This window comes from Acinetobacter sp. TG2027, assembly GCF_000302435.1.
Lineage (GTDB): Bacteria > Pseudomonadota > Gammaproteobacteria > Pseudomonadales > Moraxellaceae > Acinetobacter > Acinetobacter pittii.
Map to the genome: position 1 here is coordinate 1 of NZ_AMJN01000001.1, position 57,671 is coordinate 57,671.

The 57,671-nt window shown below is 37.5% G+C and carries 56 protein-coding genes (1 of these 56 running past the window's edge); 29 read left to right on the forward strand and 27 right to left on the reverse strand.

Annotated elements, in window-relative coordinates:
* Positions 1-110 precede the first annotated feature (110 nt).
* The gene (locus B806_RS0100005) at positions 111-461 is read left to right on the forward strand and encodes an ankyrin repeat domain-containing protein (protein WP_050676235.1); all 351 of its coding nucleotides are present in this window, start codon (positions 111-113) and stop codon (positions 459-461) included.
* A gap of 43 nt (positions 462-504) precedes the next feature.
* Here B806_RS0100005 and B806_RS0100010 read toward each other — a convergent pair whose 3' ends face one another.
* The 5 genes from B806_RS0100010 to ribF all read right to left on the reverse strand — a co-directional run bounded on the left by B806_RS0100010 (position 505) and on the right by ribF (position 6,092).
* Entirely contained in the window at positions 505-1,047 is a 543-nt protein-coding gene (locus B806_RS0100010; protein WP_017387471.1) for an NAD(P)H-dependent oxidoreductase, read from the reverse strand.
* Between the two features lie 137 nt (positions 1,048-1,184).
* On the reverse strand, positions 1,185-1,667 hold the full coding sequence (locus tag B806_RS0100015; RefSeq protein ID WP_014208021.1) for a peptidylprolyl isomerase: 483 nt from the start codon (positions 1,665-1,667) through the stop codon (positions 1,185-1,187).
* Between the two features lies 1 nt (position 1,668).
* The gene (gene lspA, locus B806_RS0100020) at positions 1,669-2,199 is read right to left on the reverse strand and encodes a signal peptidase II (protein WP_016802660.1); all 531 of its coding nucleotides are present in this window, start codon (positions 2,197-2,199) and stop codon (positions 1,669-1,671) included.
* On the reverse strand, positions 2,192-5,029 hold the full coding sequence (gene ileS / locus B806_RS0100025; protein WP_017387470.1) for an isoleucine--tRNA ligase: 2,838 nt from the start codon (positions 5,027-5,029) through the stop codon (positions 2,192-2,194). Before ileS ends, lspA begins: the two co-directional genes overlap by 8 nt.
* 61 nt (positions 5,030-5,090) lie before the next feature.
* Positions 5,091-6,092 (reverse strand): bifunctional riboflavin kinase/FAD synthetase, encoded by a 1,002-nt coding sequence (gene ribF, locus B806_RS0100030; protein ID WP_002120723.1) that lies wholly within the window; start codon positions 6,090-6,092, stop codon positions 5,091-5,093.
* A 207-nt stretch (positions 6,093-6,299) separates the two neighbouring features.
* Here ribF and B806_RS0100035 point away from each other — a divergent pair, with 207 nt between their 5' ends.
* A complete protein-coding gene (locus B806_RS0100035; protein WP_017387469.1) occupies positions 6,300-7,433 on the forward strand; it encodes a TDT family transporter in 1,134 nt (377 codons plus the stop codon).
* An 80-nt stretch (positions 7,434-7,513) separates the two neighbouring features.
* Positions 7,514-8,080, forward strand: coding sequence for a 5'-nucleosidase (locus tag B806_RS0100040; RefSeq protein ID WP_017387468.1), 567 nt, complete (start codon positions 7,514-7,516; stop codon positions 8,078-8,080).
* A gap of 35 nt (positions 8,081-8,115) precedes the next feature.
* Here the strand turns inward: B806_RS0100040 and B806_RS0100045 are convergent, their stop codons facing one another.
* The 12 genes from B806_RS0100045 to ubiG form a co-directional block, all read right to left on the reverse strand.
* Positions 8,116-8,736 carry a TetR/AcrR family transcriptional regulator gene (locus B806_RS0100045; RefSeq protein WP_017402472.1) on the reverse strand — a complete coding sequence of 207 codons (621 nt, stop codon included), beginning with the start codon at positions 8,734-8,736 and terminating at the stop codon, positions 8,116-8,118.
* A 259-nt stretch (positions 8,737-8,995) separates the two neighbouring features.
* Positions 8,996-9,796 carry an ATP-binding cassette domain-containing protein gene (locus B806_RS0100050; RefSeq protein ID WP_014208026.1) on the reverse strand — a complete coding sequence of 267 codons (801 nt, stop codon included), beginning with the start codon at positions 9,794-9,796 and terminating at the stop codon, positions 8,996-8,998.
* Between the two features lie 13 nt (positions 9,797-9,809).
* On the reverse strand, positions 9,810-10,607 hold the full coding sequence (gene ssuC, locus B806_RS0100055; RefSeq protein WP_002120785.1) for an aliphatic sulfonate ABC transporter permease SsuC: 798 nt from the start codon (positions 10,605-10,607) through the stop codon (positions 9,810-9,812).
* Entirely contained in the window at positions 10,604-11,779 is a 1,176-nt protein-coding gene (gene ssuD / locus B806_RS0100060) for an FMNH2-dependent alkanesulfonate monooxygenase (protein ID WP_017402473.1), read from the reverse strand. Before ssuD ends, ssuC begins: the two co-directional genes overlap by 4 nt.
* A 26-nt stretch (positions 11,780-11,805) precedes the next feature.
* Entirely contained in the window at positions 11,806-12,789 is a 984-nt protein-coding gene (locus B806_RS0100065) for a sulfonate ABC transporter substrate-binding protein (RefSeq protein WP_017402474.1), read from the reverse strand.
* Positions 12,790-12,861: 72 nt separating this feature from the next.
* The gene (locus tag B806_RS0100070; RefSeq protein ID WP_005804832.1) at positions 12,862-13,830 is read right to left on the reverse strand and encodes a sulfonate ABC transporter substrate-binding protein; all 969 of its coding nucleotides are present in this window, start codon (positions 13,828-13,830) and stop codon (positions 12,862-12,864) included.
* Positions 13,831-14,166: 336 nt separating this feature from the next.
* On the reverse strand, positions 14,167-15,522 hold the full coding sequence (gene argA, locus B806_RS0100075; RefSeq protein ID WP_005071790.1) for an amino-acid N-acetyltransferase: 1,356 nt from the start codon (positions 15,520-15,522) through the stop codon (positions 14,167-14,169).
* A gap of 120 nt (positions 15,523-15,642) precedes the next feature.
* Positions 15,643-15,972: an RcnB family protein gene (locus tag B806_RS0100080; protein ID WP_005804830.1), complete on the reverse strand. Its 330-nt coding sequence runs from the start codon at positions 15,970-15,972 to the stop codon at positions 15,643-15,645.
* Positions 15,973-16,184: 212 nt separating this feature from the next.
* Positions 16,185-16,598 (reverse strand): RcnB family protein, encoded by a 414-nt coding sequence (locus tag B806_RS0100085; RefSeq protein WP_005071792.1) that lies wholly within the window; start codon positions 16,596-16,598, stop codon positions 16,185-16,187.
* 216 nt (positions 16,599-16,814) lie between these two features.
* Positions 16,815-17,561: a YciK family oxidoreductase gene (locus B806_RS0100090; RefSeq protein ID WP_002120710.1), complete on the reverse strand. Its 747-nt coding sequence runs from the start codon at positions 17,559-17,561 to the stop codon at positions 16,815-16,817.
* A gap of 68 nt (positions 17,562-17,629) precedes the next feature.
* The gene (locus B806_RS0100095; RefSeq protein WP_079381046.1) at positions 17,630-18,331 is read right to left on the reverse strand and encodes an HAD-IA family hydrolase; all 702 of its coding nucleotides are present in this window, start codon (positions 18,329-18,331) and stop codon (positions 17,630-17,632) included.
* Positions 18,328-19,041, reverse strand: a complete 714-nt coding sequence (ubiG, locus tag B806_RS0100100) for a bifunctional 2-polyprenyl-6-hydroxyphenol methylase/3-demethylubiquinol 3-O-methyltransferase UbiG (RefSeq protein ID WP_005804826.1) — start codon at positions 19,039-19,041, stop codon at positions 18,328-18,330. The genes B806_RS0100095 and ubiG overlap by 4 nt, the downstream gene beginning before the upstream one ends.
* A 180-nt stretch (positions 19,042-19,221) precedes the next feature.
* Here ubiG and B806_RS0100105 point away from each other — a divergent pair, with 180 nt between their 5' ends.
* The gene (locus B806_RS0100105) at positions 19,222-19,839 is read left to right on the forward strand and encodes a thiol:disulfide interchange protein DsbA/DsbL (protein WP_005804825.1); all 618 of its coding nucleotides are present in this window, start codon (positions 19,222-19,224) and stop codon (positions 19,837-19,839) included.
* Positions 19,840-19,929: 90 nt separating this feature from the next.
* On the opposite strand, the gene B806_RS0100110 is transcribed toward B806_RS0100105, so the two are convergent.
* Entirely contained in the window at positions 19,930-20,577 is a 648-nt protein-coding gene (locus tag B806_RS0100110) for a TetR/AcrR family transcriptional regulator (protein ID WP_002120773.1), read from the reverse strand.
* Positions 20,578-20,715: 138 nt separating this feature from the next.
* Complete coding sequence (locus tag B806_RS0100115) at positions 20,716-21,354, reverse strand: TetR family transcriptional regulator (protein WP_000027531.1); 639 nt, start codon at positions 21,352-21,354, stop codon at positions 20,716-20,718.
* 173 nt (positions 21,355-21,527) lie between these two features.
* Between B806_RS0100115 and B806_RS0100120 the strand changes: the two genes are divergently transcribed.
* The 6 genes from B806_RS0100120 to B806_RS0100145 all read left to right on the forward strand — a co-directional run bounded on the left by B806_RS0100120 (position 21,528) and on the right by B806_RS0100145 (position 27,679).
* Entirely contained in the window at positions 21,528-22,553 is a 1,026-nt protein-coding gene (locus tag B806_RS0100120; RefSeq protein ID WP_017387463.1) for a ferredoxin reductase, read from the forward strand.
* A gap of 30 nt (positions 22,554-22,583) precedes the next feature.
* On the forward strand, positions 22,584-23,726 hold the full coding sequence (locus tag B806_RS0100125) for an acyl-CoA desaturase (protein ID WP_078221350.1): 1,143 nt from the start codon (positions 22,584-22,586) through the stop codon (positions 23,724-23,726).
* A 159-nt stretch (positions 23,727-23,885) separates the two neighbouring features.
* Positions 23,886-24,602, forward strand: a complete 717-nt coding sequence (gene rph / locus B806_RS0100130) for a ribonuclease PH (protein WP_002120794.1) — start codon at positions 23,886-23,888, stop codon at positions 24,600-24,602.
* Positions 24,603-24,735: 133 nt separating this feature from the next.
* Positions 24,736-24,870, forward strand: a complete 135-nt coding sequence (locus B806_RS20155; RefSeq protein WP_255787789.1) for a hypothetical protein — start codon at positions 24,736-24,738, stop codon at positions 24,868-24,870.
* 20 nt (positions 24,871-24,890) lie between these two features.
* A complete protein-coding gene (locus B806_RS0100140) occupies positions 24,891-27,059 on the forward strand; it encodes a phosphocholine-specific phospholipase C (protein WP_002120804.1) in 2,169 nt (722 codons plus the stop codon).
* Between the two features lie 452 nt (positions 27,060-27,511).
* Positions 27,512-27,679 carry a hypothetical protein gene (locus tag B806_RS0100145; protein WP_000938939.1) on the forward strand — a complete coding sequence of 56 codons (168 nt, stop codon included), beginning with the start codon at positions 27,512-27,514 and terminating at the stop codon, positions 27,677-27,679.
* Here B806_RS0100145 and nadC read toward each other — a convergent pair.
* Positions 27,676-28,521: a carboxylating nicotinate-nucleotide diphosphorylase gene (gene nadC, locus B806_RS0100150; protein WP_017400303.1), complete on the reverse strand. Its 846-nt coding sequence runs from the start codon at positions 28,519-28,521 to the stop codon at positions 27,676-27,678. The two genes, B806_RS0100145 and nadC, sit on opposite strands and share 4 nt — an antisense overlap.
* 171 nt (positions 28,522-28,692) lie before the next feature.
* On the opposite strand from nadC, the gene ampD reads away from it, so the two are divergent.
* Complete coding sequence (ampD, locus tag B806_RS0100155) at positions 28,693-29,262, forward strand: 1,6-anhydro-N-acetylmuramyl-L-alanine amidase AmpD (protein WP_014208037.1); 570 nt, start codon at positions 28,693-28,695, stop codon at positions 29,260-29,262.
* 72 nt (positions 29,263-29,334) lie between these two features.
* The gene (gene murJ, locus B806_RS0100160) at positions 29,335-30,885 is read left to right on the forward strand and encodes a murein biosynthesis integral membrane protein MurJ (protein WP_005804817.1); all 1,551 of its coding nucleotides are present in this window, start codon (positions 29,335-29,337) and stop codon (positions 30,883-30,885) included.
* Positions 30,886-30,934: 49 nt separating this feature from the next.
* Here murJ and B806_RS0100165 read toward each other — a convergent pair whose 3' ends face one another.
* The 5 genes from B806_RS0100165 to B806_RS0100185 form a co-directional block, all read right to left on the reverse strand.
* Positions 30,935-31,630 (reverse strand): FKBP-type peptidyl-prolyl cis-trans isomerase, encoded by a 696-nt coding sequence (locus B806_RS0100165; RefSeq protein ID WP_017387459.1) that lies wholly within the window; start codon positions 31,628-31,630, stop codon positions 30,935-30,937.
* 49 nt (positions 31,631-31,679) lie between these two features.
* The gene (locus tag B806_RS0100170; RefSeq protein WP_005804814.1) at positions 31,680-32,405 is read right to left on the reverse strand and encodes an FKBP-type peptidyl-prolyl cis-trans isomerase; all 726 of its coding nucleotides are present in this window, start codon (positions 32,403-32,405) and stop codon (positions 31,680-31,682) included.
* A gap of 190 nt (positions 32,406-32,595) precedes the next feature.
* Positions 32,596-34,779, reverse strand: a complete 2,184-nt coding sequence (locus B806_RS0100175) for a polysaccharide biosynthesis tyrosine autokinase (protein WP_017402475.1) — start codon at positions 34,777-34,779, stop codon at positions 32,596-32,598.
* Between the two features lie 18 nt (positions 34,780-34,797).
* On the reverse strand, positions 34,798-35,226 hold the full coding sequence (locus tag B806_RS0100180) for a low molecular weight protein-tyrosine-phosphatase (RefSeq protein ID WP_017387457.1): 429 nt from the start codon (positions 35,224-35,226) through the stop codon (positions 34,798-34,800).
* Between the two features lie 4 nt (positions 35,227-35,230).
* Positions 35,231-36,331, reverse strand: coding sequence for a polysaccharide biosynthesis/export family protein (locus B806_RS0100185; protein WP_017387456.1), 1,101 nt, complete (start codon positions 36,329-36,331; stop codon positions 35,231-35,233).
* 354 nt (positions 36,332-36,685) lie between these two features.
* Here B806_RS0100185 and tviB point away from each other — a divergent pair, with 354 nt between their 5' ends.
* The 8 genes from tviB to B806_RS0100225 are packed head-to-tail and all read left to right on the forward strand — an operon-like array spanning position 36,686 to position 45,062.
* Positions 36,686-37,960: a Vi polysaccharide biosynthesis UDP-N-acetylglucosamine C-6 dehydrogenase TviB gene (tviB, locus tag B806_RS0100190; RefSeq protein ID WP_017387455.1), complete on the forward strand. Its 1,275-nt coding sequence runs from the start codon at positions 36,686-36,688 to the stop codon at positions 37,958-37,960.
* A 1-nt stretch (position 37,961) separates the two neighbouring features.
* Complete coding sequence (locus B806_RS0100195) at positions 37,962-39,224, forward strand: oligosaccharide flippase family protein (protein WP_017387454.1); 1,263 nt, start codon at positions 37,962-37,964, stop codon at positions 39,222-39,224.
* A 1-nt stretch (position 39,225) separates the two neighbouring features.
* Positions 39,226-40,137: a glycosyltransferase family 2 protein gene (locus B806_RS0100200; protein ID WP_017387453.1), complete on the forward strand. Its 912-nt coding sequence runs from the start codon at positions 39,226-39,228 to the stop codon at positions 40,135-40,137.
* Entirely contained in the window at positions 40,134-41,243 is a 1,110-nt protein-coding gene (locus B806_RS0100205) for a glycosyltransferase (protein WP_017402476.1), read from the forward strand. The genes B806_RS0100200 and B806_RS0100205 overlap by 4 nt, the downstream gene beginning before the upstream one ends.
* Positions 41,240-42,331, forward strand: coding sequence for an EpsG family protein (locus tag B806_RS0100210; RefSeq protein ID WP_017387451.1), 1,092 nt, complete (start codon positions 41,240-41,242; stop codon positions 42,329-42,331). Before B806_RS0100205 ends, B806_RS0100210 begins: the two co-directional genes overlap by 4 nt.
* The gene (locus B806_RS0100215) at positions 42,328-43,101 is read left to right on the forward strand and encodes a glycosyltransferase family A protein (protein WP_017387450.1); all 774 of its coding nucleotides are present in this window, start codon (positions 42,328-42,330) and stop codon (positions 43,099-43,101) included. Before B806_RS0100210 ends, B806_RS0100215 begins: the two co-directional genes overlap by 4 nt.
* Positions 43,098-43,871 (forward strand): glycosyltransferase family 2 protein, encoded by a 774-nt coding sequence (locus B806_RS0100220; RefSeq protein ID WP_017387449.1) that lies wholly within the window; start codon positions 43,098-43,100, stop codon positions 43,869-43,871. The genes B806_RS0100215 and B806_RS0100220 overlap by 4 nt, the downstream gene beginning before the upstream one ends.
* A gap of 18 nt (positions 43,872-43,889) precedes the next feature.
* Positions 43,890-45,062: a nucleotide sugar dehydrogenase gene (locus B806_RS0100225; protein WP_017387448.1), complete on the forward strand. Its 1,173-nt coding sequence runs from the start codon at positions 43,890-43,892 to the stop codon at positions 45,060-45,062.
* Positions 45,063-45,089: 27 nt separating this feature from the next.
* Here the strand turns inward: B806_RS0100225 and B806_RS0100230 are convergent, their stop codons facing one another.
* Positions 45,090-45,620: a DapH/DapD/GlmU-related protein gene (locus tag B806_RS0100230; protein ID WP_017402477.1), complete on the reverse strand. Its 531-nt coding sequence runs from the start codon at positions 45,618-45,620 to the stop codon at positions 45,090-45,092.
* Positions 45,621-45,742: 122 nt separating this feature from the next.
* On the opposite strand from B806_RS0100230, the gene B806_RS0100235 reads away from it, so the two are divergent.
* The 6 genes from B806_RS0100235 to galE all read left to right on the forward strand — a co-directional run bounded on the left by B806_RS0100235 (position 45,743) and on the right by galE (position 52,508).
* A complete protein-coding gene (locus B806_RS0100235) occupies positions 45,743-46,606 on the forward strand; it encodes a hypothetical protein (protein WP_017387446.1) in 864 nt (287 codons plus the stop codon).
* 325 nt (positions 46,607-46,931) lie between these two features.
* On the forward strand, positions 46,932-47,552 hold the full coding sequence (locus tag B806_RS0100240; RefSeq protein ID WP_025466067.1) for a sugar transferase: 621 nt from the start codon (positions 46,932-46,934) through the stop codon (positions 47,550-47,552).
* Between the two features lie 24 nt (positions 47,553-47,576).
* Positions 47,577-48,452, forward strand: coding sequence for a UTP--glucose-1-phosphate uridylyltransferase GalU (gene galU / locus B806_RS0100245; RefSeq protein ID WP_016142570.1), 876 nt, complete (start codon positions 47,577-47,579; stop codon positions 48,450-48,452).
* Positions 48,453-48,569: 117 nt separating this feature from the next.
* A complete protein-coding gene (locus B806_RS0100250; protein WP_017387444.1) occupies positions 48,570-49,832 on the forward strand; it encodes a nucleotide sugar dehydrogenase in 1,263 nt (420 codons plus the stop codon).
* Positions 49,829-51,499, forward strand: coding sequence for a glucose-6-phosphate isomerase (pgi, locus tag B806_RS0100255; protein WP_017387443.1), 1,671 nt, complete (start codon positions 49,829-49,831; stop codon positions 51,497-51,499). Before B806_RS0100250 ends, pgi begins: the two co-directional genes overlap by 4 nt.
* The gene (gene galE / locus B806_RS0100260; protein WP_017387442.1) at positions 51,492-52,508 is read left to right on the forward strand and encodes a UDP-glucose 4-epimerase GalE; all 1,017 of its coding nucleotides are present in this window, start codon (positions 51,492-51,494) and stop codon (positions 52,506-52,508) included. The genes pgi and galE overlap by 8 nt, the downstream gene beginning before the upstream one ends.
* A gap of 45 nt (positions 52,509-52,553) precedes the next feature.
* Here the strand turns inward: galE and B806_RS0100265 are convergent, their stop codons facing one another.
* A complete protein-coding gene (locus B806_RS0100265) occupies positions 52,554-53,924 on the reverse strand; it encodes a phosphomannomutase/phosphoglucomutase (protein WP_017387441.1) in 1,371 nt (456 codons plus the stop codon).
* A gap of 374 nt (positions 53,925-54,298) precedes the next feature.
* Here B806_RS0100265 and lldP point away from each other — a divergent pair, with 374 nt between their 5' ends.
* The 3 genes in view from lldP to lldD are tightly spaced (at most 19 nt apart) and all read left to right on the forward strand, a layout consistent with a single transcriptional unit that may run on beyond the window.
* Complete coding sequence (lldP, locus tag B806_RS0100270) at positions 54,299-55,966, forward strand: L-lactate permease (protein WP_171057084.1); 1,668 nt, start codon at positions 54,299-54,301, stop codon at positions 55,964-55,966.
* Positions 55,967-55,985: 19 nt separating this feature from the next.
* Entirely contained in the window at positions 55,986-56,738 is a 753-nt protein-coding gene (gene lldR / locus B806_RS0100275; RefSeq protein ID WP_002120807.1) for a transcriptional regulator LldR, read from the forward strand.
* Positions 56,735-57,671: the 5' portion of an FMN-dependent L-lactate dehydrogenase LldD gene (lldD, locus tag B806_RS0100280; RefSeq protein WP_017402478.1), read on the forward strand. It continues 209 nt past the right edge of the window; the window shows 937 of its 1,146 coding nt (coding positions 1-937); its start codon is at positions 56,735-56,737; its stop codon lies beyond the right edge, outside the window. Before lldR ends, lldD begins: the two co-directional genes overlap by 4 nt.

A 57,671-nucleotide genomic window follows, 5' to 3' on the forward strand; every position in this document is an offset into this window, starting at 1 on the left:
ATCGCCAGCTCATTATTCTAAACACCCCCGTTCTAATGAATGGGGGTGTTTTTTTATGCGCGGAATTTAATTTTTAATAAAAGATAGGATTTGTATTCTTGCTGTATTCTATGAATATAATGATGAACTCTATTATTTTGGGTACGTTCATGAAAATCAATTCTTTCTCTCCAATACCTGAAGATGATGAAGAGCTATCTTTGCCTGCATTGATTTATTGGGCATCTCTAGGTGATATCGATCAAGTAAAAGAATTACTAATAGAGGGAGAAAATCCTAATCAGATAGATGATGAGGGATATAGTGCTCTACAAGCAGCTGCTGAAAATGATCATTTAGAGATAGTTCAACTCTTAATTGAAAAAGGTGCGCATGTCGCTTACAAAAGTGAATACACAGCATTAGAGCTTGCAGAAATGGCTGGTAATACTGATGTAGTGGAGTATTTAAAGAGTTTATAAAATTAAAGGCCTCTTTTGTTTAGAAAAGAGGCCTTTTGTGCAATTAAGACAAATGATATTTCTGTAGTTTCTCAACAATGGATTGAAGACCTTTTACTTCAAATTCATTAGCTTCGAATTTTTCATCTTTATTACGTTTAAATATATCTCTTATCTCTATTACAGCATTCGGGTCAATAATACTTAAACTTGAGGTGACTTGACGTATTTGGCTAATAGAACGAGAGCCATTTGTTGAACCATAGCCAATAAATGCAGCAGGTTTACTACCCCACTCCTTACCGACATAATCAAGTGCATTTTTTAAAGCTGGGCTGTAACCATGGTTGTATTCTGGGCTAATGAAGATAAATGCGTCTGCTTGAGCAATTTTGTCTGCCCATTCTTGTTGTTTAGGTTGATCATAAACCCCAGTAGCAGGTGGGTGAGAGCCTGAAAATAACGGTAAATTCCACTCTTTTAAATCAATTATTTCTGTCTGAAAATCTTCTAGATTAAATGATGGAATTGTGGATTCTAGCCAATTGGCAACTTTAATTGCTGTACGTCCTTCACGAACACTTCCTACGATAATATAGACCAGCATGTATTTTTCCTAAGAATTTTTATCTTTATAACTTAATTCATTCTATAGGTAGGAGAGAATATAGAATTTGTAAGGATTCTTATGTCACTAATAAAAACTGAATCATAAAAAAGCCCTCATTTAGAGGGCTTTTTTATTTACATTAGCTTAATGCCTTGTTGGCCTTCAGGAGTAACCTTAAATATTTCTACTTCAAAGGTAATATTTTTCCCAGCTAATGGGTGATTAAAATCAATTTCTGTAATGTCATCATTAACTGATTTTACTACACCGAATAAGGTGGTTTTTGCCTTATCTTCAAATTCGATCATGTGACCAGGAATAGGGCGTTGTTCAAACTTAACTGTATCGAAAGTTTGAACATTTTCTGGATTCCACGGACCAAAAGCCTCTTCTGGTGGAAGGTGTACTGTACGGCGGTCACCTGCACGTAAACCGAATAATGCTTTTTCGAAACCTGGTAAAAGGTTTCCGTCACCAATAGTCAGACTGACTGGCTCTTCACGGCTACGTGTATTGTCAATTTCTACACCATTTTCGATAGCTACAGAAAAGTGTAGGTCGACTTTAGAGCCTTCTTGGATACGAATTTCTTCGTTAGGTTGAATAATTTCGGTCATATTATGCATCCGAGTTTTGGTTACGTTGCTTCTCAAGGAAGAATGTATCAATGAGTAGCAAAATCGTACCTAGAGTGATGGCACTGTCCGCAATATTAAAAGCTGGAAAGTGATGATTTTGGTAATAAACATGAATGAAATCGACCACATAACCTAGGGTAACACGGTCAATTAAATTGCCTAAAGCTCCACCTAAAATTAAAGCGATGGCTACAGGTAGCACCACCATTTTTTTAGGCATACGCATTAACCAAAATACAAAAAGTACTGAAACTAAGCCCGCCAAAGATGTGAAGAAATAGCGCTGCCATCCTCCTGCATCAGATAAAAAGCTAAAAGCTGCACCATAGTTATGTAATAGTGTCCAGTTTAAAAATGGAAGTACAGGTACAGGATCTGCATAGTTTAGATGTGTACTCGCAATCCATTTTGTCCATTGATCCAATACAATGGCAAGGACAGAAAGTCCAAGCCAAATCAGATTATGTGGATAAAACTGGAATAAGCCTTTTTTAGCTTGTGAATTAGGCATATTTTCTCACTTCGCCACGACCAGTGACGTTCACAATACAACGACCACATAAACCAGGATGATCGGCATGTGTATTTACATCTGGAAGGACGTGCCAGCAACGTGCACATTTTTCACCTTCAGCTGCAGATATTTGTACACGTAAGCCTTCCATTTCAGTTGCTTCACCTTGCTCAGCAAATGGATGTACTACTACTTGCGAAGTAATAAGAACAAAACGGAGTTCATCAGCCAGTTGGTTTAAAACTGTTTGTAATGATTCACTTGCCCAAAGTTCAACTTTGGCTGAAAGATTACTGCCGACAAGTTTAGCGTTACGCGCTGCTTCAATCTGTTTATTTACTGCAGATTTTACGCTAATCAATGTTTGCCAATCTTCTTCAGAAAGCAAGTTTGCTTTTGATGAAACAGGTAAGTCATACCATTCTGAAGTAAATACATATTTTTCAGTTTGTTCTGGAATCAATGGCCAAGCTTCTTGAGCGGTAAAACTTAAGATTGGGCTCATCCAACGGATAAATGCTTGGACAATATGATAAAGCGCTGTTTGAGCAGAACGACGTGCCTGAGAATCCGCTTTAGTGGTGTATTGACGGTCTTTGATAATATCTAGGTAGAAACCACCTAAGTCATTAATACAGAAGCTTGTTAACGCACTACATACCACATGGAAGTTCATTTCTTCATAGGCAGTGATAATGATTTGTTGTACTTCATTCGCGCGTTGCAAGATGTATTGATCAAGAGCGATGAGGTCATTTACGCCCAGAGCATCAGTACTTGGTTTGAAACCATTTAGGTTCGCAAGCAAGAAGCGTAGGGTATTACGAATACGGCGATAGCTATCACTTACACGGCTAAAGATTTCTTTCGATGCTGCGATTTCATAACGGTAGTCGCTAGACGCTACATATAGTCGTAAACCATCTGCACCAAGCTGTTTGATGATTTCTTCAAGCGGGATATAGTTGCCTAAAGATTTCGACAATTTACGGCCATTTTCATCAACTGTAAAACCATGAGTTAACAAGGCTTTATATGGCGCACGATTGTGAATTGCCATAGATGTTAATAAAGAAGATTGGAACCAGCCACGGTGTTGGTCTGAACCCTCTAAATATAAGTCAGCAGGGCTTTCTAATTCATCACGTTGCTCAAGTACAGCGTAATGCGTTGTACCAGAGTCGAACCATACATCGAGTGTATCGCGAACAGCGTTATATTGTTCAGCATCTTCACCGATGAAGTCTTTTGCTTCACGTTTGAACCATGCTTCGATACCTTCTTCTTCGATCAGTTGAGCAACTTCTTCGATGAGTTCAGGTGTACGAGGGTGTAATTCGTTCGTATCTTTATGAACGAAGAATGGAATTGGAACACCCCAAGTACGTTGACGTGAAATACACCAGTCCGGACGACCTTCGATCATTGATTCAATACGGTTTTTACCCCAGTTCGGTACAAACTCGATATCATTTTCAATGGCATTAAGCGCACCTTCACGTAATCCTTTTTGATCCATGCTAATGAACCACTGTGGTGTAGCACGGAAAATAATTGGAGTCTTATGGCGCCAGCAGTGTGGGTAGCTATGTTTAATTGGCTGATGAGCCCATAAACGGCCTACAGCACCTAAAGCTTCAATAATCTTTGGATTAGCTTTATAGATGTGTTCACCAGCGTAGATTGGAGCAGTTGGTAAATAAACACCGTTACCACCTACTGGGTTATCTACTTTAAGGTTGTATTGAAGACCTACTTTATAGTCGTCTGCACCGTGGCCAGGCGCTGTATGTACGGCACCTGTACCGCTTGTTGCGATAACGTGTTCACCTAAAATAACCGGAACTTGACGATCAGTAAGTAAAGGGTGTTGTAGGGTAAGGTTTTCAAGAGCCGAACCAGTAAAATCAGCTAAAACAACTGGGTTTTCAAGCTTGTAACGCTCAATCGCTGAAGCAACTAAGTCTTTAGCAAGAATGAAGTTTTGCTTACCGCGCTCAGTTGTCACTTGCACCAATTGATATTCAATTTCGGCATGCAACGCAACGGCTTGGTTAGCTGGTAATGTCCATGGTGTAGTGGTCCAGATCACGATATCTGTCGGATCTTGAACTTCTACGTTTAAACGGACACTTAAATCTTTGAGATCGACAACGCCAAAACCAACGTCAATTGCGTCAGATTTTTTATCTTCGTATTCAACTTCTGCTTCAGCAAGAGCTGAACCACAGTCCATACACCAGTTCACTGGCTTTAAGCCTGGCTGGATATGGCCATTTTTCTGGATGAGACCTAGAGCACGAACAATATCGGCTTCTTGTTTGTAATTCATGGTGAGATAAGGATTATCCCAATCACCTAAAATACCAAGACGTTTAAAGTCAGTACGTTGTAAATCAATTTGTTTTAGCGCGTATTCACGGCAAAGTTTACGGAAAGTTGCTGCGTCAACTTTTTCGCCCACTTTACCTACTTTCTCTTCAACTTTTAGTTCGATTGGCAAGCCATGACAGTCCCAACCCGGAACATATGGTGCATCAAAACCTGAAAGCGTACGGCTTTTTACAATAACGTCTTTGAGTACTTTATTGACTGCGTGACCCAAGTGAATTGTACCGTTCGCATATGGAGGGCCATCATGCAAAATATATTTTTTCTTGCCAATACGCGATGCACGAATCTGCTGATAAATGTTGTCGGTATACCACTCTTCTAACCATTTCACTTCACGTACTGCCAAATTTGCTTTCATTGCAAATTGAGTATCCGGCAGGTTTAGCGTGGCTTTGTAGTCCACTGCATTCTCAGGAGTTTGCTTATCGCTCATGCAAGTTTTCTTCCAGTTTAATCAGCTTGGGAGCTGACATGTTTTACAATCAAAATTCGAATTAAAAAGGAAATTGTGTCGTGTCGTTACGATATTGTCGTAACTGTTGCACGTCATTATCAATTCCAGCCTTAAGTGCTTCAAGCGAAGGGTAGTTCAATTCACCATGAAGATAGTGAAGAAAAGTCACCCGCATAAATAAGCCATACAGATTAGCAGAAACATCAGGGAAATGTACTTCTAATCTCCATTCTGGATGTTCTTGCTGAATGGCGGGACGTGTACCGACATGACCTGCGCCATAGAGGCTATTTTCATGATATCCGGCAATTCCCGGTTTTTCAGGTGTTTCTTGGCGCACTTTTTCAGTGAGAGAAGTCGTTTCGCAAATGACTTCAACGCCATAAATACCGTTTAAACAAGGTTTGTGGCGATTGAGACGAACATTAATGGTTGGAAAATCAAGAGTTCGTCCAATTTGGTCGCCATATTGGACACGTCCAGTAATACTGTATGGACGGCCTAATAATTTAGCTGCTAAAGCAAGATTACCCACTTGAAGTACTTGGCGAATACGGGTTGAACTGACGCGTTCACCTTCAAGTTCAATGGTATGTAAATTTGTTACTTGGAAGCCATAATCTTTTAAAAATTCACTGTTACCTTGGCGGTCTTTACCGAAATGAAAGTCATCCCCCAAAACTAATGACTGGGCATTTAATTTGTTTTTTAATAAATCTGCGAAGGCAGATGCGCTCATGCTACGGAAATGTTCATCAAATTTAGCAACCGCAATATAGTCAACGCCAAGCTCAGCTAGGTATTCAACTTTTTCCCGTAATGAATTAATACGAGGAGGTGCATCGTAACCTTTAAAGAACTCAAGAGGTTGTGGCTCAAAAATCATGACCAGTGTTTTTAAGCCTTGTGCTGCAGCAATGTTTTTGAGTTGAGCAATCATCGCTTGGTGGCCTAAATGGACACCATCAAAATTACCAATAGTTACCGCTGTTTGAGGTAACTGAAAATTGGGCGATAACGCATTGAGACGAAGCAGTTTCATGAACTTAAAATATGGCTATTTTTGCAAGGGCTATATATTGCCATAATCTCACAGATTCGTCTTGTTGTTGTGTTTTTACTCAGTTATTTTTCAATATGAATATTTGTATATTTAAAACATTGATGAATTAAATAAAAATAAATCAATTTTTCTTATTAATGGTTTGCTCTACTATATCTTTATCCACTCTTTGATTAGAGAACTAAGATGAAAAAACCCTTTTACCAATTAAATCAAAGCAAAGATGTTATACGACATTTTACCCCAAATTGGTTTACAGCGACTATGGGTACTGGCGTGGTGAGTATGATTTTAATCCAGCTGCCCTTTGCTCAATCATTTTTATTCAAGCTAGCTACTTTGTTATGGCAATTTAATATTGTTTTATTTAGCGTTTTTTCAGTTCTTTATTTATTGCGGTGGTTTCTTTTCCTTCATGAAGCGAAGCAAATTTTTAATCATCCAAATATGAGCTTGTTTTTAGGCGCTATCCCGATGGGGCTTGCAACGATATTAAATGGGTTTCTAAGTTTCGGTGTCGGGCTTTACGGTGAAGTTGCAATCCATATTGCTCAAGCTTTATGGTACATCGATGTCTTTTTAGCACTGGCCATTGCGTGGATCGTGCCATTTTGTATGTTTAGTCGTCAGAACCATCAGCTACATACGATGACTGCAATCTGGCTTTTACCTGTGGTTGCCTGTGAAGTAGCAGCAAGTTCTGCGGGTATGTTGGTAGGACATTTACCAGCAGATGTACACAGCTTTCATTTATTAATGGGGGGCTACGTACTTTGGGGAATTTCTGTTTTACCTGCATTCGCTATTTTGACAATTTTAATGCTGCGTATGGCTTTACATCAGTTACCAGAAAAAGAAGTCGCAATTTCTAGCTGGTTGTCTTTAGGCCCTATTGGTACAGGTGCATTAGGTTTATTGTTATTAGGGCAGCAGGCACAAAGAGTGGCGCCAAATGTAGGATTTGACCAATTTGCGAATGTCTTTCAAGCCTTAGGAGTTGTAGGCAGTCTTGTACTTTTAGGCTTTGGGTTATGGTGGCTTGGTCTTGCGATTTTAACAACGCTTCGTCACGCAAAGACAGGTATTCCATTTAACTTGGGCTGGTGGGGCTTAACCTTTCCATTAGGTGTATTTATTCTCGCACTATTTAATTTAGGACATCAGGTTGAAATTGTATTCTTACAATACGTTGCTGTCGCATTGAGTATCCTGTTATTGACGATGTGGGGCGTTGTAATGAAGAAAACGCTAGCAGGAGCATATAGTGGTCAACTGTTTTTTTCTCCATGCTTAATCGCTTTACAACAAAAAGTGCAGTAATGATGAAAAGGTGCAAAAAGCTTTTGCACCTGATTTATACTTATTTTCTAACTTATTTAATTTTGATTTGAGCTTTTTGAATGAACACTGATATTGCTTTAATTATGGCACTTCCTAATGAATCTAAGGGTTTATTTGAACAAGCAGGTATTGAAGTCCATTACAGTGGTATTGGTAAAATTAATGCTGCCTTTAAAGCATTTGAAGTTATTCAAAAAACAGGATGCAAAACTCTAATTAATTTAGGTACAGCGGGAAGCTCTGCATTTAATCGACATGATTTAGTCGAAGTAAAAACTTTTGTACAACGGGATATGGATGTTTCACCCCTAGGTTTTGAAGTAGGTGTAACGCCGTTAGATGATCATTTGGCGGCAGAGATTCATCTTCAACCACATTTTATTGATTTGCCAAAAGCAGTATGTGGAACAGGTGATTCATTTGAAACAGGTCAGCCAAAAGTAGCTTGTGATGTGGTGGATATGGAAGGATATGCTTTAGCTAAAGTGTGCCACAAGTTAGGTGTACGATTAATCTCGGTGAAGTATATTACTGATGGGGCAGATGACACTGCACATCTGGATTGGGAAGAAAATTTATTGTTAGGTGCCCAGAAACTCCTAGCACTTTATCAAAATCATTTCTAAAAAAAGATCGGCAAATTTGCCGATCTTTTTTTGTTTTAACGAGGTAATACGCCGTAGAGCATCATATGTACCGTATGCTCAATCGAACGCTGAAACATAATGCGGTTACGAAGCGTTTTACCGGTCACCATTTCCATTTGAGTTGCAAAATCTGCATAGTTTTGCGTAAGGCCCCAAATATTGAGTATTAATAGCTCAGGGTCGATATCTGGGGAAATCTTTCCTTCTTCTTGCCAAGTCTGAATGACTTTGGCTTTGCGCTTAAATAGCTTTTTCAAAGGTCCTTTCAGTATAGGCAAAATATGTGGAGCGCCTTGAATAATTTCTAGTGCAAACAATCTAGATGCTTTCGGTTGGCTACGAGACAGTTCGATTTTTTGAATTAAATAGTGAGATAAGGCTTCGGCTGGTTCTAATTCAGCTTCTAAAGTTTGTAAGGGGGCCAACCATTTTTGTAAAACGGTTGTGAGCACTTCTACATATAAAGACTCTTTATTTTCATAGTAATAGAAAATATTCGACTTATGCATGTCGGCGAGTTGGGCAATTTCATCCAGACTTGCTCCACTGAACCCATAGACTGAAAATACGTCAAGGGCCGCAGCAAGAAGCTGATTGCGCTTTTGGGTACTCTTTTTTTGTTCCATCTGCTGCATAATTAAAAAAATAGTATTCCCATTGTAAGGGAAATTGTTTGATTTGTGCACAGGTGTCTTGCTTTTTTAATCAAAAAACGGCTACTTATTTGTGTAATAGATATACTATTGTGCAAAAAATAGAGAGATTCACTAGTTTATTGTTATTCTTAAAAATATTTTTTTATTTTCGCCCTAAAAAAGAGCAATAAAACAGCAGTTTTATTGCTCGTAAATTGGGCATTTTTTGGTTGAACAGTTCTCATTACTCATCGCAACCTTAAGTTGCCAAAACCGCATCGAGTACTTGTTGTTCAAGCTGAGCAAAAGTAATACTTTTTTTACGCGGGCGCGGCAAATTAACTTGGAAACTTTGAGCAATCTGACCCTTATCTAATAAAATAATACGGTCAGCTAATTGCACTGCTTCACTCACATCGTGTGTGACTAAAATTGCAGTAAAGCCTTGCTCCTTCCACAAGCGTTCAATCAAGCTTTGCATCTCAAGCCGAGTTAACGCATCTAATGCACCCAAAGGTTCGTCTAGCAACAATATGCGCGGCGTATGTGATAGTGCACGGGCTAGGGCAGTACGCTGACGTTGACCACCTGAAAGCTGGGAAGGCCATTGTCCTGATTTCTCTTTTAAACCGACTTTTTCTAGTAATTCTTCTGCTAAAGCATGTTGCGATTTTGGTAGCCCAAGTTGAACATTTTGAAGAATATTTCTCCAAGGAAGTAAACGAGGATCTTGGAACATTACTCGAATATCATCGTTCGTAATGCCTTCACGTAAATGTCGGGCAGATTTAAATTTGATTTCCCCAAAGCTGGCTTTTTCAAGTTGAGCAATTAAACGGAGTAACGTACTTTTGCCACAACCACTTCGGCCAACAATTGCTAAAAACTCACCCGGCTGGATGTGTAGGTCAAGATCTTCGAGGACCTTTACCTCGCCATAGAATTTATAAAGTTGCTCAATCAGAATCTCTGCACCTAATACAGGTTCTTGAGATTCTGTTGGTTCTTCCGGAATGAGCTGCACTTCATTCTGATTAATATTTAAATTCAGATTTGTCATGTTCTAAGCTCCCTTATTTCTGATATCCAGAGTGCCAACGTAGTAAATAGCGTTCTAAAAGCTGTGCTAAAACATCTGCTAGTTTGCCTAGTAAGGCGTACAGAAGAATACCGACCAGAACTACATCAGTTTGTAAGAACTCACGTGCATTCATGGTCATATAACCAATACCTGCTTGAGCTGAAATGGTTTCAGCAACAATGAGCAATACCCAAACCAAACCTAAAGCAAAGCGTAAACCCACTAAAATAGAAGGCATCGCACCTGGCAAAATAATTTCTTTGTAAAGCTGCCAACGTGAAAGTCCGTAGCTTTTGCCCATCTCAATCAATTGAGGGTCAACTGATCGAATACCGTGATAGGTATTAATATAAATGGGGAAGAAAACACCTACGGCGACTAAAAATAATTTTGCTGTTTCATCAATCCCGAACCACAAGATGACGAGTGGGATAAGTGCTAAGGCTGGGATGTTACGAATCATTTGTAAGGTCGTATCGAGCAGGGTAGATGCGAAACGCGAAGACCCGTTGAGTAGACCTAATAACAAACCTAAACCGCCACCAATCAACAACCCCAGTAAAGCACGCCCTGCACTCACTTTAACGTGCTGCCAAAGTTCTCCACTCACCAGTAGATGCCAAAAAGCGGAAACGACAGCAGTAGGTGCAGGTAAAATACGGCTTTCTAAAAGACCCGAACTTGAGGCAATTTGCCAAACAACCAATAGAAGAATAGGGAAAATCCAAGGCAGCAAACGCTGCCCGATTTGTTTTGTTCCACGTGAAACAACACTTTCAGCTTTGCTCATGCAGGCTCCTTGACGGAACTATTTTGCTTCTTCTCGTCTGGAACATAATTGTTGGCAATAATTTCACCGAATGGACCGGTTAAATTTGGCTGAGCAAGTTTAGCGCGAGTTTCAATTGGTAATAACGGGAATACTAACTCTGCAAAACGAATTGACTCTTCAAGATGTGGATAGCCCGAGAAAATAAACGTATCGATACCTAAATCAGCATATTCCTGAATGCGGGCAGCAACTGTTTCTGGGTCACCTACAAGTGCTGTACCAGCACCACCACGAACTAAACCAATACCCGCCCAAAGGTTTGGAGATACTTCTAGTTTGTCTCGATTACCGCCGTGGAGAGCCGCCATACGTTGTTGGCCTACAGAGTCCATTTGTGCAAATTTTTTCTGTGCGGCAGCAATAGTTGCATCGTCCAGATACTGAATAAGCTCGTTCGCTGCTGCCCAAGCTTGTTCGTTGGTTTCACGAACAATCACATGCAAGCGAATACCATAAGTTAATTTACGGCCTTTAGCCTCAGCTTTGGCACGAACATGTTCGATCTTTTGTTTTACGGCTTCAAGTGGTTCACCCCACGTAAGGTAAGTATCGACTTGCTCAGCAGCCAAATCGACAGCGACGTCTGAAGAGCCCCCGAACCAAAGTGGTGGGTAAGGCTTTTGAACAGGTGGGTAAAGTAGTTTTGCATCATCCACTTGTAAACGTTCACCGTGGAATGTAAAAGCTTCACCTGTATGTGAGCGTGTCAAAATCTCACGCCAGATTTTTACGTATTCATTGGCAGTTTGATAACGCGTTGAGTGATCTTCATATAAGCCATCACCGCGTAATTCAGCCTCATCACCACCAGTCACTAAGTTGAGTAACACACGGCCATTCGACAAACGGTCAAACGTTGCAGCCATACGTGCTGCCAAAGCTGGTGTGGTTACCCCTGGTCGTAATGCAACTAAAAATTTAAGGTGTTGAGTTGCATCAATTAAGCTAGCCGCCGTAATCCAAGGATCTTCACATGAACGACCTGTTGGAATAAGTACACCTTCGTAACCTAAATTATCTACTGCCACAGCAATTTGCTTCATATAGGCATGGTCAACCTGACGAGCGCCTTTACTTGTACCTAAATAGCGACTATCACCGTGGGTAGGAATAAACCAGAAAATTTTCATGTGCATTACCTATATGTCTATTAAAATTACTTGGCACCCCAAACAACCTGTTTAATGCTGATTGGTTTTGGAATGATGCCTTGTTGAGTAAAAATGTCTGCGAGTTGCTGCTGCTCAGCAATCACTTTGCTGCTGAGTGGAGCTGCCGATGATGGGCGTGGACGTCGTTTAATGAATAAATCACTGGTTGCAGGCTTAAGCCCTGTGCTTTGGCCAATCGCACCTGCCGTTTCTGTTTGATGACTTTGAACCCATTTGTCAGCTTGATTGATTTGTTTGATGAGCCCGGAAACAGCTTTAGGATGTTGTTTAACAAAATTTGGAGCTGCTAAATAAAATGTATAGTTCGGACTTAAGCCTTTACCTGATGCAAGAACACGAGCTTGGTCTTCTAGTTGTGCTGAAGCGAAATAAGGATCCCAAATTGCCCATGCATCAACGGCACCTTTTTGAAATGCTGCGCGAGCATCGGCAGGGGTAAGCCAGATGGGGGTAATATCGCTCCAGTTTAGGCCTGCTTTACGTACGGCTTGTACAAGTAAGTAATGTGAACTCGAACCTTTTTGCAGCGCAATACGTTTGCCTTTAAGGTCTTTCAGCTGTTTGAGTTGCGAGTTTTTTGGAACTAAAATTGCCGATGCCAAGGGCTTAGCAGCTTCATAAGCAATATAATATAAAGGCTTGCCAGCCGCTTGTGCGTAGACAGGAGGTGTATCTCCAGTAACGCCTACATCAAGCGAACCGACAGCTAAAGCTTCTAAAATTTGTGGACCGGCAGGGAACTCATTCCAAGTAATTTTTGCATTTGGGAATTCTTGTTCAAATAGCTTTTGCTGTTTAGCAATTGCAAAGTTAATTGAGCTTTTTTGAAAACCAATACGAAGTTCTTTCACAGTTGGGTCAATTGCCCAAGCTGGCGCTGCGATTGTTAAGCCTAATACAGTGAATGCACTGAGGCGCTTAATTAATTGTGTCCACTGACTCTTACTAAATAATGACTGATGTTGCATATTGATATCCTTGTTCCCCTTGAGGTCAGGCACAGCATTTATATGATTATTTAAGCCGTGCCCAAGCTGGGTTTATTTCAGTTTTAAAATGGCATCTTGAATGGTGAGTTTGTTTGGAATGAGCTTTTGTGCATAAAAAGCATCAGCTACTTGTTGTTGTTCTTGTGCCACCTTGTCAGAGATTGGCTGAACTCCAAAACCCATACGTGAAATTGAAGTTTTGAGTACATCAAACTCAAGTGCGGTAGGTTTTTCGAGTAACTTGGCAGCTTCATCCTGATGTGAACTCACCCACTCAGTGGTCTGGTTAAGTGTCTGTACAACAGTGTTGAGTACTTTCGGATTATTTTCTGCAAATTTACGGTCAGCTAAATAAAACTGATGATTACTCACCAAGTTTTCGCCTGTTGCTAAAACTCGCGCCTGAATTTGATGTTCAGCCGCTGCGAAGAACGGGTCCCAAATCACCCATGCATCGACAGCACCTTTTTCAAAGGCAGCACGAGCGTCTGATGGCGGTAAATAAACTGGTTGAATATCACTTAAGCTTAAGTTGTTGGCTTCTAAAACTTTTAACAATAGGTAATGAACATTCGAGCCTTTGTTAAGAGCAACACGTTTGCCTTTTAAATCTTTAATAGATTGGATTGGAGAGTCTTTTTGTACCAATAGTGCTTCAGCTTTTGGCGCAGCAGGTTGGTTTGCGACATAGACTAAATTTGGATTGGCAGCCTGAGCAAAGATCGGTGGTGCTTCACCTGCTTCACCGAGTGAAACACTTCCTACGTTTAAGCCTTCAAGTAATTGAGGGCCAGCAGGGAACTCAACCCATTTCACTTGCACGCCTTGTTCTTTTAATGCTTTTTCTAAGTCACCACGAGCCTTTAAAATAGGAAGAATCCCATATTTTTGATAGCCGATATTTAAGGTTGTGGTGGCTTGTTCCTCTTTTTTGGCACAACCACTTAACATCATCACTCCTGCAAGGCTGGCCGCGATGACTGAATATTTTGCCCATGAAGTGGTGTTGAAAAGTGCCATGAGATTTCGTACTCCCCGAAAGAGAAAAAGAAAAAAAATAATTGGATGAGCAGATACCCTAAATGGATTTTTATTTCAGAAAAAATAAGTATTCGGTCTTTATTTATGCAAAAAAAAGCTAAACACAATAGGCTATAAACTTATGCGAAAAAATGATTTATCTAATAGAAATATATTTAATGAAGTGTTATTAAGTTAATGTAAATAAAATAAAAAATATTAAAACCTTAAAAAATTTAGATTTAAAAAAAGTACAACCATAAATTAATCGTGTTTATGGTTGTACTTTTTGAACTAAGCTTATCTGAAATAAGAATATCTTAAAATTAGCAAAGGCTAAGGAAGCAGTTTCTTAAAGACTAAAGAATTCCTTTGATAGTTATAGAGTGCCTGACGAGCATTTGGTAAGTCATCAACAGTAACTTGATGGAAACCGTGTTCTAAGAACCAGTGAGCGGTTCGAGTCGTTAAAACAAATAATTGACGAATACCTTGTTCTTTTGCCTTTTCTTCAAGGAATTGCAAAATCTGGCTGCCACGGTTCGATTTACGATAACTTGGATGTACTGCGACGCAGGCAATTTCTGCTGAACGTGTTTCATTAAATTCTGTTGGAATTGGATAAAGTGCAGCACACGCTAGAATCGTACCATCGCGTTCAATGACAGCGAACTGGCTAATCTCTTGCTCTAAACGTTCACGCGAACGATAAACTAATATACCTTCTTCTTCTAATGGACGTAATAAATTCATTAAACCGCCTACGTCTTGAATATTGGCCATGCGAACTTCTTCATAATGCGCATCGGTAATCATGGTCCCTATACCATCTCGGGTAAATAACTCTTCGAGAAGGGCGCCATCATAGGCATAAGAAATAAGATGAACGCGGTGTACACCTGATAAAGATGCTTTTTTTGCCTGTTGCAAATGCAAAGTGAGTGTTGGGCTAATAGTTTGGTATTGTTGAATATAGTAGTCCAGTTGATGTGGGCTTAATTCACGTAATATTTGCTCATCTTCATTCAACAATCCTTGTTGCTCACCTAGAAAAATGAGTTTATCTGCTTTTAAGTAAGTTGCTGTTTTAGTTGCAACTTCTTCAGCTCTTAAGTTAAAAACCTCACCTGTAGTGGAGTAACCCGTTGGCCCTAGCAATACAATATTATGGTTGTCGAGGTGTCGATCAATCGCATCTGTATCGATAGAACGAACTTCACCTGTAAGCTGGAAATCCATGCCATCACGAATGCCATAAGGTTTAGCAGTCACAAAATTACCTGATACCACATCTATGCGAGCGCCGTACATGGGCGAGTTTGCTAAGCCCATAGAAAGCAATGCTTCGATTTCTAGGCGAATAGAACCTACAGCACTCATGACACAGCTTAAAGATTCACGTGTGGTAATACGGCTGTTATCATAAAAAGGAGTTTCGATTCCTTTTTCTTTAAGATTTTGATTAATTTGCGGACGTGCGCCGTACACGAGAATTAAGCGAATACCAAGAGAGTGCAATAAAGCAATGTCGTGAATGATATGTTCAAAATTAGGATGACGGACTGCTTCACCACCAAACATCAACACAAATGTTTTATCGCGGTGAGCATTAATGTAGGGCGCTGAGTGTCGAAACCAGTGTACATAATGCTGGGTGTTATTATGTGACTTACTTACAGGCTTACTTGACATACCGATCTCGAATCAACAGCAAAAAGATATAAAGATGATTCTAAACAAAAAAGATTAAAGCCGCATGTTTTAGATAAAAAAACACCCAAATTGAAATTTGGGTGCTTAAAAAGTTTTAAATTAGTAAACCACTCTAATGATTTTATGACTTTGTTCATTCACCAGTACATAATTTCCATTCACTTTATACCATTTTTGGTAACGACCTGGTTTAGTCAATTTTTGATGTTGACGATAGTCGATCACGTAACGTGAATGTCGATACTCATGCGGTACAACCTGGCCTACTCGCCACGCATTGTGATGATCATCTTTTTTAATCACTTTAACTGTTTTTACTTCATGGTTTTGGTAATTGCCATGATGATTATGATCGTTTGGTGCTGCCATGGCTGTTGTTGCAACTAAACCACTAAGAGAAAGAACAATCGCTGTTGTTAATTTTTTCATTGTAAACCTCGAATGATGAGCTGAATTTCAATAATTAAAGATTAGTGAACAATTGCAGATAAATCGTGGAGGCCAAGAAGAATAAATGTGAAAACTCCCTATGAAATAAGAAGAAATTAAGAAAATTCATCATTTAAGAATATAAAAAATAAAAAAGGATAAAACCCAGAGGCTTTATCCTTTTTATTCAGCGATAGCGAGGGTCTATCGCCTTAAAAACCACGAATACTCACAATGCTATTAGAATCTGTGTCGACTAAAATATAGTCATTGTTGATTTTATACCATTGCTGATTACGGCCTGGTTTTGGCAAGTTACTGTCTTTATAGTCGACTTTATAGCCATTACCACGATAGTGCTGTGGCATAACATAGCCAGGCTGCCAGCGATGTTGTTTTAAGCGTTCAAAGCCACGCTCTTCGCGCATACGGCGTTCGTCACGGATACGATCATCATCATGATCACGTCCAAATCCTGGCCCACGATCATTCCACTCACCACGTGGACCTCCACCTTTAGGACCTTTGGGGCCATGGCCTCGGTCAAAAGGAGGATCAGCAAAGCTCGCCATACTGGTGGTTAGTACGGTTATGCAAAGGGCTAAGATGGTGAACAACTTTTTCATGATGCATCCTCGTTTACATCTGATGTCTCTCATGTTGAATACTCTACGCGCAAAATGCAGAGAAACTGTGAAGATCATTTAATGGTTCAATTAAAATTACGGATAGATCAAGGGTTTTTATCAATAATAAAAAAGGCTTGTATATCTTTTCAGGTATAGGCAAGCCAGATTTGATGATTGGCCGTAATTTAATTTAGCTTTTTCATCTTTAACTTTTTAATCCTGCGCATCAATACTTTGACCATTGAGTGCCAAGCTGTCTTCACCCATTAAATAGAGGTAGGCAGGCAAGATCGACTCTGGTGTAGGTAGCGTTTTCGGATCTTCTTGTGGGTAAGCTTTCGCACGCATTGCGGTACGTGTTGCGCCTGGATTAATGCAGTTAAAGCGGATATTTGGATAAGTATTTTCCGCTGCAAAAATTTTACTCACTGCTTCAATTGCAATTTTGGAGACAGAATATGCGCCCCATAAAGCTCGTGCTTCACGGCCTACACCTGAACTGGTAAATACAACAGAGGCGTTTTCTGACTTTTGCAAAAGTGGTAATAAGGCTTGAGTGAGGGCAAACGGAGCACGTAGGTTAACTGCCATCACATCATCCCATACTTCTGTAGGATAATGTGCTAGCTCTACACGTTCACCTAAAATACCCGCATTATGCAAAATACCGTCTAGACGTCCAAACTGCTTTTCGAGCGTATCGACTAAAAAGTCGTAATCACGGTCAGAGGCACTTGAAAGCTGTAGTGGTAAAATCGCAGGTTGCGGTGCACCTAGACTCTCAATTTCATCATAAATAACTTCAAGTTTATTTAAGGTTCTACCATGTAGGACAACGGTTGCACCATGTAGGGCATAACTTAGAGCCGCAGCTCGCCCAATTCCATCACCAGCACCGGTAATTAAAATAATTCGATCTTTGAGTAGATCCGGACGAGGTTGGTATTCTGAATATTTCATTGGTAAACCTCCTTCTTTTTATATTGATAAAACGAATAACCGTTAAAAAAGTCTATAAAACTCTGATGTTAACTTATCATACGCTGATTTTCCTGTAGAGCAGGAAGCTTTTGACGTAACATATCGTGTAATTCTGTCACTGTATTTACAATCGAATCGGCCTGCCATGATGCTAAATCATCACGGTGTTCGATAGGTAAATAGCCATAAGCTGCCAAGATGGTATACATATCGGCATTGCGACCAGCATCAATATCACGTGGGTGGTCGCCCACATAAATAATTTGATCTGCTGGGATATTTAACTGTTTAGCAGCCAAATACATTGGTTCAGGATCCGGTTTGGTTTTACTGACATCTTCAGGACATACCAAAACCGCACAGCGTTGTGTCAGATTTAACTTTTCTAAAAGAGATTCACTTAAACCACGTGGTTTATTGGTCACAATACCCCACGGGATTTGCGCAGCTTCTAACTCTTCTAGAAGTGGATACATGCCTTCAAACAGATCTGTATCAACCACAATATTATTGCCGTACAGATCTAAAAAGTTTTGACGATGTGCCAAGAAAATTGGATTGGCTACATCCAACTCTGGATAGACCAATTTCACCATCGCACGTGCACCTTCAGAAACCTGAGTGCGAATAAGATCTGCTTCTACAACAGGGCGTCTTGCATCACGGCACATTTGCTGAATAATACGAATGAAATCCGCAGCTGTATCGATAAGCGTACCGTCTAAATCAAATAAAACAGCTTTCATCATGCACCTGTATTAATCGTATGAACCATATAGTTAACGTCGACATTCGGCGCTAACCAGTAATGCTTGGTCAGTGGGTTGTAATGTAGTCCGGTCATTTCTTTTAATGTAAGGCCTGCATTACGAATATCATGTGCCATTTCAGATGGTCGAATAAATTTATGATAATCATGCGTACCTTTTGGCAACATGCGTAGGACGTACTCTGCACCGATAATGGCAAATAAATAAGATTTTGGGTTACGGTTAATGGTCGAGAAGAACACATGGCCGCCCGGTTTAACCAGAGCCTGACAAGCTTTTACAATAGATGCCGGATCTGGAACGTGTTCCATCATTTCCATACAAGTCACCACGTCATATTGACCTGCTTGTTCTTGTGCTAATTCTTCTACAGGAATTTGGCGATATTCAATATTTTGAACATTTTCTTGCTGAGCATGTAAACGGCCGACAGCTAGAGGTGCTTCACCCATATCAATGCCTAATACATCTGCACCACGACGTGCCATACTTTCGGCCAAGATGCCGCCACCACAGCCGACATCAAGTACTTTTTTACCAGCAAGACCGCCTGCACGTTCATCAATCCAGTTTAGACGTAGTGGATTGATCTGGTGAAGTGGGCGAAATTCAGAATGTTGATCCCACCATTTGGCAGCAAGTGCTTCAAACTTTGCGATTTCTTGTAAATCAACATTCAATTGCGACATGGTGCTACCTCTAAACTTGAGTTATCTTTTTGGATGTAGTTCGCCGTTAGTGTAGCGATTATTGGGAAAAAAGCGATAAACCCAATAAAAAACTTCACAGAAGCAAAACGAATTTAGCATATTTGTTTTATATTTAGGGCATAAGCTAATGCATAACAACTTAGAGGAAAAGCTGTAGCAATGAAAAAATTGGTTTTGGGTGGTTTGAGTGCAGCAATTATGGCCGTATCGGGTGGTGCAATGGCAGCAGATTTTGTTGCTGGTAAAGACTACACCGTGATTGCCAATCCAGGCAAAGTGGAAGTTCCGGGGAAAATCGAGGTTCGAGAGTTCTTTTGGTATGGATGTCCACACTGTTTTAAACTTGAACCGCATATGCAAACGTGGTTAAAACAGATTCCTAAAGATGTACGTTTTGTACGTACACCTGCTGCAATGAATAAAATGTGGGAACAAGGGGCGCGTACATATTATACATCTGAGGCATTAGGTGTACGTAAACGCACGCATTTACCACTATTCCATGCGATTCAAGTGAACGGTCAACAAATTTTTGATCAGGCTTCTGCTGCGAAATTCTTTACTCGTTATGGCGTACCTGAGCAGAAATTTAATAGTACTTACAACTCATTTGCTGTGACGGCAAAAGTTGCCGAGTCAAATAAACTTGCTCAACAGTACCAATTAACAGGTGTACCTGCAGTTGTTGTGAATGGTAAATATGTTGTGCAGGGTGAAGATGGTAAAGTCACTCAAGTTCTTAATTATTTAATTGAGAAAGAACGTAAAGCAAAATAAGTTGTTTAGGCTTTACTTCAAAAAAAATGGGCTTCATGTGAAGCCCATTTTTATATTTAATTTATCGTTAATTATCACGAAATAATTCAATTAATTTTGCTGATTTTCATCTTCAATCTGAAAATTTAAAACATCAAAATTAGCTGTTTGAGTCGGCAGTGATAATGCCTGATTAATATATAAATTAATTAATTTTTGGCGAGAACCAATCGAACGCTGGTAATACGTAGAATTTAAAAGCAGTGATGCACCATAAGTCAGTGACCAGATATAAGACAAATAGTCACGAATCGACATATCATAATTCAATGATTTTAAATAATTTTCGGTAATATCTTTAATTGCTAAAATACGCTGTTGGCGAATTTCATAAAGCTCTTCGAAAAGATGCTTCAACTTAGACTCTGTCATCGTCAGATTTTCTTCAAGTTGATGCAATAGAATCGTTTTCCCTGGTGCAAGTAAATGATGAAGCATGTAATGAGGAGCATATTCTTTGAAATCTGTATTATATTTTTTAGAAATTTCTAAAATTTGCTTTTCATTTTGAATAATGAGCTCAAGTAGAAGCTCATTTTTACTTCTAAAATGCTTATAAAGTGTGCCTTTAGCAATATCTAGCTCGGCCACTAACTCATCTAGAGTAATTTCCTGATTGTTTTCTAATAACAACTTTTCTGCCACGCTCAGAATTTTTTCTTTACGCATCAAAAACTGTGTATGACGATCAAGATTCATAGGTATTCCCACACCAGTTTGGCCTAACTAATAGTTTACTTCCTGTAAAAAAGAAAAAGACTTTTCTCGAAATTTTTAGCCTTTTTCTTTCTCTCTTTACGTATTACCACATAACCTGTTTTTTGTCATTTGCCGCTTCTATCGTTCCCAGTTTGCAATCCCTCTAAACAGTAAACGAACTTGTGTAGAAGCATTTTCAATAAAGGCTATTTGTTGCAGCTTGAGCTGTTCACCTTGATATTGTTTCGATAGGTTGAGCCACGTCATTGCCCATGTAAATGACATATTGGTCAAAATGGTAGATAAAACATTTAAGTCTTGAGGATTTTGAATATGTTTAAAATTTTCGAGTTTAGTAAGATCAGTTGTTAGATCTTCAATCAGAAATTCAATTTCTCTGGCAATTGCTGCACGGACTGTTTCTGAGCCACCCCAACGTTCAGCAATCATAAATTGCCATTGCTTAGGGCTATGATTCACCGCCTGTACAAATAGCTCAATACTGGTTTGGGTTTTAGCAGATTTATGTTGTAAATAACTTTGACCAAGTTGATGTAAAACACTTTTTAAATGTAGGGCAACTTGATCGACCAGTTCTTTGCCGAGCTCATCCATGTCCTGAAAATGGCGGTAGAACGCTGTCGGTACTAAACCTACTTCACGTGCAACTTCACGCAAACTGATACTACTGAACGAACGCCCAGACGTGCTTAGATGCAAGGCTGCATCGAGAAGTGCCTGACGACTTTGCTGTTTTCGTTCATCCCGTATCGACATTAAAAGAACCTATTTAAACCGTGAGCCAAAGTCTAACAAAAAAGAGCAAACTTTCATAAAAAAAATAGTGAACAAGTGTTGACTGAGTGAACAGTTATAAATATAGTGTACATATGTTCACTATACGAACATGTGTTCACTCAAATAAATAGCCAGATACAAAAGAGGAACGTATGAACGCAACACTTAGTTATCAGCCACATTGGGTTCGAGAAGATTTCGTTGATTTTGTCTTGCAGAAAATTAACGTGACTTGGGCGTGGAAAAGGGTACTTGCAGAAGTTACTGCAGTTCAGCCACTGCATACCGATATGGTGCTCATTAGACTTAAACCAAATCGTAATTTTAATTTCGATCAGGTCCGCGCAGGTCAAAGTATTCTGCTGACTTTGCTCATCGATGGCGTTTACCAACAGCGTAGTTATTCAATTATTGAAGTGACTACTCAGGGTGAAATCGCTTTAGGTATTAAAGTACAAGGTTTGGTGTCTCGTGCAGCTCAACTATTACATGTGGGTGAGTGTGTTGAGATTTCACAACCACAAGGTGATTTTATTTTGCACCAAGGTCAGCATCCTGCGATTTTGATTGCGTCAGGAAGCGGTATAACTGCAATTTATTCACTCTTGCAGCAAGCTTTAAAACAGCAACTTGAACAAATTCATGTCATTTATTTTAATCGTGCGGAAATTTTTCATACTGAATTAAAAGCTTTGGCAGAACAGCACCCGCAGCTTCAATATCACTTTTTTAATACCACCGAGCAAAAGCAGCATTTAACTGAAAGCTTACTGCAAAAGCTGGTTCCTGATTATGCGCAGACAGCAACTTATGTTTGTGGTCATCACGGCATGATGCAGCAAGCCAATGAAATTTACGCACAAAAAGGTACTCAGTCGCAGCTTCATCAAGAATATTTCCAACCACTTCAAGTGACTGGTACACATGCAGCGCAGCCTGTTATTTTCCGCCGTGCTCAACACGAGTTTTTAGCTGAAACAAATTTACTGAGCAGTGCAGAGCAAGCCGGTTTACGCCCACAACATGGTTGCCGTATGGGTGTCTGCAATAAATGCAGCTGTACCAAAGTAAGTGGTGTTACTCAAAACCTGTTAACTGGTGAAATTGAAGACCAACCTAACCGTCCAATTAAACTATGCGTGAGCCAGGCATTAAGCCCAGTCACGATTGATCTATAAAAAGAATTAAAGAGGATTAACCTTATGAATATGGCATTAGAATTTTCTACCGTTTCTAAATCTGCTCATTTAACACCTGAACAGACTGAAGAGTTTGGTCGCCGTGTTGAGCAGATTCGTCAAGACGTTATGCAAAGTCTTGGTGAGCAAGATGCAAAATATATCTACAAAGTACGTAATTTTGTTCGATATACCGAAATCGCATCGCGTGGCATGTTGATGTTTGGTGGTTGGATTCCGCCAGTCTGGCTACTAGGCACAGGCTTATTAGGTATTTCTAAAATTGTAGAAAACATGGAACTTGGTCATAACGTCATGCACGGTCAGTTTGACTGGTTAAATGAACCAAGCCTGAACGGTAATACTTACGATTGGGATACTATTGCATCGGGTGATGACTGGCGTGAAACACATAACTATGTGCATCACACCTATACCAATATTGTCGGTAAAGACCACGATGTTGGTTATGGTATTTTGCGAGTAAGTGATCAACAGAAGTGGGAACCCCGCCATCTGTTTAATATTCCCCTCGGTCTACAATTAATGTTTTTCTTTGAGTGGTATGTAGGCGTGCAAAACTTACATCTTGAAGATGCATTAGTTTATAAAACCAAGAGCTGGAAACAGGTTTGGAAAGATTCGGCTAAAGTCCGTAAAAAAGCCACACGCCAAGTTTTAAAAGACTATGTGTTTTTCCCTGTGATCTCTGGCCCTATGTTTTTACCGGTTTTTGCAGGAAATGTAGTTGCGAATATTATTCGTAACTTGTGGTCATCTGCGGTGATTTTTAATGGTCACTTTACTGAAGATGCAGAAACGTTTGAGCCTGATAATACTGATACCGAAACTAAGGCCGAGTGGTACTTACGCCAGATTCGTGGTTCAAGTAATTTTAGTGGTACAGAATGGCTACATTTTATGAGTGGTAACTTAAGCCATCAGATTGAGCATCATTTATTTCCAGATATGCCAGCTAACCGCTATAAAGAAGTAGCACCGAAAATTAAGGCACTTTGCGCAGAATATGGCATTAATTACAACGAAGCGAACTTTATGCGTCAGTTCTGGAGTGTATGGGTACGTTTAGCGAAATGTTCACTGCCAAACCATACCACTGGAAAAGTGATGCAGACATTAGAAAAGTTAAAAGCAAAATTTAAATTTGCATAATCTCCGTTAATTCAAAATAGCTCCTTTTTAGGGGCTATTTTTATTTTTGAGTTATGAAACTTGCAGACTTACATTTGAAAGTAGGGAATAAACTCAACCTGTCAAAATCCTTTGCTATACTATGCCCAAGTTTGTATTTAAGAGAAGTTAGGAAGGATTATGCGTATTGACCAACGTGCATTAGACCAATTACGTGAAGTGAAAATTACACGAAACTACACCCGTTATGCTGAAGGTTCTGTGCTGGTCGAATTTGGTCACACCAAAGTCCTCTGTACTGCAAGTATTGATAACTCAGTGCCACGCTTTTTAAAAGGCCAAGGCCAAGGCTGGGTAACGGCAGAATATGGCATGTTACCGCGTTCAACACATTCACGTTGTGACCGTGAAGCGGCTCGTGGTAAACAAACTGGTCGTACTCAAGAAATCCAACGTTTGATTGGCCGTAGCTTACGTGCGATGGTTGATTTGAAAAAGCTTGGTGAAAACACGATTACCATCGACTGTGACGTGATTCAGGCTGATGGTGGTACGCGTACTGCTTCAATCACTGGTGCTGCTGTAGCATTGGTTGATGCGATGAATGTTTTATTGTCTCAAAAGAAAATTAAGCATGATCCGCTTAAAGGGTTAGTTGCTGCGATTTCTGTCGGTATGTATCAAGACGAAGTGTTGCTTGATCTTTGCTATGAAGAAGACTCGAACTGTCAAACTGACTTAAATGTAGTAATGACACAAGCTGGCGAGTTTATCGAAATTCAAGGTACTGCCGAAGACAAACCGTTTACCCGCGCTCAAAGCAATGCCATGTTAGAAATGGCTGAAAAAGGAATTGCCGAGCTCATTAAAAAGCAACAAGAAGCTTTAGGCTGGTAATTTTACGCTTTCTGAAAAACGCATCTTTGGATGCGTTTTTTTATGCCTTCATCAAATCGACATAAAAACATCACTTGCCTGTCACTTTTACGCTTTATTAGTAGTTCGCATTTAAACCGTTTGGAAAAAACCAATGCGAAAACTTTCACTTTTATTAATTACCTCTTTAGCACTCATGCTCAGTGCTTGTAACGATGATAACGACTCAGATAATTCATCGCCAACAACACCGCCCACCAGTAATTGCAAAATGCACTGTGCACCATAATAAGAACTAGGATAGAACTAATGAATCGTCGCGAATTTCTTTTAAACTCTACAAAAACCATGTTTGGGACAGCTGCTTTAGCGAGTTTCCCGCTGAGTATTCAAAAAGCCTTAGCTATTGATGCCAAAGTTGAAAGTGGAACTATTCAAGATGTTAAACACATCGTGATTTTGACTCAGGAAAACCGTTCTTTCGATAATTATTTCGGAACATTAAAAGGCGTACGTGGTTTTGGTGATCGTTTTACGATTCCAATGACGGAAAGCCGAAAGGTTTGGGAACAATATGATGCGAATAAAAAGAAAGTATTGCCTTACCATTTAGATAGTCGTTTAGGAAATGCTCAGCGTGTTTCAGGTACACCTCACTCATGGTCTGATGGCCAAGCAGCTTGGGACAATGGCCGTATGAGTGATTGGGTCGCTTATAAAAAACCACAGTCGATGGGCTATTATAAAAAACAAGAAGTCGAATATCAGTTTGCTTTAGCGAATGCTTTTACCATTTGTGATGCTTACCACTGTGCTATGCATGCTGGGACCAACCCAAACCGTAAGTTTATTTGGACTGGAACTAATGGTCCTACAGGTGCAGGTGTTGCGAGTGTTGTAAATGAATTTGATGGGATTGGGGCATCAACAGAAGGTTATGAATGGACGACGTATCCTGAGCGCTTACAGCAGGCTGGCGTAACATGGAAAGTCTATCAAAATATGCCAGATAACTTTACCGATAACCCGTTAGCTGGTTTCAAACAGTATCGCCGTGCAAATGAGCAATCTGGTCAACCTGTTAGTAACGACACACTAACGTGTCCAGCATATGATGAAAAGATTGATGCGACTCAACCACTTTACAAAGGTATTGCCAATACCATGCCGGACGGTGGTTTTTTAGGAACTTTTAAAGCTGATATCGCACAAGGTAAATTACCGCAGGTGAGTTGGTTGGTCGCTCCTGCAACTTACAGTGAACATCCGGGGCCATCTAGTCCTGTACAAGGTGCTTGGTATATTCAGGAAGTATTAAATGCATTAACTGAAAACCCTGAGCTGTGGAGCCAAACCGTTTTATTGGTGAACTTCGATGAAAATGACGGTTTCTTTGACCATATTCCTTCACCAAGTGCACCTTCTAAAGATGTAAACGGTGTTGTATATGGAAAAACGACTTTAAACGATCAGCAAGTATCTTATGAGTACTTTAACCATCCAGCAGTAGCGACTTCAAAATCTCAACCTAAGCCAGATGGTCGAGTGTATGGACCAGGTGTACGCGTTCCAATGTATGTGATTTCGCCGTGGAGCCGTGGAGGATGGGTAAATTCTCAAGTCTTTGACCATACCTCTATTTTACAGTTCTTGGAAAAACGCTTTGGTGTGCAAGAACCTAACATTAGCCCTTACCGCCGTGCTGTATGTGGTGATTTAACGACGGCATTTAATTTTAAAACACCGAACCTTCTGCCTGTTGCTGAACTAGATGGGAAGAAAACCAAAGCCGAAGCCGATGCGATTCGTGTTGCTCAAGCTTTATTGCCACAAGTTCCTGTTCCGAGCCAGCAGCAATTTCCTCAGCAGGAAATGGGAATTAGGCCATCACGTGCTTTGCCATATATTTTGCACACCAGTGCCAAAGTCGATACCACTCAAAAAACGATTAAGCTGATGTTCTCTAATACAGGTAAACAAGCAGCCGTTTTCCATGTCTATAACCGATTAGATCTTACGGCAATTCCACGTCGTTATATGGTTGAAGCGGGTAAACAGCTTGATGATGTATGGAATACTGCAAATGGACAGTACGATTTATGGGTACTTGGACCAAATGGTTTCCACCGTGCGTTTAAAGGTAATTTGAGTCAAGCTAACCAGACTCAAGCATTACCGGAAATTAGAGTATGTGTGGAAGAGTGTGATGCGAATTTGTATTTAAAAGTGCGTCATGATGGTAATAAGTCAGTCAAGCTAAACGTCAAAGCAAATGCTTATCTTCCAAATAAGACATGGACGATTGAAACCAATAGTTCTGAAAAAGAACTGGTTTGGGATATGTCTGAATTTGGTGGTTGGTATGACTTCACTGTGACTTTAGCTGATGATGCTACGTTTAGTCGTCGTTTTGCAGGACGTATAGAAACTCAAGAAGATTCAATTTCTGATCCTTATATGGGTTATCTAGAGTCTTAGGTTGGTAAGTTATTTCCCTTAATGTAGGTATTGAAATTTATTCCTCATTAACTGGTGCTAAAAGTCATCTGCAACCTGTCTATAATCTATAAGGATCTTATTTTTGCAACAAAATAGGATAGAGGATGAAAGTGGGCAGGTTTTGCAGATGACAATGCCTTTGGTCTTACGTGGCTTTAGCCGCCACTCAGGGCAAAACCAAAGTAACAGAATGAGCTGTTGGCAAAAAATTCTAAGCGATAAGACTCTGTCGCGTAGGCAAAGAGATATCCATGTCACGATAGTAAATAAAGGGAGTTATGCTGTTGATATAAAATATTATGTGGGAATATGCTGTCGTATAGATGAATAATAAAAATAAAGACTTACCTTTTGTAACAGAATCTCCTAAGCCTGGTCATATTTATCTTTTACCTTGAAACCCTGAATTTTTAAAGTAATGGGGAAAATTTATGCTACAAGGTTTTATTGTATTATTAGCAGTAGTGACATTTGTTCTAATGGCTGCCGATCCACGTGATAGTGGGGCACAAGCGACTCAGTCAGCGTGGCAAAAAACACAAGCGGCAGACATGACCAAGTCGCAAAAAAATACCAATAATGACGCAGATTTTATCTAAGCATTAAAACGCATAGATAAATCAACAGCTCTAACGTCTTTAGTTAGGACGCCCATAGAAATATAGTCAACGCCAGTGGTGGCAACTTCACGCAAGTTTTCAATGGTGATATTGCCAGAGGCTTCGAGTTTACAGCGACCTGCTACATGTTTAACTGCATCAATCATTTGCTGTTGACTGAAGTTATCGAGCATGACAATGTCCGCCCCAGCTTCAAGCGCTTGATTTAGTTCATCCCAAGTTTCAACTTCGACTTCAACAGGTTTGCCCGGTGCAATTTGATGTGCTTTGGTGATTGCTTGAGCAATACCACCCGCTGCCATAATATGGTTTTCTTTAATTAAGAACGCATCAAATAAACCAAGACGATGGTTTTGTCCGCCGCCAATAGCCACAGCATATTTTTGCGCAATACGTAAGCCAGGTAGGGTTTTACGTGTATCGAGAAGTTTTGTATTTAAACCTTCAAGATGCTGAACATATTCAGCAGTTTTTGTTGCAACAGCAGACAAAGTTTGAATAAAGTTTAAAGCAGGGCGCTCTACAGTCAGTAAGCTACGTGCAGAACCTGCAAGCTTTAAAAAGGCTTCGTTTGCAGCAACACGTTCACCTTCTTGTTTTAACCAAATCACCTGTACAGTGTTGTCATAAGCTGAGATGAGTGCATTTACCCAGGGTTGGCCAGCTAAGACCATATCTTCGCGGCTAATAATGGTTGCAGTTGCCTGTTCATCTTCAGGTGTGAGCATAGCGGTAATGTCACCGTCCCCAATATCTTCTTGTAATGCTTGTTGAATATTGATTTGAATTGATTGTTCAAGCAAAGACTGAGGTATGCTCATACGGTTTCCATTTTGTCGATGACCCTAAAACTTGCGATATATTAGCACCGTCGACCTGAAAAATAAGCTGTTTTATGAGATTAATCGCGATAAACAATCGCATTTACTACTTTGAAAAGCACATAACTGTTTTAAACTAAAACAATTGGCAAGCAATTTATTGGCGTCTCAATGAAGCAAATCACAGCGTATGAAGTTATAGATGGACAATTAAAAGGGGCGAGACAAATCCCTTCTCCAAATTTTAACCAGCGTCCGACTGGCACCGAAATTCAAATGATTGTGGTTCATAATATTAGTTTGCCACCGTCTCAGTTTGGAGGCGGCTATATTGAGCAGTTTTTTCAAAACAAGTTAGATTGGTCAGTTCATCCTTATTTTCAGACTATTGAAGGCATGCAAGTTTCTACACATCTGTTAATTTTACGAACAGGTGAAGTTCTGCAGTTTGTTAACTTTAACGAGAGAGCATGGCATGCAGGGCGTTCAAGTTATTTAGCCAAAGTAGAATGCAACGATTATTCAATTGGTATAGAACTTGAAGGAAGTGATGATTTACCTTTTGAAGATGTACAATATGAAGTATTAACTGACGTTGTTACTGCTATTCGCCAAGCTTATCCAGAAATTAAAAATCATATTGCAGGGCATTCAGATGTTGCTCCTGGCCGAAAAACTGATCCAGGCCCTTATTTTAAATGGCAGCACTTTAGACAATTGTTAGCTCAGAAAAAAACTTGAGTTTGTTCATCATTTCACAACGAAAAGATTTTCTAGTTTCATTACAATAGCGTCTTTCGAATATAGCTGTAGGTGAGTGCGATGGCATTGTGGCGATCGACTTTTATTGTCAGTGCAATGACGATGTTGTCACGAGTTTTAGGGCTCGTGCGTGACGTCGTATTGCTCAACGTGTTTGGTGCAGGTAAAGATTTTGATACCTTCGTCGTCGCTTTTCGTATTCCCAACTTCTTTCGACGACTATTTGCCGAAGGTGCCTTTTCTCAGGCCTTTATCCCAGTCTTAACTGAATATAAAACGGGTCGAGCACACGCTGAAGTACAGATCTTAATTAGTCGGGTATTTGGCTGTTTGCTCACGGTCATGACCTTACTCACTTTTGTGGCTATGGTTTTAGCACCTGCAATCATCTATATGTACGCACCGGGCTTCCACAGTGATCCAGAAAAGTTCGATTTAGCCGTCAGCATGTTCCGTTTGACTATTCCATATCTAATGTTTATGTCGCTCACGGCTTTTGCTAGCAGCATCTTAAATAGTTATGGTTCGTTTGCCTCACCAGCTTTTTCACCAGTTTTGTTAAATGTAGCGATGATCGCAGGAGCGTGGTGGCTTACGCCGTATATGGCTGAGCCAATCAAAGCATTAGGCTGGTCAGTTGTTGCGGCTGGGGTATTACAGTTAGCGATACAAATTCCTGAATTGTGGCGTAAAAACCTACTGATTCCACCTAAAGTTGATTTTAAACATGAGGGTGTAGAGCGTATTTTAAAATTAATGCTTCCAGCATTATTTGGTGTATCGGTGACTCAGATTAACCTATTGTTAAATACGATTTGGGCATCTTTCATGCAAGATGGTTCAGTGTCTTGGCTCTACAGTGCTGAACGCATGACTGAGCTACCTTTAGGTTTAATTGGGGTTGCGATTGGTACAGTAATTTTGCCTTCGCTTTCTGCCCGTCATGCAGAGCAGGATCAAGCAAAGTTCCGCGGCATGATCGACTGGGCTGCAAAAGTCATTGTATTGGTAGGATTGCCGGCAAGTATTGCTTTATTTATGCTTTCAACACCGATTATTCAAGCATTATTCCAGCGTGGTGAGTTTGATTTACGTGATACACAAATGACAGCGCTTGCATTGCAATGTATGAGTGCAGGTGTAATTTCTTTCATGCTCATTAAAGTATTTGCACCTGGTTTCTATGCACAACAAGACACAAAAACACCAGTGCGCGTAGGCTTAATGTCGGTCGCAGCTAATGCAATTTTAAACGTTGTATTTATTGGCTTCTTTAAGCTTATTGATTGGCATGCAGAACATATGGCACTTGCACTAGCATCTTCAGGTTCAGCGTTAGTGAATGCCGGTTTACTCTACTTCTATTTGCATAAGCGTAATATTTTCCGATTTGGTCCGCATTGGAAGAAATTAGGACTTCAATATGGTTTAGCGAACCTTGCTATGATTGCAGCGCTTTGGTTTGGGCTCAATTGGTATAACGGAGAGCTTTCACAGTGGTTACGTGTTGCCGAAGTCGTAGGACTATGCGTAGTTGGGATAATTGCTTACCTGATCGGTTTAATCCTTACAGGTTTTCGACCTAGAGATTTAAAACACTAAAAATAAAAAAAGCGATCTTAAATGATCGCTTTTTTTATATCTAATATATTTATTTTGGCAAAACTTGCAGCAATTCAATATCGAAAATTAAAGTGCTATTCGGCCCAATCGTGTCACCTGCACCAACTTCACCGTAAGCGAGATTAGCAGGGATAAAGAAACGGGTTTTACCGCCTTCTCTCATGGTTTGGAGACCTTCTGTCCAGCCTGCAATCACTTGGCTGAGCTGAAACTCAACTGGATGATTACGTGCGATTGAGCTGTCAAATACAGTTCCGTCGAGTAAACGACCTTCATAATTTACTTTAACACGTGATACAGCTTTCGGTTTTTTACCTGTACCTTCTTTTAATACTTGGTATTGGAGACCTGATTTAGTCGTGATTACGCCCGATTTTTTTGCATTATCAGCAAGAAATGCAGCACCTGCTTGAGCATTTTGTTGGCCTACTTTTTGAAATTCAACAAGCTGCTTAGCTTCTAAAGTTTTTTTATAATCATTAATCGCTTTCGCCATTTCTTCGTCAGTTAAGCGTGCGGTTTTGTTCTGAGCACCTTCTTGTAAACCCTGATAAAAAATATCAAGATTTAGATCTGTTAGAGCATCAGTATTATTACGGCCCATTAAATAGCCATAGCTATAGCTAAACTGTTCTTTCGCCGGGCTTTTATTTGTAATAGGTGTAGCAGCAAAAACAGATAAACTCATTGTTGATGTTGCAATAATTAAACCAATTTTTTTCATGCCGTTTTCCAAAAAAAAGGAGAGTACTGTTTTACTCTCCTAAATGTTTTTATTTCACTGAAATGAGTTCTACATCAAAAATCAGCGTACTGTTTGCTGGAATACCAGGAAGTTCCTGAGGACCATAAGCAAGATTAGATGGAATAAAGAACGTCGCTTTGCCGCCTTCTTTCATGAGCTGAAGCCCTTCGGTCCAGCCTGGAATAACCTGATTGAGAGGAAACTCAACTGGTTCACCGCGCTTATAAGAACTATCAAATACTTGACCATTAATTAATCGGCCTTCGTAATGTACTTTAACCATAGACTGCGCAGTTGGTTGTTTACCTGTGCCTTCTTTAGTGATGATATATTGCAAGCCAGATGCTGTAGTTTTTACACCAGCTTTTGTTTTATTTTCTGCAAGGAATTGAACATCTGCAGATTCAGACGCTGCTCCAGCAGCTTGCTGTGATTTATCTTGTTGTTGCATTTTTTGCTGCAACTCTTTTTCATAAGCAGCAACAGCAGCTTTTAACTCTTCTTGAGTATAAGCACTTGGTTGCTTATTACGAGCATCATGAATCCCTTTCACAAATGATTTTGTGTCTAGTTCAGGTGGAGTTTGCTGAGCAACTTCGTACCCAAGAACATAACTGATTTTTTCAATTGGAGAGGCATTTTTATTTGCTTTGCTTCCGACTTCTGTGGTCGGATGTTGGCTTGCATAATAAACTGGTACAAGTGCAGCACCGCCTAAAACTACAGCGACAGCAATGGGTAAGGCTTTACTCATAAAAGGTTCCAAAAATAATCATTTGAGTCTAAAAAGGCTGCTTTTGATCTTAGCATGCTTAAGCATAGAATGTTTAAGAAAAAAAACGAGTGGTTTTTTATATATTTTAGTTAGTTTTAGTTGGAATAAACTTAAAAAATCTTAAATAAAAAACCGGATCATTTGATCCGGTTCTCTTATCACTTTACGATTAATCTTCTTTTTGTGCTTTATAAGCATAGGCATAGTTATAACCATAACCGTAGCCCGCACTAGTACGTTGAATATCGTTAAGAATGAAGCCGTTGACTTTAACACCTGCTTGTTCAAAGCGATTAAGGGTTAATTCAAGCTCTTTCATTTGCGACTTAGCATAACGCGCAACAATTAAGTTCACACCTGTATACTGCGAAATAATAATACCATCGGTTACTGCAAGTACTGGTGGAGTATCGATAATGATGTGGTCATATTGACTTTGTAGCTGTTCAAGTAACTCTTTAAATTGATTTGAGCTTAAAATCTCTGAAGGATTTGTTGGACTCTTACCGCGAGTAATCACATCAAGGTTAGCAACTTGAGTTTTGTGGAGAACCTGTTGAAAGTCTGCCTGCCCACTTAGTAGTTCAGAAAGTCCAGGTTTTACATCTACATCGAAGTATTTATGCATATAACCACGGCGCATATCGGCATCAATCAATAACACCCGTTTGTTTCCTTGCGCAAAAATCGTTGCAAGGTTGGTCGAAATAAACGATTTGCCCACTTCTGGAGAAGGGCCAGCAATCATGATGATATTATTCTTAGCATTCGTTAAAGCAAAATGAATAGCCGTACGGATACTACGTAAGCTTTCTATGGCAATATCATCACTGTTTTTAACAGCCAGAATAGGAATGCTCTTCTTCTTCTTCAAGATATTCATTCGAGTTTCTTGAATTGGAGAACGTGGAACTGTCGCATAAACTGGTAAATCTAGTTCATTCTCAATCTGACCAGAGTCTTTAATACCTGTACGTAACATATTACGTAATAAGGCAATGAGGGTTCCAATAAAGCCACCAGCAAAAATAGCTAAGATTAGAACGAGCAGTTTCTTTGGTTTAACCGGCTTAACTGGTTCAATTGCAGTATCAACAATACGTACATTACCAATTTCACCGGCTTTGGCAATGCGAAGTTGTTGATAAGAGTTGAGAAGTGCTGTGTAGAGCTGAGTTTTGACTTCTACTTCACGATAAAGCTGTAAATATTGGCGTTGTACATCTGGTAATTGTTTTAGTGTGCTATTTAAGTCGCCAATTTGTTTATTAATGGCTGCAAGCTGTCCATTAATCTCACGCATTGCTGGGTGTTCGGCAGTGTACTTTGCGACCATTTCAGCTTGCTTTTGTTCAAGCTCAGCTTTTTTAGTTTCTAAAGTAATACTTTGAGTTAAGTACAGCTCAGATTCTTTTGTGACATCAACTGTATTGTATTGCTGACGGAACTTATTAAATTGACGTTCAGCATCATCTAGTTGTTTTTTAAGGTCTGGCAATTGCTCATCTAAAAACTTTAAGGTTTGAGCAGATTCAGCCGAACGACGTTCAATATTTTGTGCACTATAAGTTGCCAAAATCGCATTTAGAACTTTGGTGATATGCTCTTTGTCTTGACCTTGATAGTTTAAACCTAAAACACCGGTAAGTTTACCACGTTCTGCAACAGAATAATTACCACTAATTGCATCTACAGCTACGGGTATTGACTGATTTTTAATATTATAGGTTACTTCAAATTGATCTTTAGTAAAAATTGCAACTTTCCAAAGCCCATGGGGACCCGCAACATGGTTAACTTGATTCAGAGGAACGGTTAATAGTACTTTTTCTGTTTCTGGATCGGTTAACCGTACAGATTGTTTATCAAAATTAAGAAGTAAGTTTTTATCTAAATAGTATGCTGGAACTTCAAATTCACGAATTTCGAAACTTTTTAAGTCATCTTTAAATAAAACTGATTTTTTAGTGTATTCAGTTTTATAGTCAGTATCGCTTAATAAGCGGTGAGTAAGCGTGTTTTCTGTGCTGGAAATCTGAATATTTAAATGCAAATCTTTTATGACTGAGCCTAAAACCAGACGTGATTTTAAAATTTCAATTTCTGCTTGAGCAGGAGATTTTTGCTCAATCATTTGCGATAAATCACCTAAAAGTGCGGCAGAAGCTCCTTTACTGTCTTCAACCTGAACCAAAGCATCAACCGAATAGGTGTCTGGTGTTACACGTAAATAGAGCAGCGCGCACACAAGGCTCAAAATAATGCAGAGAGCGATTAGCTTCCACTGCGCAATCAGTGAAAAAAACAATTCTTTTAGATCAATTGTATCTTCGGTATTGGTATTTTGGTTCATAAGTTTAAAATCTTGGTGTTAAATATAAGGTTTCCAGTCAGCAATGCACTGTTGAATGAGTTGGCAGGTTTCATTAAAAACAGCTTGATCGTGCTGATACGGATCTGGCACGTTTTTGTTTTGCCAATGGCCCAGGCGGTAGGTTTTACCTTTTGCAAAGGGCCAAGTTTGCTCAATATGCTTTTGCTGGTTGTTACTCATGACCAAAATAAGGTCAGCTTTTTTTATGTGTTCAGCACTAAGCCTACGTGCTACATGCGATTGCATGTCAATGCCTAAGCGCTGCATACAAAGTTGTGCTTTATTGTCTGCCTGATGCCCCACTAGCCCTGAAATCCCAGCAGACTCAATATTTAACTGAGGGTATTGCTGTTTCAAGAAGTATTCAGCCATAGGGCTACGGCAGATATTTCCAATGCAAACCACCAAAATGTTCTTAATTTGCATAATATTATTGGCCCAAGCGGTCTATATTATATAAAGCATTTGAGAATGGAATAATCTGGTTAATTACACGTTGCCAGCGGGTTAAGCCAGTGGCATCAACATAGACAATATCATTACTACGCAGTCTAAACTGATTGGCTAAACCAAAGTCACCAATACTCATTAAATTTAAATGATAAATTTCTGTTGTATGATCATTTGGATTAGTCCGTACTACGTAAATTCGGCTTGCACTTGCTGAGTTCGCGTTAATTCCTAAACTTTCACCTAAAGCATCAGTTAGGGTCATGCCTTGATCACGCATTGGTAAAGCTTGATTCTTGCCAGATTCACCCATGACATAAATTTTCTGGTTTTCGCGTGTGCTTACATAAATTGTGTCATTGGGTTGAACCAATAACTTATGTAATGAGTAACCAGCTTTTTCTAAATCAATTGTATTTAAATTATAAGTTCGACCATTTCGGATGAGTTGAATATAAGTATTATCGCCTTTATCTGTCACACCTCCAGCCATGCCAAGAGCTGAATAAACGCTTACGGGTTGATCACTTAAATAAAATTGACCACCTTTAGTGACACTCCCTTGCACAGAAAAGCGTTGACCTTCATAAGACAATACACGGACAACTACATCAGGGTTCTTTAAAAAGCGAGCAAGTTGGCTGCGAAGCTCTCGATTGACTTGAGCAAGTGACTTACCGGCAGCTTTATAACGACCGACTAGGGGGAATTGAATATAGCCGCTTTGATCTATAGGGTAACCATTGGCTTGGATTGATTGTTCACTACTAATACCATTCACCGGAGGAGTAATTTCAGGGTAGGCCCACAGTTGAATAGAAAGAATATCTCCGGGACTTAGACGGTAAATAGATTGCTGGTTTTTAAATAAGCTTGCATAGTCGCGTTGATAGTCAATTTGAGCAGGTTGAATTGCTGGTATTGTTTCTTGAGAGATTTTTACGACATTCACGGTAGTTCCGAGGTCGGTTCTATAAACGCCTTCATTTGGAATATCATAAGTTTGTAAACCAGAAGTAACCGCACAGCTGGCAGCACTTAAACTTAAGGCAAGAACAGAGAAAAACTGGCAATACTTCACACGCGACCCTTTGTGTATTTATCTTTAATTGATATTGTCCACTGCATAGTAACAAGTGACTATTAAACGCAGGATGGACAGATTCTAGCTGAAAAGAAATGAAAAAACACCGAAAAATCTTAGAGCTTTGTATGTTTAGTTTATCTGAACAGCTTATTTAGACTGTAGTTATTTATCAGAAATATTAAAAATGTACTATTTTAACTAAACTAATAAACTCTGCTTTAAGAGCTGTAAACACATTTATACAATTGGTTCTCGGCAGTAACTTAAAATCTGGTATAGTACGCTGCATTGTAAGTGCCAAAAGCATGATTTATTAGACATAAACTCTAAGGAAAAAGGCTCGTTTATATGCAAATTGCCAATTTAAAAATAGCAATTATTGGGTTGGGCTATGTAGGCTTACCATTGGCAGTTGAGTTTGGGAAAAAAGTACCTGTTGTTGGTTTTGATATTTATCAAAAACGCATTGATGAGCTTAAAAGCGGTAAAGACCATACCTTAGAAGTGTCTACACAAGAATTACAACAAGCAGTTCAGTTAAGTTATACCTCGGACTTAAATAAATTAAAAGACTGTAACTTTTTTATTGTAACCGTTCCAACACCGATTGATGATTTTAAACAACCTGATTTAACTCCCTTAGTTAAAGCTTCAACTAGCATTGGTCAAGTGCTTAAAAAAGGGGATATCGTAGTTTATGAATCTACGGTATATCCAGGTGCGACAGAAGAGGTGTGTATTCCTGTTTTAGAAAAAGTGTCAGGTTTGAAATTTAATCAAGACTTTTTCGCAGGTTATAGCCCTGAACGAATTAACCCAGGGGATAAGCTTCACCGTGTAACTAATATTTTAAAAATCACTTCTGGTTCAACTCTTGAAGTAGCTGATTATGTTGATGAAGTTTATAGGCTGATTATTGAGGCCGGAACACATAAAGCACCGAGTATAAAGGTTGCTGAAGCAGCTAAAGTGATTGAAAACACCCAGCGCGATGTCAATATTGCTCTTATTAATGAATTAGCTCTTATTTTCAATAAATTAGGTATTGATACTGAAGAGGTCCTTAAAGCAGCAGGCACAAAATGGAACTTTTTACCATTTCGTCCTGGGTTAGTGGGTGGCCACTGTATTGGGGTAGATCCGTACTATTTAACCCATAAAGCCCAATCTATTGGGTTACATCCGGAAATTATTTTAGCGGCCCGCCGCTTAAATGACCGTATGGGTGAGCATGTGGCGACACAACTCATTAAGGAAATGGTGAAGCAACGTATACAAGTGGTTGGTGCACGTATTTTAGTGATGGGCCTCAGTTTTAAAGAAAACTGCCCAGATATCCGTAATACAAAAATTGTCGACTTTATTAAGGCCCTTAAAGAGTATGATTTAGATTTAGATATCTATGATCCGTGGGTAGATGATACAGAAGTACAACACGAATATGGTTTAGCGCCAATTAAAGAATTACAACAAGGCTTGTATGATGCGATCGTCATTGCCGTAGCACATAATCAGTTTAAATCTATGAGTGCACAAGAGTTTCATGCTTTAGGCAAAGAAAAACACGTACTCTATGATTTGAAGTATGTATTAGATAAAGCTTATTCGAGTATAAGATTATAGTATGTTAGGTTTAATAGATAGAAAAATTTTTTCAAATTCATTTTGGATGATGTTTGAAAAAGTTATTTCATTATTTGGATTAATACTTGTAAATGCTTATGTGGCGAAATACTTAGGACCATCTGATTACGGAAAAATAGCTTTAGTTATATCTATTTTTACTTTAGCACAAACTATTATTTGGTTTGGAAATCAAGAGGTGCTTTTTAAGAGAGTTAGTCAGAATCAACTTTCGGGATTAAATTATTTATTTGCTACACAAAAAATAAGAAAAATACTATGTTTATTAATAAGTTTTCCAATATTAGTATGGTTGTATATTTTTAGCGATTTTTTAACATTCTGCTTTGGAATAGCAGTAGCGATATCAACATTTTTTATTATACAAGATATTTTTGTAGTTTATAATAACGCTATTTTAAAATCACAATTAAATGTATATTCAAATATATTAATGTTACTTATAGTTTTAATAATTAGGTATTTAATTGTTGAGAAAAAGTTGAGCCCTTACTTCTTCTGCTTGCCTCTGGCTTTAATAGGAATTATCCCTTTTTTTCTTAAAAAAATATGGCTTAATCGAAAAGAAAAAATCGTAAAGAATAAATTATTGAATGAAAAAAAATATACTAATTATTATCTAAGGGTTGGTAGTGTGTTGGTTATTTCATCTATTTCAGTTGGATTATATACTCAGATAAATAATCTTTTATTAGGGAAAATGATATCTACATATGAGTTGGGTTTATATTCAGTTGCAGTAACTTTAGGTGTTACATGGACTTTTGTTAATCAATCTATTATAACTTCATATATGACTAAAATTTATAAAGAAAATAACAAAAATAAAATATATAAAATGATGGGTTATTTAAATATTTTTATAGTTTTTATTTCTTTATTTTATTTTGCATTAATATATTTTTTTGGTAAGAATATAATTAATAAACTTTATGGTGCTGAATATTTACAATCATTTGATTCTATTTTAATTATAATTTTTTCTTCTATGCTTTCTTCTCTAGGAATAATAATTGCTAGATTTATGATTAAAGATGGTGGATATAGCTTCTTATCAAAAAAAACAGTTTTAGTAACTTTTCTTTCTATCCCTCTATCTTTTAGTTTTATTTATTATAAGGGGTTAATTGGAGCAGCTTGGAGTATGCTTGTTGTGGAATTTTTGTCATTAACACTCTTTAATTATTTTTATAAAAAAGGGCTTATTTTTAAAATACAGTTCTTTATTGGAGATAAAGTTTAAAATGCTCATATCTGTTATTATACCAGCTTATAATGCTTCTAAAACTATATATAAAACTTTAGATTCATTGCTAGAGCAAACTAGATCTGATTTTGAGGTTCTAATCATAGATGATGGTAGTGTTGATAATACATATGATGTATGCACAGCTTATACAAAAGAAAAAAATTTTAAAGTAATTAAACAGAAAAATAAAGGAGTAAGTGCTGCAAGAAATTTAGGTATAAATAATGCCAAGGGCGATTATTTATTATTTATGGATGCTGATGATTTTATCTCTAAATCAGCTATAAATGAAATTTATAAGCATTTAGAAGAGAAAAACGACTCGGATATAGTTTTCTTTAATTATTGTATCAAAAATCAAAATGAAGAAATACCTGTAAGTTATTTAGGAGAACTAGTTAAAGATAAAATTATTACAAATATTATGAAAGGAGACGTTAGAGGATTTGTTTGGAATAAAGTGTTTAGGAAATCCTTTATTCAAAAAAACAATTTATTTTTTAGCGAAAATTTGAAATATTGCGAAGATGAGGAATTTTTACTAGATTCAATTTGGTTGTCCAATAAAATTTCTTATTTAAATGCACATCTGTATTATTACGTACAACATGAAAACTCCTTCACAAACCAAAAAACAGATGATTTTTATATTAATAATTTTTTACCTTATATTTTGCTGGTAGAGAAAAAGCCTTACTTTAAAGTTTATGGGAAATTTCTTATATTGAAAGCTGCTAGATTAAGATTATATCGATTTAAAACTTTTGGAAATTCTGAGAGTGAGTTAAAGAAATATATAGAAGATTTTTCTTTATCTCTATTTGACAGAGATTTTTCGTTTCGAGAAAAAATCCTATATTTAGTTGCTATGAATAACTTATTAATGAGAGTGTATTGTTCTAAATGAAAAAAAAGGTTCTCTTTATTGTAAATTCAATGCGTGCAGGCGGAGCAGAAAAAATCTTAAGTGACCTACTTGAGAGATCTGAGTATCATTTAAATTATGAAATTGATTTATTAATTTTTGATAAAGATGGACCTTTCTTGTCGAAAATCCCTTCTGATAAAGTTAAAATTTATAATTTTAAGAAAAATGATAGTAAATTAAAGTGGTGGATTTTAAAAAAATTATATAAATATACTGGGATAAAGATATTTTTTAATAAAAGAGTAAAAGAGCTTATAAAAGGAAATTATGATTGTATAATTTCTTTTGTAGAGGGTATTCCTGTTTTTCTACATAATTTTTTAATAAGTAAAAGTAAATTAAATTTAACTTGGGTGCATAATGATTTTATTACTAATCATTGGACACAAGTATTATTTCATAAAAATGATGAAAGTAATATTTATAGTAGAATGGATAAGATAATTACAGTTTCAAATTCTGCTTTAGAAAGTTTTAATTTGATATATGAAAATAATGTAAAAAAACAAGTAATATATAATTTTGTTATAAATAATCAATATAAGTTAGTAAAAAAATCAAATATATTTACTTTATGTACTATTGGTAGGCTTGAGGTTATAAAGAATTTTAATTGCCTAATTCGTGCGTTAAAAATTGTAAAAGACCAAGGTTATATTTTTAAATGTTATATAATTGGTGAGGGAAGTGAACGTCAAAATTTATTAAGAGATATTGAAAAACTTGGTCTATGTTCGGAAGTTATCTTAACAGGTTTCTTAATGAACCCAGCCGAATATTTAAATAATTCTGATATATTTATATCAACTTCATTTAGTGAAAGTTTTTCTTTAGCTATAGCTGAAGCACTAGTTGCAAATAAGCCTGTAATTGCTTCTAAAACTATTGGTGCATGTGAGTTGTTGAAAAACGGTCAATATGGAATTTTATTCGATATAGATAATGAGAAAGAACTCGCAGAAAGGATTATAGATTGTATGGTTAATCACAATACTTTAACTAATTATCAACTAAAGAGTAAAGAAAGAGCAGCGATTTTTGCATTTGAAAATTTTGTACAGCAATTACAACAGGTTTTAAAATGATATATTTAGGAGTATTTTTCTTTTGTTTCCTATACCTTTATGGTGTTGAGAAAATAAAATGTAAAAATTTCTTTACTCAATTAATAGTATGGTTTCCTGCTATTTTAGTATATTTTTTACCTATTGCTTTTCAAAAGGGTGTTGGTACAGATTATTATACATATTATGATTATTTTTATAATAACGAGCATACTTTTTATTTAAATAAAAATGAATTTATTTATTATTATATAGTTGAAGCTTCTAAATTTTTTAATATTCCGCAACTACAATTTGTATTAATTAGTTTTTTACAAACTTTTTTATTTTTTTATGGTATGTTCTATTTAAAAAGATATAACATACCTAGTTGGTTGTATTTTACTTTATTTTTTTTAGTTACGGGGATTTATCACAACCAAATGAATGGTATAAGACAATATGTGGCTCTTTTGTTTTTACCAATAATTGCTTGTTTATGCTTTGAAAAAAAGTATATTAAGTCTTTGTTTTTGATTTTTATTAGTACTATGTTTCATTTTTCAGTACTATTGCCTGCATGTTTTATTTTATTTTTAAGTTTTATTTATAAAAAAATCTCTAAAAAAATAGTATTCTTGATATTCTTTGGTAGTATCTTTTTCTATTATATAGATTGGTCTAGTACTATTTTTGATTTCCTTCAAAGTAAAGATTATATTTATGCAAATTACCAAGACTCAGATTTTAATGAATCTAAAACTTTCTTAGATTTATTTTTAAAATTTATAAGTCTTCCATTTATTTTAGTTTTTTGGTTTTTTTATCTTAAGAAAAATACATATTATAATAAGGAAGTTGCAAAAAATGAGGAAAGCTTTTTTAATTATATGGTTCTAATTTGGGCTTTAACTCATTTTATGTTTTTAATGTCGCTTCATTTAGGGATGGCTAATCGAATTTATTTGTATTTTGTATTATTTATTATTTTTCCATTTATTTATATATATAAACAATCTAAGAGAATATTTTTTCTAATGATATTAATGTATTTCTTGTTTTATTTTCTTAAAGTAACTTTTTTTGCAAAAAATGAATATTTGTATTATTTTAATGGTGCTTGGTTATGAGTCTGAATAATAATGTTTGTGTTTTATTGTCTACTATGGATAATAAATTACCATTATTTTTTAAAAAAAATAATGGTAATACTGTAGTGATTAATCAAACCAAAGATCTAGATTTTACTGACCCTAGCAATATTACTTTTTATAATTTTAATGAGAAAGGGTTATCTAAAAGTAGAAATAGAGCAATTTCATTGGCAAATGATAAATATTGCTGTATCGCTGATAATGATATCTACTATGTGACCGATTATAAAGAAAAAATTCTAAATTTTTTTAATACTATTCCTGATGCTGATATTTTAGTATTTCAAATTTACACTCCAGAAGGTTATCCATATAAAACTTATAAAGACTATATTTATAAAATGAATAAATTTTCAATTATGAAAGTTTCTTCAGTTGAGATTGTATTTAATAAAGAATCTATCCTTAGTAAAAATATTGGTTTTGACGAAAGGTTTGGACTCGGCAGTTTTTTTAAATCAGGAGAAGAAAATATTTTCTTGTCAGATTGTTTGAAGAGTGGTTTAAATATTTATGCGGTTAATCAAAAGTTAGTTTTTCATCCTTTCGAGAGTTCTGGAAAAATAATAAATGATAATTTCTTTTATGATAGGGGAGCTGTATTTTTTAGAATATATGGTTTCTTAATGGCAAATTTATTATATATTTATTTTTCTTATAAAAAGTCTAGTAAGAAAAGATATTTTTTATCGAACTTATTTCTTATGTATAAAGGTCTATTTAACTATTTAAAGGTGAAAAAATGAATTTAGTTTCCATCATTACACCTTCTTATAATTCTGCAAAATTTATTGGTAAAACAATTGATTCTGTTATTTCGCAAACCTATAAGAACTGGGAAATGATTATTATTGATGATTGTTCTACAGATAGTTCTGCTGAGTTTATTAAAACTTATGAAGAAAAGGATAGTCGTATTAAATTAGTTCAGCTTAAGGAAAATTCCGGTGCTGCTGTGGCTCGTAATATAGGAATACAATTAGCCCAGGGGCGCTTTATAGCTTTTTTAGATAGTGATGATAGTTGGCTACCAGAAAAACTGGAACGACAAATAGATTTTATGCTATTTAATGATTATTCATTTACCTATACTTCTTACTTAAAAGTTGATGAAGGAGGTAAAGTTTTAGGGATAGTACCTATTCCGAATAAAATAAATTATTCTGAATTATTAAAAACATGTGTAATTGGATGTTTAACGGTAATATACGATACAAAAAAAATAGGTAAACAGGAATTTCCTCTTATTCGTAAACGTCAAGATTTTGCCTTATGGTTAAAAATTCTTAAAAAAGTAAATTATGCTCATGGTTTGCAAGAAAATTTAGCAAATTATACTATTCGTTCTGACTCAATTTCAGCTAATAAATTTAAAGCAGCTCAATATAATTGGTATTTATATCGGTATATTGAAAAATTATCATTATTTGCTAGTTTTTATTACTTTTCGCATTATGCTATCAGAGGCATTATTCGCAGTAAATTTCCTAAAATGGCGCTTTTTTTCAAAATTTAATATTGTAGGTGAATAATCATGTCCAAGATGATAACTGTAGTTGGTTTGGGTTATGTCGGGCTATCTAATGCCATACTTTTGGCTCAGCATAATACAGTATTTGCTATAGACAATAATGTTGAGCGTATAAAACTTGTTAATGATAAAAAATCTCCCATACATGATCGAGAAATTATTGATTATCTTAAAACAAAAAAATTAAACCTTCAGGCAACGAATGATTGGGAAGAGGCCTATCGTTCTTCTGAAATTATTATCATTGCTACACCAACTGATTACGATGAAGATAAAAATTATTTCAATACTTCATCTGTGGAGTCAGTTATTAAAGATATTTTATCTGTAAATATGAATGCATTAATAGTTATTAAATCTACAATTCCTGTAGGCTTTATTAATAATGTAAGAGAAAAATATAAGACAAATAATATTATATTTTCTCCTGAGTTTCTCCGGGAAGGAAAAGCTTTGCATGATAATTTATATCCTTCGCGTATTATAGTAGGTGAACAGTCGGATAGAGCTCAAGAGTTTGCTGAGTTATTATATCAAGGTGCTATTAAGAAAGATACGCCGATTCTATTAACTAATTCTACAGAAGCTGAGGCAATAAAGTTATTTGCTAATACTTATTTAGCTATGAGAGTTTCTTTTTTTAATGAATTAGATACATACGCTGAATTAAAGAATTTAAATACTAAACAAATTATTGAAGGTGTATGCTTAGATCCTAGAATTGGAAATTATTATAATAATCCATCTTTTGGTTATGGTGGTTATTGTTTGCCTAAAGATACTAAACAGCTATTAGCTAACTATAATGATGTTCCTAATGATATTATTGAGGCTGTTGTAAAAGCAAATGCCACTAGGAAAAAGTTTATTGTACAAAACATCATAGAAAAGGGTGCGCAGGTAGTAGGGGTATATCGCCTAATAATGAAACATGGTTCTGATAATTTCCGTTCTTCCGCTGTACAAAATATTATAGATAAGCTTATTGAAAATAAAATAAAAGTTATAATTTATGAGCCTAGTTTAACTATTAGTGAATTTAATAATTGTTTAATTGAAAATAATATTAACTCTTTTAAAGACCAAAGTGATATTATTATAACTAATCGCTTGGAAGATGATCTTTTAGATGTTCTGGATAAAGTCTATACGAGGGATATTTTTAATAACAATTAATCATAGTTTTGAAAGTGGATTAAGTCTTCAACACTTTATCCACTTGTTATTTATTACATTTATTTCTACATCCTTTATTATCTTAGCTGGATTACCTACTACCACTTTGTTTTTTTCTATATTTTTAGTGACAATGCTGCCCGCACCGATCATTGCTCCTTCACCAATTTTAATATGTTCAAGAATACAAACTTGAGGACCAATATAAACATTATCTTCAATAATAGCAGCCCTATTCGATAAACTCCCGATTGTTGTAAATTGTGAAAAATTACAGTTATTTCCTATAGTAGCAGAACCATAAATAATTAGTGGACCACCATGACCAATGTATAAGCCGTACCCAATTTTAGCTTTGTAATTAATATCAATACCCGTCTTAAATGTTTTTCTAGCTAAAATTAAGCGTGCGAATTTAGAAAGAACACCTTGTGAAGATGCTAATCTTAACCATACAGTATAATTAAAACCCCTATTTAAGAAATAACATTTAAGAAAAAGTAATATTGAAACTTTTCCATAATATCTATATAGATCACTTTTTATATATTGAAACATTTAATCTTCTCTTGAAAAGATAGGGAAATTTATCTATATGTAATCAAATTTACAAATAAATATCTTCTTATTCTCGAAGAAAGTATAAAATATTTAAAAGTGTAAATTTGTGACTATTAGTAATGAAAATTAAGTTATTGTTTATGAGTTTAGCTATATTGTTACCTTTAAATAGTAATGCTTTTACAATATATAGTTTTGTTCCTTTTAGGTATCATGTTGATAAGTATGGAAAAAAAGTGGATGGTTATTCACGAGCACAACAAGCTCTTTATGAGGTTGGAACTAAACAAATAAAAGTTTTGTATGAAAATCAATTTTTGACCAATAAACAGCCAGACGTAGAAAAGATAAAGAAAATTGTTGAAGATACAAAGAAAAATCCAGAAATACCAATTTCTTTTGATATAGAGGTTGGCAATGATAGAAAACCAGAAACTGTCCTTCCTGTTGTTCTCAAAACTTTAAAACTTTATCATTATCTAGGTGGGCAAGCTAAAGTAGGCGTTTATTCTCTATTACCTGTTAGTACGGAAGGTGAAATGCTTTCAGATGCTAGAATACCAGGTTATCAACTTCTTAATAAGAAGTATGAACCAATTGCTGAATTGGTAGATTTTTTAAGTCCTGTAATCTATAACTATAATATTCGAGATCCCAAAATTTGGAAAAAAATAATTGATATTAATATGGCAGAAAGTCATAAGTATGCTAACAAATATAATCTAAAAATATATCCTTATATAACAGCTAGTTATTATTTCCCGGAAAAAGATCCTAAAACAGGCATGCGTTATGTGGAAGCCTTAACAGATGTAGAGATGCGTGACCGACTGCTTTATTTCAAGCAGAAAGGAGCGGATGGGGTTATTCTATGGGAAAGTTCTGAAACTAGGCAAAAGGATGGGTCAAAGCCTTTAATGGATTTCAAGTCTAATTGGGCGAAAGGAGTGTCTGATTTTATTCAGAAAAATAGTTTAAAATAGATCAAGAGCTCATATTCGGAAGTTTATTTCTAAATGTCTCTACAGGTGTCTTAAATGTAGGGAAAATTTAAGATATGGATTATTTTTAAATAAGAAATACTTGTTTTTATTAATTATTTGTTTTTTTATGTAAATTTTTTACTGGATAACTAAATTTACAAGATTTGCAAGGGAAGATATATGAGAATGTTTTATAATAACGTCCTCTAATATCTAACCATCTTTTTACCTAGTTTGTAAGAAAGGTAATAATATATAGTTTAAGTACTATTTAATTATTTATATGTTTTTCTTAGGAAAGATTAAAGAAAGAGTGAATGAAAATATGAAGCGTCTAGTAGACATTGTGATCTCTTTAGTAGCGTTGATTGTTCTATCGCCAATATTTCTGTTAGTTGCTTATAAGGTCCGTAAAAATTTAGGTTCACCCATATTCTTTTATCAAGAAAGGCCTGGAAAGGACGGAAAATTATTTAAAATGATTAAGTTCCGTTCGATGAAGGATGCTTTTGATGCAGAAGGAAATCCGTTGCCAGATGAGGCACGTATTACTCCATTTGGTCAAAAATTGCGCTCTACAAGCTTAGATGAAATGCCGCAACTTATTAATGTACTGAAAGGTGACATGAGTGTAGTTGGCCCACGTCCAATGCTTAAAGACTTTGTTGCATTATATTCACCAGAGCAGGCACGTCGTTTAGAGGTGCGTCCTGGAATGACAGGTTTAGCTCAGGTAAGTGGCCGTAATGAACTCGATTATGAAGAGCGATTTAAGTGTGATGTGTGGTACGTCGATAATCATAATCTTTGGGTCGACTTTAAAATTATGTTTAAAACAGTCAAAGTGATGACTAAACGTGAAGGCATTAATGCGCCAGGGCATGTTGGACCATCTTTATTTAAAGGTAATGATGCTCCAGAAAATGTTGATTCTTCTGTAAAGTAAATTTTATATCTTGAAATCTTTATTATGATCAAAAAAGCAGTTTTACCAGTAGCCGGTCTAGGCACACGTTTTTTACCAGCAAGTAAGTCAATTCCAAAGGAAATGGTGACCGTTGTTGACCGTCCAGCCATTGAATATGTAGTGCGTGAGGCAGTTGAAGCAGGAATTGAGCAAATTATTTTGGTGACTCACTCTTCAAAAGCGTCAATCGAAAATTATTTTGATCGAAACTTTGAATTAGAAACAACATTAGAGCAAAAAAAGAAATTTGATTTACTTGCAGAAATTACCCAAATTGTTCCACCCCATGTGAGTGTTGTAAGTGTCAGACAACCTCAGCCTTTAGGGTTAGGACATGCGGTTTTATGTGCAAAGAGTATTGTTGGCCAAGATGATTTTGCTGTTTTATTACCTGATGTTTTGGTAAAAGACGACTCGGGGCGAAATGATTTGACCCGTATGATTGCACGTTATGATGCAGTGCAAGCCGCACAAATTATGGTAGAAGCTGTACCTGATAACCTTGTTGATCAATATGGGATTGTAGATGTAGACCATAGTCCTAATGAAGGTGAAAGTGTTGCCATGCAAGGCATTGTTGAAAAACCTGCTGTTGGTTCTGCACCTTCAAATCTTTCTGTAGTTGGTCGCTATATATTACCTGCAAAAATTATGCACCTTTTAGAAAATACGCCAAAAGGTGCGGGTAATGAAATCCAGTTAACAGATGCGATTGCGATGTTACAAGAAACAGATACTGTTGAAGCCTATCGTATGCAAGGCCAAACTTTTGACTGCGGTAGTAAGGTTGGTTATTTAAAAGCTGTATTACATTATGGAATTCAGCATCCTAAATTAGGGTCAGAATTTAAACAGTTAATTCAAGAGCTTAAGTTGTAATATTGTGTAGTTCTACTTAAGTATTTGTAAAAACTGCTGAATATAATAAACAATCAATATATTCTCTTCCCTTAACGGGAAGAGAAATCTATAGAATATTAAAAAATCAGGTGTGCAATGAAAATCGCAGTGTTTGGAACTACCTTACACGCTGGTGTAATGGCAGCATTACTAGCTGAATATGGCAATCAGATTTATTGGTGCACGAGTGTCACCTGCGAAGAAAATATTTCTGTACTTTCCTATCAAGATCAAGAAGTTAATAATTATTTAAATAAGCAAAGAAGATCGGGTTTTCTACAAGAAAGTCCTTTTTCTGCTATTCCACTTGATGTTGAAGTTTATTTATTCTGTTTTAGCCCCACACAAATGCAACTTGCTTTAAATACGGTTGAGAAGTTAAGCCAACGTCCTATTGTTCATCCTAGATTAATGGTAAATGGTTCTACGTTTGGCTTACATGGAACTGATCAGTTAAAACAATATTTACCAAAAGACGAGTGGATCTATTTCCCTGATGTAATTCAAGAAGGGAATGCTATTAACAGCGTATTGAATGTAAAACATGTCATTGTTGGTGTTGAGTCCAATCATGCACGGGATACAATGCAAGAGCTGTTACGCCCATTTTTCCGTTTTAGTTATCAATATTTATTTATGCCGATCTTAGACGCTGAGTTTACCAAACTTAGTATTTCTGGCATGTTGGCGACCCGCATTAGTTATATGAATGACTTAGCTATGGTGGCGGAGAAACTCGGTATTGATATTGCTAATGTGAAGCATGGTATTGCGGCCGATACACGTATTGGAGCAGCTTACTTGTCCGCTGGAGTTGGTTTTGGTGGTGAAAATTTTTCGCATGATATTTTAACACTTTCGAGTACTGTATCTGAAACTGGGGCGAAAAGTCGACTGTTAGAGCAGGTATGGGCGATTAACGAACAACAAAAAGAAATTTTATTCCGTAAGCTGTGGAATTATTATCATTGTAATTTGAATGGTAAAACCGTGGCTATTTGGGGTGCATCCTTCAAAGAAAATACCTCAAGCATACATAACTCGCCAATTCATATTTTATTAGCTGCATTGTGGGCGCAAGGTGTAACAGTACGTTTGCATGATCCTCAAGCATTAGATGAAATTGCCGCTACATATGGTGACCGTAAGGATTTAATACTGTGTACTGATCAATATGAGGCTGCTCGAGGCGCACATGCCTTATGTTTGGTTACCGCATGGAAACAGTACTGGAGTCCTGACTTTAAGCAGTTACAACAATTGATGCAACATCCTTTAATTTTGGATGGGCGTAATATTTATGACCCGGCATATGTAAAGGCTAAGGGCTTTGCTTATGAAGGAGTAGGTCGTTTATGAGTAAATCTATCGAGAAATTTCCTAAAGAGTTGGTTTCACCTTTACTAAAATTACAGTTAATGGGTGAGAAAAATTCAAAGTTACACATAAAAGAATTGTTCGCTTCAGAACCAGATCGCTTTCAACAATACTCTATAAAATTTGATCCATTAGTTTTTGATTATAGTAAACATCGTGTGACTAAAGACATTTTGGAACAATTGACTGCTCTTGCGAAAACTAAACAATTAAATCAATGGATTGAACGTCTTTTTTCACAAGACAAAGTAAATTGTACAGAGCAACGTGCAGCAATGCATTGGGCATTACGCTTGCCAGTTGACTATTCGAAGTTTCCAGAGTTAACGACTCAAGTCCATAGCCAGTTACAACGTATGTATGCTTTAGTGGAAAAGATCCATGCTGGTCAATATCGCGGTGCAACTGGTGAAGTGATTCAAGATGTTGTGAACATTGGTGTGGGTGGTTCTGATTTAGGGCCACAAATGGTCACGCATGCGTTGTCAGATTTTAAAGTGAAAACAGCTAAACCTTTAAATGTTCACTTTGTATCGACTATGGATGGTAGTCAGTTATCGGAATTACTCCACCAACTTCGTCCAGAAACTACACTATTTATTATTTCTTCAAAATCTTTTGGAACGATTGATACTTTATCAAATGCCCAAACCGTACGTCAGTGGCTTGAAAAAACTTTGGGAACACATGCCCGAGTTTTAAAAAGTCATTTTGTTGGAGTATCAACAAAAGCAGATAAAATGACTGAATGGGGGATTGCCCCAGAAAATCAATTACTGCTTTGGGACTGGGTAGGTGGCCGTTACTCATTGTGGTCATGCATTGGTTTACCTATTGCGTTGAGTATCGGAGTTGAAGGTTTTCAACAACTCTTAGCTGGTGCTCATGCAATAGATGAACATTTTCAAAATACAAGTTATGAGCAAAATATTCCTGTTTTAATGGGATTATTAGGCGTTTGGAACAATAATTTTTTAAATATTCAAACACATGCCGTATTGCCTTATGATGGTCGATTAAAGTATTTCGCTGCTTATTTACAGCAGCTTGAAATGGAATCTAATGGTAAATCGGTACAACGTGACGGTCAAAAAGTCGAACTCGATACGTGCCCAATTGTATGGGGTGAAGTTGGACCAAATGCTCAACACGCCTTCTATCAGTTATTACATCAAGGAACTCAAGCAGTAAGCTGTGATTTTATTGCGCCAGTCCAACGCTATAACGCTGACCATTTTACCTATGTTGAAAATGCAGACGCTTTAGTTGAACAGCATCATCTTGCATTATCGAATTGTTTGGCCCAATCAAGATTATTGGCCTTTGGTAATGAAGCTTTAGACTCAACTGAATTAGAAAAACTGCCGATTTACAAGCAATATGAAGGTAACCAACCGAGTTCAACCCTATTATTGAAAGAGTTAAATCCATATAGTTTGGGAATGTTAATTGCTTTATATGAGCATAAAGTTTTTGTGCAGTCTGTAATTTGGAATATTAACCCGTTTGATCAATGGGGTGTCGAAAAAGGTAAACAGATTGCTGATCAGCTATTACCTATTTTAAATGGGGTTCAAAATGATCTTTCATCATTAGATGCCTCAACACGTGGATTAATTAAAATATTATTAGGAAAAGTAGATGGCTAAAATCCTAGTTACTGGTGGAGCAGGTTATATTGGTTCACACACCTGTGTAGAGCTTTTAAATGCTGGCCATGAAGTTATTGTTTTTGATAATCTATCAAATAGCTCTGAAGAATCATTAAAGAGAGTTCAGGATATCACACAAAAGAGTTTAGCTTTTGTGCAGGGTGATATTCGTAATGCAAATGAACTTGATCGCGTGTTTCAGGAACATTCAATTGATGCGGTTATTCATTTTGCAGGTTTAAAAGCAGTTGGTGAAAGCCAGGAAAAGCCGCTAATTTATTTTGATAATAATATTGCTGGTAGTATTCAACTCGTTAAGTCAATGGAAAAGGCAGGTGTTTATACACTTGTGTTTAGTTCTTCTGCGACCGTATATGACGAGGCCAATATATCTCCATTAAATGAAGATATGCCAACAGGTATGCCAAGTAATAACTATGGCTATACAAAACTGATTGTTGAGCAATTATTGCAAAAACTGTCAGAGTCAAATTCTAAATGGTCAATCGCATTACTTCGTTATTTTAACCCAGTTGGTGCACATAAGAGTGGCCGTATTGGTGAAGACCCACAAGGTATTCCAAATAATTTAATGCCATATGTGACTCAAGTTGCTGTAGGTCGCCGTGAAAAGCTATCTATTTATGGTAACGACTACAATACTGTAGATGGGACTGGGGTACGTGACTATATCCATGTAGTCGATTTAGCGAATGCACATTTATGTGCTTTAAATAACCGATTAGAAGCGAAAGGTTGCCGTGCATGGAATATTGGTACAGGTAATGGTTCATCGGTTTTGCAAGTAAAAAATACATTTGAGCAAGTTAACGGTGTGCCTGTTGCTTTTGAATTTGCGCCACGTCGAGCAGGCGATGTAGGAACATCTTTTGCCGATAACGCTCGCGCAGTTGCGGAGCTAGGTTGGCAGCCGCAATATGGTTTAGAGGATATGCTTAAAGATAGTTGGAACTGGCAGAAGCAGAATCCTAATGGATATAATTAAATACCAATAAAAAAAGGAGCTTATTGCTCCTTTTTTTATTTTTGATTAGTTCTGTACCAACTTAGTCAATTCATCTACATAATACTGCATTGGCTGAGCTTGGCGATCGGCACGGCTTTCAATGTTGAGACGTAGTAAAGGCTCAGTGTTTGAAGCACGCACATTAAAGCGCCATGCGCCAAAGTCGAGGCTTACACCATCGGTACGATCAATTTTTGGATTTTGATCAGCATAGAAATCGAAAATCTTTTGAATAGTGATCTGTGTATCAGCCACTTTAAAGTTGATTTCACCACTGCAAGGAAACTTGGTAATCATATTTTCAACTAGGGTTGAAAGAGATTGACCTGTTTCAGAGAGTAGGGCAACGGTGAGTAACCATGGAATCATCCCGCTGTCGCAGTAAGCAAAGTCACGGAAATAGTGATGGGCACTCATTTCACCGCCATATACAGCATTGTGTTCACGCATCACATCTTTAATGAACGCGTGACCAGATTTTGACTGTACAGCGACACCTTTGTATTCATCTACGATATCAAATGTGTTCCACACTAAACGTGGGTCATGAACGATTTTTTCACCTGACTGCTTAATTAAGAAAGCTTGAGCCAAGAGGCCGACAATATAGTAGCCTTCAATGAACTGTCCCTTCTCATCAAATAAGAAACAGCGGTCAAAGTCGCCGTCCCAGGCAATTCCCATATCTGCTTTATGCTCAATTACAGCATTACGGGTACTGTCACGGTTTTCAATTAAAATTGGGTTGGGAATCCCATTTGGGAAAGTACCATCTGCTTCATGGTGAATTTTAATAAATTCAACTGGCACGTTAAGCGCTTTAAATTTTTCTTCAATGGCATCAATGACGTGACCCGCAGCCCCATTACCAGCGTTTACCACTAACTTAAGTGGGCGGATTTTTGCTGGTTCAATATAGGTAATTAAGTGATCAACGAACTCAGGTAAAATGTTATAACTTTGAGTTGTACCTTTTTGACTAACTTCTTCAAAGTTATTGGTTTCTGCTAAAGCCTGAATTTCTTTTAAACCGGTATCAGCACTAATTGGACGAGCATTTTCTCGTACTAATTTCATGCCGTTATAGTCCATTGGATTATGGCTAGCAGTAACTTCGATACCACCTTGCACATCTAAATGGAAAGCGGCGAAGTAAACTTCTTCAGTACCTGTCATGCCCAAATCAAGAACATTGACACCCGCGTCATTTAACCCGCGGATGGTCGCTTGTTTTAAAGCCTCACTGCTTAAACGAATATCACAACCTACAACCACAGTCTTTGGTTTATAGATTTGTCCGTAAGCGCGGCCAATTTTATAGGCGATTTCTTCATTCAATTCGGTGCCGAGTTTGCCTCGGATATCATAAGCTTTAAAACACGTTAAAGTAGTCATTATTCAATTCAATACATGTGGTTTGAGTTGTGTGCACATTATACATAGATCATGAAACAGGTATGTTTATAGTTTTTATATTCAAATTTTCCACTTCATTTCTGTAATTCATATCTAAATTTATGAGAAAGATTTTTACGACTTTAGTCTAATAAATAAATTTATAAATTGGGAATTACTTGATTTTGCTTAGTGCTATTGGTCATACCAATTATAATGATTATTTAATTATTGATCTTGCCAATATCTATGTTTATGATTCGGTCTGTGGTTTAAGGAATAACATTTGCACTTAATTTTTAATTGGTCATACCAATTGTGTTAAATGTTTAAGAATTTAAGGTACAAAAAATTCGCCCCGGCATTTCAAGGAGATGACAATGCTCAATATGTGGCAACAACTTTATGACCCTTTAAATAATATTTGGCTGTCCAGTGCGGTTGCATTAATCCCGATTATTTTCTTCTTTTTAGCATTAGCAGTTTTTCGTTTAAAAGGCAGTATCGCGGGTACAGGCACAGTCATTATTGCATTATTGATTGCACTCTTTTTCTATCAAATGCCGGGTCAAATGGCCTTTGCATCCATTATTTATGGTTTCTTCTATGGTCTATGGCCAATTTCATGGATCATTATTGGGGCAGTTTTTCTATACAAAATTTCGGTAAAAACAGGTCAGTTTGAGATTATTCGTTCAAGCATTTTGTCGATTACCGAAGACCAACGTCTGCAAATGCTATTGGTTGGTTTTGCATTTGGTACTTTCCTTGAAGGGGCGGCTGGCTTTGGTGCTCCTGTCGCAATTACCGCTGCACTCCTTGTTGGTTTAGGCTTTAAACCACTTTATGCAGCGGGTCTGTGCTTGATTGTAAATACAGCGCCAGTGGCATTTGGTGCAATGGGTATTCCAATTATTGTGGCGGGGCAGGTTTCTGGTGTAGATACCATGGAAATTAGCCAGATGGTGGGTCGTCAGTTGCCGTTTTTAACGCTAATCGTGCTGTTCTGGATTATGGCGATTATGGATGGTTGGCGTGGTGTTAAAGAAACTTGGCCTGCGGTGTTAGTCGGTGGTGGCGCTTTTGCGATTGCCCAGTATCTTACATCTAACTTTATTGGTCCTGAGTTACCAGATATTACCGCAGCAATTGCATCATTGGTGAGCTTAACTTTACTGTTCCGTGTTTGGAAACCAAAACATATTTTCCGTTTTGAACCTGAAGCTGGCCAAACTTTAACTCAGCAACCAACCACGGTTCAACGTTATAGCATTGGCAAAATTGCTAAGGCATGGTCTCCATTTGCAATCTTAACCGTGATGGTGACGATCTGGAGCGTTAAGCCATTTAAAGCATTATTTGCAAAAGATGGTGCTCTTGAACACTGGATTTTTAAACTTGAAGTGCCGTATTTACACAAATTGGTCGAGAAAATGCCACCGATTGTGGCAGAGATGAAGCCATACGAAGCGATTTATAAGTTTGACTGGTTCTCTGCAACAGGTACGGCAATTTTTATTGCTGCAATCATCACTGCTATTTTCTTGAAAATGAAAGCAAGTGAGGCCGTAACAACTTTTGGTGAAACACTCAATGAGTTAAAAACACCGATTTATTCAATTGGTATGGTGTTGGCTTTTGCTTTTATTGCGAACTATTCAGGTTTATCTGCAACTTTGGCTTTGGCTCTATCGCATACGGGTCATGCGTTTACTTTCTTCTCGCCATTTTTGGGTTGGCTTGGTGTGTTCCTTACAGGTTCAGATACATCTTCAAATGCTTTGTTCTCGGCACTACAGGCAACTACAGCGCAGCAAATTGGTATTCCGGAAGTATTATTGGTGGCTGCTAATACCAGTGGTGGCGTGACAGGTAAGATGATTTCTCCGCAGTCGATTGCCATTGCTTGTGCAGCGGTGGGCTTAGTTGGAAAAGAGTCTGACTTGTTCCGTTTCACGGTAAAACATAGCATCATATTCACTGTCTTTGTTGGCATCATTATTACGGTTCAGGCTTATCTTGTTCCGTGGATGATTCCATAACTCCAGTGAAGGAAACGCGATGAGAATCTCCGATCAAGTGGTCATGAAATTGCAGGCATTAATTGAAGAGCGTCACATGAAAAAAGGTGATCGTTTGCCTGCCGAGCGCCAGCTTGCAACTAGCTTAGGAGTTTCTCGTCCGTCTTTGCGCGAAGCAATTCAACAGCTCAATAGTCAAGGGGTACTCAGTAGCCGCCGTGGCGATGGGACTTATATTCAGCAGTTACCTGAACAGTGGCCACAGCAACTGATTGTGAACCCGATTAGCAACCTGATTGAAGAAGATCCACTCTACCGTTTTGATGTGCAAGAGGCGCGGTTATTACTTGAGGGTGGCACTGCTTGGTATGCCGCATTACGCTCAACGCCTGAAGATCGCGCCAAAATCCATCATTATTTTAATGAAATTAGTCGCCATCAAAATGCAGGTGACTCAGCACAGGCTGCGGTGGCCGATGCTGAATTCCATTTAGCGATTGCTGAAGCATCTCACAATGTAGTGCTAATCCAAATGATGCGAAGTCTATTTGATTTGTTGCAATACAACGTCTTGTTGGGACGTAAGAAAGTTTATAACGACCCCGTAAATGGTGACTTGCTCAGCGAGCAGCATTTTCAGGTGATGGATGCTATTGATCGTAAAGATCCCGAAGCCGCACGCCAAGCTGTCTGCGGTCATATTGAATTTGTGATTAATCATGTGCGTTCTCTGGATGAAGATGAAGCTCGTCAGAAACGTGCAAATCGTTTAAATAGAGTTGATTCAAAATGATTATTTCTTCTGGCAATGATTATCGTGCTGCAGCACAACGTCGCTTACCTCCATTTTTATTTCATTACATTGATGGTGGAGCGTATTCGGAATATACCTTAAAGCGTAACGTACAAGATTTGTCAGAAATTGCATTGCGTCAACGTGTGCTCAATGACATGTCAGCGTTAAGTTTAGAGACAAAACTGTTTAATGAAACATTGTCGATGCCAGTTGCTTTGGCACCTGTAGGCTTAACAGGTATGTATGCGCGCCGTGGCGAAGTGCAAGCGGCGATGGCAGCCGACAAAAAGGGCATTCCATTTACGCTTTCAACGGTTTCTGTTTGTCCGATTGAAGAAGTTGCACCTGCAATTAATCGCCCGATGTGGTTCCAGCTTTATGTATTACGCGACCGTGGTTTTATGCGTAATGCTTTGGAACGTGCAAAAGCGGCAGGCTGCTCAACACTTGTGTTTACCGTAGATATGCCTGTGCCGGGTGCACGTTACCGTGATGCTCATTCAGGTATGAGTGGGCCAAATGCTGCGATGCGCCGTTATATGCAGTCTATGTTCCACCCACATTGGTCATGGAATGTCGGCTTAATGGGTCGTCCGCACGACTTGGGCAATATCTCTAAATATTTAGGTAAACCGACTGGGCTTGAAGACTATATTGGTTGGTTAGGCTCGAACTTTGACCCATCCATTTCATGGAAAGACCTTGAGTGGATTCGTGAATTTTGGGATGGCCCAATGGTGATTAAGGGCATTTTAGATCCTGAAGATGCCAAAGATGCGGTGCGTTTTGGTGCTGACGGTATTGTGGTGTCGAATCATGGTGGTCGTCAGTTAGATGGTGTGATGTCGTCTGCTCGTGCGTTGCCTGCAATTGCCGAGGCCGTTAAAGGTGATTTGGCGATTTTGGCTGACTCAGGCATTCGTAATGGTT

What these genes read in the sequence shown, in the direction of transcription:
- B806_RS0100035 (WP_017387469.1), top strand. Translation starts at nt 6,300, where the DNA reads ATGAAAAAACCCTTTTACCAATTAAATCAAAGCAAAGATGTTATACGA.
- B806_RS20155 (WP_255787789.1), top strand. Translation starts at nt 24,736, where the DNA reads ATGCGAAAACTTTCACTTTTATTAATTACCTCTTTAGCACTCATGCTC.
- ileS (WP_017387470.1), bottom strand. Translation starts at nt 5,029, where the DNA reads ATGAGCGATAAGCAAACTCCTGAGAATGCAGTGGACTACAAAGCCACG.
- pgi (WP_017387443.1), top strand. Translation starts at nt 49,829, where the DNA reads ATGAGTAAATCTATCGAGAAATTTCCTAAAGAGTTGGTTTCACCTTTA.
- galE (WP_017387442.1), top strand. Translation starts at nt 51,492, where the DNA reads ATGGCTAAAATCCTAGTTACTGGTGGAGCAGGTTATATTGGTTCACAC.
- B806_RS0100180 (WP_017387457.1), bottom strand. Translation starts at nt 35,226, where the DNA reads ATGCAAATTAAGAACATTTTGGTGGTTTGCATTGGAAATATCTGCCGT.
- B806_RS0100195 (WP_017387454.1), top strand. Translation starts at nt 37,962, where the DNA reads ATGTTAGGTTTAATAGATAGAAAAATTTTTTCAAATTCATTTTGGATG.
- B806_RS0100015 (WP_014208021.1), bottom strand. Translation starts at nt 1,667, where the DNA reads ATGACCGAAATTATTCAACCTAACGAAGAAATTCGTATCCAAGAAGGC.
- B806_RS0100175 (WP_017402475.1), bottom strand. Translation starts at nt 34,779, where the DNA reads ATGAACCAAAATACCAATACCGAAGATACAATTGATCTAAAAGAATTG.
- B806_RS0100225 (WP_017387448.1), top strand. Translation starts at nt 43,890, where the DNA reads ATGTCCAAGATGATAACTGTAGTTGGTTTGGGTTATGTCGGGCTATCT.
- ampD (WP_014208037.1), top strand. Translation starts at nt 28,693, where the DNA reads ATGAAGCAAATCACAGCGTATGAAGTTATAGATGGACAATTAAAAGGG.
- B806_RS0100235 (WP_017387446.1), top strand. Translation starts at nt 45,743, where the DNA reads ATGAAAATTAAGTTATTGTTTATGAGTTTAGCTATATTGTTACCTTTA.
- tviB (WP_017387455.1), top strand. Translation starts at nt 36,686, where the DNA reads ATGCAAATTGCCAATTTAAAAATAGCAATTATTGGGTTGGGCTATGTA.
- B806_RS0100065 (WP_017402474.1), bottom strand. Translation starts at nt 12,789, where the DNA reads ATGCAACATCAGTCATTATTTAGTAAGAGTCAGTGGACACAATTAATT.
- B806_RS0100045 (WP_017402472.1), bottom strand. Translation starts at nt 8,736, where the DNA reads ATGCAGCAGATGGAACAAAAAAAGAGTACCCAAAAGCGCAATCAGCTT.
- ssuD (WP_017402473.1), bottom strand. Translation starts at nt 11,779, where the DNA reads ATGAAAATTTTCTGGTTTATTCCTACCCACGGTGATAGTCGCTATTTA.
- galU (WP_016142570.1), top strand. Translation starts at nt 47,577, where the DNA reads ATGATCAAAAAAGCAGTTTTACCAGTAGCCGGTCTAGGCACACGTTTT.
- B806_RS0100090 (WP_002120710.1), bottom strand. Translation starts at nt 17,561, where the DNA reads ATGAAATATTCAGAATACCAACCTCGTCCGGATCTACTCAAAGATCGA.
- B806_RS0100040 (WP_017387468.1), top strand. Translation starts at nt 7,514, where the DNA reads ATGAACACTGATATTGCTTTAATTATGGCACTTCCTAATGAATCTAAG.
- B806_RS0100080 (WP_005804830.1), bottom strand. Translation starts at nt 15,972, where the DNA reads ATGAAAAAATTAACAACAGCGATTGTTCTTTCTCTTAGTGGTTTAGTT.
- B806_RS0100210 (WP_017387451.1), top strand. Translation starts at nt 41,240, where the DNA reads ATGATATATTTAGGAGTATTTTTCTTTTGTTTCCTATACCTTTATGGT.
- B806_RS0100230 (WP_017402477.1), bottom strand. Translation starts at nt 45,620, where the DNA reads ATGTTTCAATATATAAAAAGTGATCTATATAGATATTATGGAAAAGTT.
- B806_RS0100105 (WP_005804825.1), top strand. Translation starts at nt 19,222, where the DNA reads ATGAAAAAATTGGTTTTGGGTGGTTTGAGTGCAGCAATTATGGCCGTA.
- B806_RS0100200 (WP_017387453.1), top strand. Translation starts at nt 39,226, where the DNA reads ATGCTCATATCTGTTATTATACCAGCTTATAATGCTTCTAAAACTATA.
- B806_RS0100205 (WP_017402476.1), top strand. Translation starts at nt 40,134, where the DNA reads ATGAAAAAAAAGGTTCTCTTTATTGTAAATTCAATGCGTGCAGGCGGA.
- lspA (WP_016802660.1), bottom strand. Translation starts at nt 2,199, where the DNA reads ATGCCTAATTCACAAGCTAAAAAAGGCTTATTCCAGTTTTATCCACAT.
- B806_RS0100220 (WP_017387449.1), top strand. Translation starts at nt 43,098, where the DNA reads ATGAATTTAGTTTCCATCATTACACCTTCTTATAATTCTGCAAAATTT.
- ubiG (WP_005804826.1), bottom strand. Translation starts at nt 19,041, where the DNA reads ATGTCGCAATTGAATGTTGATTTACAAGAAATCGCAAAGTTTGAAGCA.
- nadC (WP_017400303.1), bottom strand. Translation starts at nt 28,521, where the DNA reads ATGAGCATACCTCAGTCTTTGCTTGAACAATCAATTCAAATCAATATT.
- B806_RS0100115 (WP_000027531.1), bottom strand. Translation starts at nt 21,354, where the DNA reads ATGTCGATACGGGATGAACGAAAACAGCAAAGTCGTCAGGCACTTCTC.
- lldP (WP_171057084.1), top strand. Translation starts at nt 54,299, where the DNA reads ATGACAATGCTCAATATGTGGCAACAACTTTATGACCCTTTAAATAAT.
- B806_RS0100110 (WP_002120773.1), bottom strand. Translation starts at nt 20,577, where the DNA reads ATGAATCTTGATCGTCATACACAGTTTTTGATGCGTAAAGAAAAAATT.
- B806_RS0100250 (WP_017387444.1), top strand. Translation starts at nt 48,570, where the DNA reads ATGAAAATCGCAGTGTTTGGAACTACCTTACACGCTGGTGTAATGGCA.
- ssuC (WP_002120785.1), bottom strand. Translation starts at nt 10,607, where the DNA reads ATGAGCAAAGCTGAAAGTGTTGTTTCACGTGGAACAAAACAAATCGGG.
- B806_RS0100265 (WP_017387441.1), bottom strand. Translation starts at nt 53,924, where the DNA reads ATGACTACTTTAACGTGTTTTAAAGCTTATGATATCCGAGGCAAACTC.
- B806_RS0100125 (WP_078221350.1), top strand. Translation starts at nt 22,584, where the DNA reads ATGGCATTAGAATTTTCTACCGTTTCTAAATCTGCTCATTTAACACCT.
- B806_RS0100165 (WP_017387459.1), bottom strand. Translation starts at nt 31,630, where the DNA reads ATGAAAAAAATTGGTTTAATTATTGCAACATCAACAATGAGTTTATCT.
- B806_RS0100145 (WP_000938939.1), top strand. Translation starts at nt 27,512, where the DNA reads ATGCTACAAGGTTTTATTGTATTATTAGCAGTAGTGACATTTGTTCTA.
- B806_RS0100010 (WP_017387471.1), bottom strand. Translation starts at nt 1,047, where the DNA reads ATGCTGGTCTATATTATCGTAGGAAGTGTTCGTGAAGGACGTACAGCA.
- B806_RS0100140 (WP_002120804.1), top strand. Translation starts at nt 24,891, where the DNA reads ATGAATCGTCGCGAATTTCTTTTAAACTCTACAAAAACCATGTTTGGG.
- B806_RS0100005 (WP_050676235.1), top strand. Translation starts at nt 111, where the DNA reads ATGAATATAATGATGAACTCTATTATTTTGGGTACGTTCATGAAAATC.
- B806_RS0100050 (WP_014208026.1), bottom strand. Translation starts at nt 9,796, where the DNA reads ATGACAAATCTGAATTTAAATATTAATCAGAATGAAGTGCAGCTCATT.
- B806_RS0100240 (WP_025466067.1), top strand. Translation starts at nt 46,932, where the DNA reads ATGAAGCGTCTAGTAGACATTGTGATCTCTTTAGTAGCGTTGATTGTT.
- B806_RS0100170 (WP_005804814.1), bottom strand. Translation starts at nt 32,405, where the DNA reads ATGAGTAAAGCCTTACCCATTGCTGTCGCTGTAGTTTTAGGCGGTGCT.
- B806_RS0100120 (WP_017387463.1), top strand. Translation starts at nt 21,528, where the DNA reads ATGAACGCAACACTTAGTTATCAGCCACATTGGGTTCGAGAAGATTTC.
- lldR (WP_002120807.1), top strand. Translation starts at nt 55,986, where the DNA reads ATGAGAATCTCCGATCAAGTGGTCATGAAATTGCAGGCATTAATTGAA.
- argA (WP_005071790.1), bottom strand. Translation starts at nt 15,522, where the DNA reads ATGTCAAGTAAGCCTGTAAGTAAGTCACATAATAACACCCAGCATTAT.
- B806_RS0100085 (WP_005071792.1), bottom strand. Translation starts at nt 16,598, where the DNA reads ATGAAAAAGTTGTTCACCATCTTAGCCCTTTGCATAACCGTACTAACC.
- B806_RS0100215 (WP_017387450.1), top strand. Translation starts at nt 42,328, where the DNA reads ATGAGTCTGAATAATAATGTTTGTGTTTTATTGTCTACTATGGATAAT.
- ribF (WP_002120723.1), bottom strand. Translation starts at nt 6,092, where the DNA reads ATGAAACTGCTTCGTCTCAATGCGTTATCGCCCAATTTTCAGTTACCT.
- B806_RS0100095 (WP_079381046.1), bottom strand. Translation starts at nt 18,331, where the DNA reads ATGATGAAAGCTGTTTTATTTGATTTAGACGGTACGCTTATCGATACA.
- B806_RS0100070 (WP_005804832.1), bottom strand. Translation starts at nt 13,830, where the DNA reads ATGGCACTTTTCAACACCACTTCATGGGCAAAATATTCAGTCATCGCG.
- rph (WP_002120794.1), top strand. Translation starts at nt 23,886, where the DNA reads ATGCGTATTGACCAACGTGCATTAGACCAATTACGTGAAGTGAAAATT.